The 54217-nt window shown below is 71.0% G+C and carries 59 protein-coding genes (2 of these 59 cut by a window edge); 34 read left to right on the forward strand and 25 right to left on the reverse strand.

Annotation, left to right across the window (positions count from 1 at the left end; all coding sequences use genetic code 11):
* A protein-coding gene (locus ACZ6YG_RS23960; protein WP_466019253.1) for an NAD(P)-dependent oxidoreductase crosses the window boundary here: on the forward strand, positions 1 to 298 show its final stretch. 587 nt of this gene lie to the left of the window's left edge; only the last 298 of its 885 coding nucleotides appear in the window; its start codon lies off the left edge, out of view; its stop codon occupies positions 296 to 298.
* A gap of 39 nt (positions 299 to 337) precedes the next feature.
* On the opposite strand, the gene ACZ6YG_RS23965 is transcribed toward ACZ6YG_RS23960, so the two are convergent.
* Both ACZ6YG_RS23965 and ACZ6YG_RS23970 read right to left on the reverse strand, forming a co-directional pair.
* Complete coding sequence (locus tag ACZ6YG_RS23965) at positions 338 to 1003, reverse strand: response regulator (protein WP_466019254.1); 666 nt, start codon at positions 1001 to 1003, stop codon at positions 338 to 340.
* On the reverse strand, positions 1000 to 2175 hold the full coding sequence (locus ACZ6YG_RS23970) for a sensor histidine kinase (RefSeq protein ID WP_466019255.1): 1176 nt from the start codon (positions 2173 to 2175) through the stop codon (positions 1000 to 1002). Before ACZ6YG_RS23970 ends, ACZ6YG_RS23965 begins: the two co-directional genes overlap by 4 nt.
* 187 nt (positions 2176 to 2362) lie before the next feature.
* Here ACZ6YG_RS23970 and ACZ6YG_RS23975 point away from each other — a divergent pair, with 187 nt between their 5' ends.
* Positions 2363 to 3919 carry an alpha/beta hydrolase gene (locus ACZ6YG_RS23975; RefSeq protein ID WP_466019256.1) on the forward strand — a complete coding sequence of 519 codons (1557 nt, stop codon included), beginning with the start codon at positions 2363 to 2365 and terminating at the stop codon, positions 3917 to 3919.
* A 79-nt stretch (positions 3920 to 3998) separates the two neighbouring features.
* Here ACZ6YG_RS23975 and ACZ6YG_RS23980 read toward each other — a convergent pair whose 3' ends face one another.
* On the reverse strand, positions 3999 to 4571 hold the full coding sequence (locus ACZ6YG_RS23980; protein ID WP_466019257.1) for a dihydrofolate reductase family protein: 573 nt from the start codon (positions 4569 to 4571) through the stop codon (positions 3999 to 4001).
* Positions 4572 to 4643: 72 nt separating this feature from the next.
* Between ACZ6YG_RS23980 and ACZ6YG_RS23985 the strand changes: the two genes are divergently transcribed.
* From ACZ6YG_RS23985 to ACZ6YG_RS23995, 3 genes are all read left to right on the forward strand, one after another.
* The gene (locus ACZ6YG_RS23985) at positions 4644 to 5216 is read left to right on the forward strand and encodes a TetR/AcrR family transcriptional regulator (protein WP_148029050.1); all 573 of its coding nucleotides are present in this window, start codon (positions 4644 to 4646) and stop codon (positions 5214 to 5216) included.
* 80 nt (positions 5217 to 5296) lie between these two features.
* Complete coding sequence (locus tag ACZ6YG_RS23990; RefSeq protein WP_271275750.1) at positions 5297 to 5782, forward strand: SigE family RNA polymerase sigma factor; 486 nt, start codon at positions 5297 to 5299, stop codon at positions 5780 to 5782.
* Positions 5783 to 5913: 131 nt separating this feature from the next.
* The gene (locus ACZ6YG_RS23995) at positions 5914 to 6918 is read left to right on the forward strand and encodes a hypothetical protein (protein ID WP_466019258.1); all 1005 of its coding nucleotides are present in this window, start codon (positions 5914 to 5916) and stop codon (positions 6916 to 6918) included.
* 193 nt (positions 6919 to 7111) lie between these two features.
* On the opposite strand, the gene ACZ6YG_RS24000 is transcribed toward ACZ6YG_RS23995, so the two are convergent.
* A complete protein-coding gene (locus ACZ6YG_RS24000) occupies positions 7112 to 7762 on the reverse strand; it encodes a hypothetical protein (protein ID WP_466019259.1) in 651 nt (216 codons plus the stop codon).
* A gap of 124 nt (positions 7763 to 7886) precedes the next feature.
* Between ACZ6YG_RS24000 and ACZ6YG_RS24005 the strand changes: the two genes are divergently transcribed.
* Together ACZ6YG_RS24005 and ACZ6YG_RS24010 are read left to right on the forward strand one after the other, a co-directional pair.
* Positions 7887 to 8474: an RNA polymerase sigma factor gene (locus tag ACZ6YG_RS24005; protein WP_466019260.1), complete on the forward strand. Its 588-nt coding sequence runs from the start codon at positions 7887 to 7889 to the stop codon at positions 8472 to 8474.
* A 14-nt stretch (positions 8475 to 8488) separates the two neighbouring features.
* A complete protein-coding gene (locus ACZ6YG_RS24010) occupies positions 8489 to 9379 on the forward strand; it encodes a CU044_5270 family protein (RefSeq protein WP_466019261.1) in 891 nt (296 codons plus the stop codon).
* A gap of 7 nt (positions 9380 to 9386) precedes the next feature.
* Here the strand turns inward: ACZ6YG_RS24010 and ACZ6YG_RS24015 are convergent, their stop codons facing one another.
* Both ACZ6YG_RS24015 and ACZ6YG_RS24020 read right to left on the reverse strand, forming a co-directional pair.
* A complete protein-coding gene (locus ACZ6YG_RS24015) occupies positions 9387 to 10811 on the reverse strand; it encodes a PI-PLC domain-containing protein (protein ID WP_148029055.1) in 1425 nt (474 codons plus the stop codon).
* A gap of 77 nt (positions 10812 to 10888) precedes the next feature.
* Positions 10889 to 11494 (reverse strand): CGNR zinc finger domain-containing protein, encoded by a 606-nt coding sequence (locus tag ACZ6YG_RS24020; protein WP_148029056.1) that lies wholly within the window; start codon positions 11492 to 11494, stop codon positions 10889 to 10891.
* A gap of 90 nt (positions 11495 to 11584) precedes the next feature.
* On the opposite strand from ACZ6YG_RS24020, the gene ACZ6YG_RS24025 reads away from it, so the two are divergent.
* Entirely contained in the window at positions 11585 to 12334 is a 750-nt protein-coding gene (locus ACZ6YG_RS24025; RefSeq protein WP_466019262.1) for a phosphodiesterase, read from the forward strand.
* A complete protein-coding gene (locus tag ACZ6YG_RS24030) occupies positions 12331 to 12948 on the forward strand; it encodes a LysE family translocator (RefSeq protein WP_148029058.1) in 618 nt (205 codons plus the stop codon). Before ACZ6YG_RS24025 ends, ACZ6YG_RS24030 begins: the two co-directional genes overlap by 4 nt.
* A 25-nt stretch (positions 12949 to 12973) precedes the next feature.
* On the opposite strand, the gene ACZ6YG_RS24035 is transcribed toward ACZ6YG_RS24030, so the two are convergent.
* From ACZ6YG_RS24035 to ACZ6YG_RS24050, 4 genes are all read right to left on the reverse strand, one after another.
* Positions 12974 to 13216 carry a helix-turn-helix domain-containing protein gene (locus ACZ6YG_RS24035; RefSeq protein ID WP_148029059.1) on the reverse strand — a complete coding sequence of 81 codons (243 nt, stop codon included), beginning with the start codon at positions 13214 to 13216 and terminating at the stop codon, positions 12974 to 12976.
* Positions 13216 to 13917 carry a hypothetical protein gene (locus ACZ6YG_RS24040; protein ID WP_466019263.1) on the reverse strand — a complete coding sequence of 234 codons (702 nt, stop codon included), beginning with the start codon at positions 13915 to 13917 and terminating at the stop codon, positions 13216 to 13218. The genes ACZ6YG_RS24035 and ACZ6YG_RS24040 overlap by 1 nt, the downstream gene beginning before the upstream one ends.
* Positions 13918 to 14058: 141 nt before the next feature.
* Positions 14059 to 14574: a hypothetical protein gene (locus ACZ6YG_RS24045; protein ID WP_466019264.1), complete on the reverse strand. Its 516-nt coding sequence runs from the start codon at positions 14572 to 14574 to the stop codon at positions 14059 to 14061.
* Positions 14575 to 14673: 99 nt separating this feature from the next.
* Positions 14674 to 15348, reverse strand: a complete 675-nt coding sequence (locus ACZ6YG_RS24050) for a hypothetical protein (protein WP_466019265.1) — start codon at positions 15346 to 15348, stop codon at positions 14674 to 14676.
* 83 nt (positions 15349 to 15431) lie between these two features.
* On the opposite strand from ACZ6YG_RS24050, the gene ACZ6YG_RS24055 reads away from it, so the two are divergent.
* From ACZ6YG_RS24055 to ACZ6YG_RS24065, 3 genes are all read left to right on the forward strand, one after another.
* Positions 15432 to 16430, forward strand: a complete 999-nt coding sequence (locus ACZ6YG_RS24055) for a helix-turn-helix domain-containing protein (protein WP_466019266.1) — start codon at positions 15432 to 15434, stop codon at positions 16428 to 16430.
* Between the two features lie 286 nt (positions 16431 to 16716).
* Positions 16717 to 17847 (forward strand): NAD(P)/FAD-dependent oxidoreductase, encoded by a 1131-nt coding sequence (locus tag ACZ6YG_RS24060; RefSeq protein WP_466019267.1) that lies wholly within the window; start codon positions 16717 to 16719, stop codon positions 17845 to 17847.
* Between the two features lie 116 nt (positions 17848 to 17963).
* Positions 17964 to 18605: a phosphotransferase family protein gene (locus ACZ6YG_RS24065; protein WP_466019268.1), complete on the forward strand. Its 642-nt coding sequence runs from the start codon at positions 17964 to 17966 to the stop codon at positions 18603 to 18605.
* Between the two features lie 10 nt (positions 18606 to 18615).
* Here ACZ6YG_RS24065 and ACZ6YG_RS24070 read toward each other — a convergent pair whose 3' ends face one another.
* Positions 18616 to 18870 (reverse strand): hypothetical protein, encoded by a 255-nt coding sequence (locus ACZ6YG_RS24070; protein WP_466019269.1) that lies wholly within the window; start codon positions 18868 to 18870, stop codon positions 18616 to 18618.
* Positions 18871 to 18985: 115 nt separating this feature from the next.
* A complete protein-coding gene (locus ACZ6YG_RS24075) occupies positions 18986 to 19642 on the reverse strand; it encodes a TetR/AcrR family transcriptional regulator (protein WP_466019270.1) in 657 nt (218 codons plus the stop codon).
* A gap of 83 nt (positions 19643 to 19725) precedes the next feature.
* On the opposite strand from ACZ6YG_RS24075, the gene ACZ6YG_RS24080 reads away from it, so the two are divergent.
* The 4 genes from ACZ6YG_RS24080 (at position 19726) to ACZ6YG_RS24095 (ending at position 23205) form a co-directional block, all read left to right on the forward strand.
* Positions 19726 to 20235, forward strand: coding sequence for a DinB family protein (locus tag ACZ6YG_RS24080; RefSeq protein WP_271275732.1), 510 nt, complete (start codon positions 19726 to 19728; stop codon positions 20233 to 20235).
* A gap of 43 nt (positions 20236 to 20278) precedes the next feature.
* Positions 20279 to 21268, forward strand: coding sequence for an NAD-dependent epimerase/dehydratase family protein (locus ACZ6YG_RS24085; protein WP_466019271.1), 990 nt, complete (start codon positions 20279 to 20281; stop codon positions 21266 to 21268).
* Positions 21269 to 21369: 101 nt separating this feature from the next.
* Positions 21370 to 22749, forward strand: a complete 1380-nt coding sequence (locus ACZ6YG_RS24090; RefSeq protein WP_466019272.1) for a glycoside hydrolase family 6 protein — start codon at positions 21370 to 21372, stop codon at positions 22747 to 22749.
* A gap of 63 nt (positions 22750 to 22812) precedes the next feature.
* Positions 22813 to 23205 carry a hypothetical protein gene (locus tag ACZ6YG_RS24095; RefSeq protein ID WP_364237283.1) on the forward strand — a complete coding sequence of 131 codons (393 nt, stop codon included), beginning with the start codon at positions 22813 to 22815 and terminating at the stop codon, positions 23203 to 23205.
* Here ACZ6YG_RS24095 and ACZ6YG_RS24100 read toward each other — a convergent pair.
* Positions 23132 to 24049, reverse strand: coding sequence for a pentapeptide repeat-containing protein (locus ACZ6YG_RS24100; protein ID WP_466019273.1), 918 nt, complete (start codon positions 24047 to 24049; stop codon positions 23132 to 23134). The genes ACZ6YG_RS24095 and ACZ6YG_RS24100 overlap by 74 nt on opposite strands.
* Before the next feature lie 76 nt (positions 24050 to 24125).
* On the opposite strand from ACZ6YG_RS24100, the gene ACZ6YG_RS24105 reads away from it, so the two are divergent.
* The 5 genes from ACZ6YG_RS24105 to ACZ6YG_RS24125 all read left to right on the forward strand — a co-directional run bounded on the left by ACZ6YG_RS24105 (position 24126) and on the right by ACZ6YG_RS24125 (position 29510).
* A complete protein-coding gene (locus tag ACZ6YG_RS24105; RefSeq protein WP_466019274.1) occupies positions 24126 to 25232 on the forward strand; it encodes an SMI1/KNR4 family protein in 1107 nt (368 codons plus the stop codon).
* A gap of 81 nt (positions 25233 to 25313) precedes the next feature.
* Positions 25314 to 26762, forward strand: coding sequence for an argininosuccinate synthase (gene argG / locus ACZ6YG_RS24110; RefSeq protein ID WP_271275726.1), 1449 nt, complete (start codon positions 25314 to 25316; stop codon positions 26760 to 26762).
* 66 nt (positions 26763 to 26828) lie between these two features.
* The gene (locus ACZ6YG_RS24115; protein WP_271275725.1) at positions 26829 to 27776 is read left to right on the forward strand and encodes a helix-turn-helix domain-containing protein; all 948 of its coding nucleotides are present in this window, start codon (positions 26829 to 26831) and stop codon (positions 27774 to 27776) included.
* 53 nt (positions 27777 to 27829) lie between these two features.
* Positions 27830 to 28405: a dienelactone hydrolase family protein gene (locus tag ACZ6YG_RS24120; protein ID WP_466019275.1), complete on the forward strand. Its 576-nt coding sequence runs from the start codon at positions 27830 to 27832 to the stop codon at positions 28403 to 28405.
* A 268-nt stretch (positions 28406 to 28673) separates the two neighbouring features.
* Positions 28674 to 29510, forward strand: coding sequence for a hypothetical protein (locus ACZ6YG_RS24125; protein ID WP_466019276.1), 837 nt, complete (start codon positions 28674 to 28676; stop codon positions 29508 to 29510).
* 6 nt (positions 29511 to 29516) lie between these two features.
* Here ACZ6YG_RS24125 and ACZ6YG_RS24130 read toward each other — a convergent pair whose 3' ends face one another.
* Entirely contained in the window at positions 29517 to 29966 is a 450-nt protein-coding gene (locus ACZ6YG_RS24130) for an NUDIX domain-containing protein (RefSeq protein WP_466019277.1), read from the reverse strand.
* Positions 29967 to 30045: 79 nt separating this feature from the next.
* Between ACZ6YG_RS24130 and ACZ6YG_RS24135 the strand changes: the two genes are divergently transcribed.
* The gene (locus ACZ6YG_RS24135) at positions 30046 to 30525 is read left to right on the forward strand and encodes a DoxX family protein (RefSeq protein WP_466019278.1); all 480 of its coding nucleotides are present in this window, start codon (positions 30046 to 30048) and stop codon (positions 30523 to 30525) included.
* A gap of 48 nt (positions 30526 to 30573) precedes the next feature.
* Positions 30574 to 31587, forward strand: coding sequence for a hypothetical protein (locus ACZ6YG_RS24140; protein WP_148029075.1), 1014 nt, complete (start codon positions 30574 to 30576; stop codon positions 31585 to 31587).
* Positions 31588 to 31744: 157 nt separating this feature from the next.
* Here the strand turns inward: ACZ6YG_RS24140 and ACZ6YG_RS24145 are convergent, their stop codons facing one another.
* Positions 31745 to 32347 carry a class I SAM-dependent methyltransferase gene (locus ACZ6YG_RS24145; RefSeq protein WP_466019279.1) on the reverse strand — a complete coding sequence of 201 codons (603 nt, stop codon included), beginning with the start codon at positions 32345 to 32347 and terminating at the stop codon, positions 31745 to 31747.
* Between the two features lie 46 nt (positions 32348 to 32393).
* Here ACZ6YG_RS24145 and ACZ6YG_RS24150 point away from each other — a divergent pair, with 46 nt between their 5' ends.
* Positions 32394 to 32843 (forward strand): MerR family transcriptional regulator, encoded by a 450-nt coding sequence (locus ACZ6YG_RS24150; RefSeq protein WP_466019280.1) that lies wholly within the window; start codon positions 32394 to 32396, stop codon positions 32841 to 32843.
* Positions 32844 to 32871: 28 nt separating this feature from the next.
* On the opposite strand, the gene ACZ6YG_RS24155 is transcribed toward ACZ6YG_RS24150, so the two are convergent.
* The 3 genes from ACZ6YG_RS24155 to ACZ6YG_RS24165 all read right to left on the reverse strand — a co-directional run bounded on the left by ACZ6YG_RS24155 (position 32872) and on the right by ACZ6YG_RS24165 (position 36854).
* A complete protein-coding gene (locus ACZ6YG_RS24155; RefSeq protein WP_148029078.1) occupies positions 32872 to 33678 on the reverse strand; it encodes an NAD(P)H-binding protein in 807 nt (268 codons plus the stop codon).
* 246 nt (positions 33679 to 33924) lie between these two features.
* Complete coding sequence (locus tag ACZ6YG_RS24160; RefSeq protein ID WP_187280929.1) at positions 33925 to 35106, reverse strand: hypothetical protein; 1182 nt, start codon at positions 35104 to 35106, stop codon at positions 33925 to 33927.
* A gap of 113 nt (positions 35107 to 35219) precedes the next feature.
* Entirely contained in the window at positions 35220 to 36854 is a 1635-nt protein-coding gene (locus ACZ6YG_RS24165; RefSeq protein WP_271278179.1) for a dolichyl-phosphate-mannose--protein mannosyltransferase, read from the reverse strand.
* 85 nt (positions 36855 to 36939) lie between these two features.
* On the opposite strand from ACZ6YG_RS24165, the gene rsmI reads away from it, so the two are divergent.
* The gene (gene rsmI / locus ACZ6YG_RS24170; protein WP_148029080.1) at positions 36940 to 37788 is read left to right on the forward strand and encodes a 16S rRNA (cytidine(1402)-2'-O)-methyltransferase; all 849 of its coding nucleotides are present in this window, start codon (positions 36940 to 36942) and stop codon (positions 37786 to 37788) included.
* Between the two features lie 52 nt (positions 37789 to 37840).
* Positions 37841 to 39385 carry a dolichyl-phosphate-mannose--protein mannosyltransferase gene (locus tag ACZ6YG_RS24175; RefSeq protein WP_466019281.1) on the forward strand — a complete coding sequence of 515 codons (1545 nt, stop codon included), beginning with the start codon at positions 37841 to 37843 and terminating at the stop codon, positions 39383 to 39385.
* Here ACZ6YG_RS24175 and ACZ6YG_RS24180 read toward each other — a convergent pair.
* A complete protein-coding gene (locus tag ACZ6YG_RS24180; protein WP_466019282.1) occupies positions 39279 to 40775 on the reverse strand; it encodes a hypothetical protein in 1497 nt (498 codons plus the stop codon). The two genes, ACZ6YG_RS24175 and ACZ6YG_RS24180, sit on opposite strands and share 107 nt — an antisense overlap.
* A gap of 187 nt (positions 40776 to 40962) precedes the next feature.
* Between ACZ6YG_RS24180 and ACZ6YG_RS24185 the strand changes: the two genes are divergently transcribed.
* From ACZ6YG_RS24185 to ACZ6YG_RS24200, 4 genes are all read left to right on the forward strand, one after another.
* Complete coding sequence (locus ACZ6YG_RS24185) at positions 40963 to 42198, forward strand: glycosyltransferase family 2 protein (RefSeq protein ID WP_219549437.1); 1236 nt, start codon at positions 40963 to 40965, stop codon at positions 42196 to 42198.
* Positions 42199 to 42242: 44 nt separating this feature from the next.
* Entirely contained in the window at positions 42243 to 44024 is a 1782-nt protein-coding gene (gene metG / locus ACZ6YG_RS24190; RefSeq protein WP_219549439.1) for a methionine--tRNA ligase, read from the forward strand.
* 4 nt (positions 44025 to 44028) lie between these two features.
* The gene (locus ACZ6YG_RS24195) at positions 44029 to 44883 is read left to right on the forward strand and encodes a TatD family hydrolase (protein ID WP_466019283.1); all 855 of its coding nucleotides are present in this window, start codon (positions 44029 to 44031) and stop codon (positions 44881 to 44883) included.
* Between the two features lie 82 nt (positions 44884 to 44965).
* Positions 44966 to 45874: a resuscitation-promoting factor gene (locus ACZ6YG_RS24200; RefSeq protein WP_148029084.1), complete on the forward strand. Its 909-nt coding sequence runs from the start codon at positions 44966 to 44968 to the stop codon at positions 45872 to 45874.
* Here the strand turns inward: ACZ6YG_RS24200 and ACZ6YG_RS24205 are convergent.
* Both ACZ6YG_RS24205 and ACZ6YG_RS24210 read right to left on the reverse strand, forming a co-directional pair.
* Complete coding sequence (locus ACZ6YG_RS24205; protein WP_466019284.1) at positions 45871 to 47061, reverse strand: hypothetical protein; 1191 nt, start codon at positions 47059 to 47061, stop codon at positions 45871 to 45873. The two genes, ACZ6YG_RS24200 and ACZ6YG_RS24205, sit on opposite strands and share 4 nt — an antisense overlap.
* On the reverse strand, positions 47058 to 49016 hold the full coding sequence (locus ACZ6YG_RS24210) for a serine/threonine-protein kinase (protein ID WP_466019285.1): 1959 nt from the start codon (positions 49014 to 49016) through the stop codon (positions 47058 to 47060). The genes ACZ6YG_RS24205 and ACZ6YG_RS24210 overlap by 4 nt, the downstream gene beginning before the upstream one ends.
* Before the next feature lie 91 nt (positions 49017 to 49107).
* Here ACZ6YG_RS24210 and rsmA point away from each other — a divergent pair, with 91 nt between their 5' ends.
* Positions 49108 to 49947, forward strand: coding sequence for a 16S rRNA (adenine(1518)-N(6)/adenine(1519)-N(6))-dimethyltransferase RsmA (rsmA, locus tag ACZ6YG_RS24215; protein WP_271278191.1), 840 nt, complete (start codon positions 49108 to 49110; stop codon positions 49945 to 49947).
* 5 nt (positions 49948 to 49952) lie between these two features.
* On the opposite strand, the gene ACZ6YG_RS24220 is transcribed toward rsmA, so the two are convergent.
* The 3 genes from ACZ6YG_RS24220 to ACZ6YG_RS24230 all read right to left on the reverse strand — a co-directional run bounded on the left by ACZ6YG_RS24220 (position 49953) and on the right by ACZ6YG_RS24230 (position 51339).
* Complete coding sequence (locus ACZ6YG_RS24220; RefSeq protein WP_397199232.1) at positions 49953 to 50192, reverse strand: DUF397 domain-containing protein; 240 nt, start codon at positions 50190 to 50192, stop codon at positions 49953 to 49955.
* Positions 50193 to 50305: 113 nt separating this feature from the next.
* Positions 50306 to 50524 carry a DUF397 domain-containing protein gene (locus ACZ6YG_RS24225; RefSeq protein WP_466019286.1) on the reverse strand — a complete coding sequence of 73 codons (219 nt, stop codon included), beginning with the start codon at positions 50522 to 50524 and terminating at the stop codon, positions 50306 to 50308.
* Positions 50509 to 51339, reverse strand: coding sequence for a helix-turn-helix domain-containing protein (locus ACZ6YG_RS24230; protein WP_397199230.1), 831 nt, complete (start codon positions 51337 to 51339; stop codon positions 50509 to 50511). Before ACZ6YG_RS24230 ends, ACZ6YG_RS24225 begins: the two co-directional genes overlap by 16 nt.
* A 193-nt stretch (positions 51340 to 51532) precedes the next feature.
* On the opposite strand from ACZ6YG_RS24230, the gene ACZ6YG_RS24235 reads away from it, so the two are divergent.
* A complete protein-coding gene (locus ACZ6YG_RS24235) occupies positions 51533 to 52003 on the forward strand; it encodes an ATP-binding protein (RefSeq protein WP_466019287.1) in 471 nt (156 codons plus the stop codon).
* Between the two features lie 188 nt (positions 52004 to 52191).
* Positions 52192 to 52842 carry an NlpC/P60 family protein gene (locus ACZ6YG_RS24240; RefSeq protein ID WP_466019288.1) on the forward strand — a complete coding sequence of 217 codons (651 nt, stop codon included), beginning with the start codon at positions 52192 to 52194 and terminating at the stop codon, positions 52840 to 52842.
* Here the strand turns inward: ACZ6YG_RS24240 and ACZ6YG_RS24245 are convergent.
* Complete coding sequence (locus tag ACZ6YG_RS24245) at positions 52815 to 53810, reverse strand: arginase family protein (protein WP_466019289.1); 996 nt, start codon at positions 53808 to 53810, stop codon at positions 52815 to 52817. The genes ACZ6YG_RS24240 and ACZ6YG_RS24245 overlap by 28 nt on opposite strands.
* A gap of 139 nt (positions 53811 to 53949) precedes the next feature.
* Here ACZ6YG_RS24245 and ACZ6YG_RS24250 point away from each other — a divergent pair, with 139 nt between their 5' ends.
* A protein-coding gene (locus tag ACZ6YG_RS24250; RefSeq protein ID WP_466019290.1) for an RrF2 family transcriptional regulator crosses the window boundary here: on the forward strand, positions 53950 to 54217 show its 5' portion. 218 nt of this gene lie beyond the right edge of the window; only the first 268 of its 486 coding nucleotides appear in the window; its start codon is at positions 53950 to 53952; the stop codon falls past the right edge of the window.

Below are 54217 nucleotides of genomic sequence, written 5' to 3' on the forward strand. Positions count from 1 at the left end.
CGGTGTCGACGCCGCGACGTACGCGCCGTTCGCGCGGCAGATCGCTGCCGGTGTGGCCGAATGGCTGCCCGGGTATGCCGAGCAGATCGACAGCGGCTCCTTCCCGGCCGAGGTGTCGGCCCTGGAGACCGACGTGCGGGCGATGGCACACCTGATCGAGGAGAGCGAGGCGGTGGGTGTCAACGCCGAGCTGCCGAAGTTGATCAAGGCTATGGCCGACCGCTCGATCGCCGCAGGACACGGCGGCGAACAGTATCCCGTGCTGATCGAAGAATTCAGCAAACCCCGCGACTCGTGAACACCCCATCAGGTCGGAAGGTCCGGTTCCGGGATCTTTTCAGCGGTGGGCGAAGCCTGTGCGGTAGGCGAAGACCACGGCTTGGACGCGGTCGCGTAGGTCCAGTTTGGACAGGATTCGGGAGACGTAGGTGCGGACGGTCTCGACGCTGATCACCAGCTCCGCGGCTATCTCGGCGTTGGACAGGCCGCGCGCGATCAGGCGCAGTACCTCGCGTTCGCGGGGGGCCAGCGCGGCCAGCGGATCCTCGGCCGGGGTGGGGGTCGCCGGGTGGACGCGCTCGGCGAAGCGGCCTATGAGGGTGCGGGTCACGGTGGGGGACAGCAGGGACTCGCCGCGGGCGACCGTGCGGACGCCGTTCACCAGCTCCAGCAGGGGGGCGTCCTTGAGCAGGAAGCCGCTGGCTCCGGCGCGCAGGGCTTCGTAGACGTACTCGTCCACGTTGAACGTGGTCACCACCAGCACCTTCGGCGGCGCGACGACACCGGGGCCGGCGATGCGCCTCGTCACCTCGATGCCGTCCATCAGCGGCATGTGGATGTCCATGACCACCACGTCCGGTTTCAGGTTCGTGACCACCTCGAGCGCGGCTGGGCCGTCGGCGGCCACGCCGACCACTTCCATGTCCGGCTGTGCGTCGAACGCCGTCATGTAGCCGGTGCGGACGATCTCCTGGTCCTCGCAGATCGCGACGCGAATGGTCATTCGGCACCGCCTACGGGGATAGACGCGTGCAGCCGGAAGCCGCCGTCCGGTTGCTCGCCCGCGGTCAGCTCGCCGCCCAGCGCGCCCACCCGGTCGCGCAGTCCGGCCAGGCCGCGGCCGCCGGAGAGGTCGCTTCGGGCGCCTACGGAAACCGCGGCGGCGGCGTTCGTCACTTCGACCTCCACCCGGTCGTCCCGGTAGTCGACGCGCACCGTGGTCGGGCGGCCTTCGGCGTACTTGACGGCGTTCGTCAGGCCCTCCTGCACCACCCGGTACATGGCCAGCCCCACGCCGGCCGGGAGTGCGAGCCGGTCGCCGTCCCCCACCAGGTCGACCGGTTGGCCGCCGTTTCGGGTCTGTGCCACCAGATCTCGTACGGTTCCCGCGACGGGCACGGCTGACTCTCCGGTGGCCTCCAGCACCTCCAGCAGGTACCGCAGTTCGGCGAGGGCTCGGCGGCCGGCGTGGCCGATCGTGGACAGTGCGGTGACCACGCGGTCCGGCGACGTGGCCAGGAACTGCGTGGCGTCGGCCTGCACGACGATGCCGGTGACGTGGTGGGTCACCACGTCGTGCAGTTCCCGGGCGATGCGGGCCCGCTCGGCGGCGGCCGCGGCCAGGGCGGCGCGCCTCCGTTGTTCGGCCTCGTCGAGCCGTCGCCTGCGTACGAAGACGCCGAGCACCCAGCAGGCGACGAGAACCAGGTAGAACACCAGGAACTCGCTCAGCGCGTTCGGTGAGCCGAGCAGGTGTACGGCCACGCACAGCACGACGTACGCGGCGGACGCCACGACGGCGATGAGGCGCCGGAACCGCTCCTGGTGCGCGCCCACCGAGTACAGCGCGAGGTAGATGGTCACGGTGCCGAACTCGTGCGGGTAGCCGGCCGCCTCATGGACCGCGAACGACGCGCCGATGATCGCCAGGCACGCGGCGGGCCACCGGGTACGCACCGCGAGGGGCAATGTCTGTGCCAGGACGAGGACGATCGCGAACGCGTCAGCCGGGCGTCTTGGCAGGTCACCGAGCTGGGCGCTCATGACCGACAGCGCCGGGACGAACGCCAGCCCGGTGAACGCGACGGCCGGCCACAGGTCCCTCACCGCGGCGTCGTGGACGCGCCACCGGTCCCGCAACCTGCGTGACAGGTCGCCGACCCTGGTCCCCCCCATGGTGCTGAGCCTAGCGATCTCTGGCCTCCGGTTTTACCGCGTTTGTCCCTCAAATGAGCTACACGGAATGTCCGCAGCGCGGTGATTCGGGACAGGGCTCTCAACTCCTACCTTTCTTGCCAGCTGCCGGAACCACGGTCAACCGCGAACCAGATCGCGGCACAACGGCACTTCGGAGGAGAGCACCATGGGAAGCACCAACCGCGGACGAATCGTCGTCGCCGGCATCCTGGCCGGGCTCGCGGCGACGGGGGCGACGGTCGGCGGACAGCCAAGGAGCGCCGCGGCCGAGGTGGGCGCCGGCCACGTCCAGACCTCGATCAAATGGGGCGGCTGTCCGGAACTCGCGCCGGGCGTCAAACGGGACCCCAGGCAGACCTGCGGCACGGTCAAGGTGCCCCTGGACTACCGCCATCCCCAGGGAGAGACCATCACCGTCGCGGTCTCCAGGATCGCCACCGCCAAGCCCGGCAAGAAGCGCGGCGCCTTGCTGTTCAACCCGGGCGGCCCGGGACTCGGGGGCCTGGACATGCCCGGCAAGATGGCACCTACGCTGCCGAAGTCGGTGCTGAACTCCTACGACCTGATCGGGTTCGACCCACGCGGCGTCGGCCACAGCACCCCGATGAGTTGCGGCCTGACCGACTCCGGCTTCCTCAACGTGTTCGCCTACCCCGGCGCCGGCGGCTCGATCGAGGGCAACGTCACCAGCGCGCGCGCCGCCGCCGAGCAGTGCGCCGCGGTCGGTGACAAGCTCCGGTTCTTCACCACCGCGAACACCGCCCGCGACATGGACCGGATCCGCCAGGCACTCGGCGCGCGGAAGATCTCCTATTGGGGCCAGTCCTTCGGCACCTACCTCGGCGCGGTCTATACCTCGTTGTTCCCCCACAACACCGACCGGATGGTGCTGGAGAGCAACGTCGACCCGAGCAAGGCGTGGGCGAAGATGCTGGACACGTGGAACCAGGGCATGAACGACCGGTTCCCGGACGCCGCCCGCGTCGCCGCCGCGAACGACACCGAGCTCGGGCTGGGCGGCACCGTCGACGAGGTCACCGACACCTTCCTCACGCTGGCCGACCACCTCGACCGGGAACCGGCCGCGGTGCCGGGCACGCCGGCGGCCGTCAACGGCGCGCTGCTGCGCGCCATCACCTACCAGATGTTGCTGCACAACGAGACGCTCGCCCCGCTCACCCAGTTCTGGAAGGCGGCGGCCGACCTGTCCGCCGGCAAGGCCCCGACAGACGCGGGCGTCGCCGTGCTCAAGCAGGTCTTGGCCGACGCCGTGGCCGAGCCGGGCGTGCCGGCGGACAACCAGGTCACCATGGCTCTGGCCCTGATGTGCGGGGACACCACCTGGTCGCGCGACGTGGACTCCTACGCCGGCGCCACCTCGGCCGCCCGCGCGAAGTACCCGCTGAGCGCCGGCATGCCCAACAACATCCGGTCGTGCGCGTTCTGGTCCACCAAGCCGGTCGAGCCGCTGGTCAAGGTCACCTCGCACGGTCCGCGTAACGTCCTGATCCTGCAGAACCGCCGCGACAACGCCACGCCGTGGGCCGCGGGGCGGGGAATGCGCGAGGCACTGGGGGATCGCGCCGGCTTCGTCGGTGTCGACAACGGCGGTCACTACGTCTACGGCACCGGCTCGACCTGCGCCGACAAGGCCACCGTCGCGTTCCTGACGAAGGGAACCCTGCCGGGCAAGGACCTCGCCTGCGACGGTCCTCGGTCCTGACCGTCAAACCGCGGCCCCGCCCTTCAGCCTCCGGTCCACGACCGGGGGCGGCCCTCGGGCGGCGGGCGGGGTTGGGGTGCTAAGCCCTGGTGAGCCAGGTGACCTGGGCGCCGTTGTCGAAGGACTCGCGCCGGGTGGGGGTGAACAGGGTCGGGCTGAACTGTCCGGAGAGCATGGGGATGCCCGCGCCGGCCACCACGGGGTAGCTCTTGAGGATGATCTCGTCGATCTCCGGGAGCAGGGAGGCGGCGAGCTTGCCGCCGCCGCAGAGGTAGATGTCCATGCCGGTGTCCTCGGCCTTCAACCGCCGGATGAGCTCGACCGGGTCGCCGGTCTCCACCCGCACCGTGGGGTCGTCGATCGTCAGCGTGCTGGAGACGACGTACTGGCGCAGGTGGGCGTACGGGCTGGTGGTGGGGACTTCCAGGGCCGGCTCGTAGGTGCCGCGGCCCATCACCAGGGTGTCGAAGACCTTGTTGGGCGTGCCTTCCAGGCCGACGAGCTTACGGACATGGGTCGGGAGCGTCTCGGGGTAACGGTCGTTGATCCAGGCGGCCATCTGGTCCGACACGGGGTAGAAGTCGAACTCGGCGTTGGGGCCGGCGATGTAGCCGTCGAGCGAGACGGCGATGTAGTAGACAAGCTTTCGCATATTCAATCACTCTCGATGTAGTACTCTGCTTGGAGTGGTCAGAACGTAGTACTACAAACGGAGTGGTGTCAAGTGCGGAGGAATCCCGAGCGGCGGCTGGCGCTGATCGACGCGGCCATCGAGGTGCTGGCCAAGGAGGGCGCGCGAGGGCTGACCTTCCGGGCCGTGGATGCGGAGGCGGCGGTGCCCCCTGGCACGGCGTCCAACTACTTCGCCAACCGCGACGACCTGTTCACCCAGGTCGGCGGACGCATCTATGAGCGGCTGCTGCCCGACGAGGCCACGATGGCCCGCGGCATGGAGGGCGTGCAGGACGAGACCCGCTACACCGAGCTCATGCACGAACTCGTGGAGCGGGTCTCCGCCTTCAACTCCGGCTACCTGGCCCTGTTGGAGCTCCGGCTGGAGTCCACCCGGCGCCCTGAGCTGCGCGCCGTGCTGACCAAGCGCATCCGCCAGGACATCGACGACAACATCGGCTACCACGCGGCCTCAGGGCTGCCCGGCGACTCGACCGGGGTGGTGCTCCTCTACCTCACGCTGAACTGGCTCATCGTGGAGCGGCTGACCCTGCCCGACATCTTCACCGAGCAGGAGATGCGGGAGCTGGTGGACGCCGCCGTGCGCAGGTCGATGAAGGCCTGACCTGTTCTCTGCGGCGATTCAACAGTCCGACCCGGCGGAGTGCTCTATCCCAAGACGAAACCGTGGAAAGGCGGAGCTCGTTGGATGAGCGCTTCGAGGAATTCGTGGCGCAGAGGGCGGACGCCCTGCTGCGCTACGGCTACCTGCTCAGCGGCAACCCGCATGACGCGGCCGACCTCACCCAGGAGGCGTTGATCCGGCTCCACCGCGCCTGGCCGAGCGTGCGCCAGAAACAGGCGCCGGAGGCGTACACCCGGATGATCATGACTCGGTTGCACATCAGAACGTGGCGCCTACGCAGGCGCGAGCGGCTCGACTGGGCACTTCCCGACACGGCACGGACCGATCGGCTGCCCTCGGACGACGGCCTCTGGCCGGCACTGGCCGGCCTGCCGAAGAAGCAGCGTGCCGTGCTGGTGTTGCGCTACTACGAGGACCTGTCGGACGTGGAGATCGCCGCCGTGCTCGGCGTCTCCCGCGGGACCGTGCGCAGCCACGCGTCGCTCGGCCTGGCCAAGCTCCGCACCACCCTGCCCCACCCCACGACGAACGGGAACTCCGCATGACCGACGAGTTGGAGTCGTATCTGCGCACGAAGCTCGGACGTGCTGCCGAGCGTGCCCCGAAGGCGCCGCCGCGGTTCCCGGCCGAGGTGGTCTCGCGTTCGCACAGGCGCAGGACGGCAAGGAACGCGCTGGTGACAGGGATCTGTGTCGCGGCGATCGCCCTCCCGGCCGGCCTGATGGCCGCGTACGGAACGGAGCGCGGCGACGTCGCCACCATCGTCCCCATCACCCCGACTGTGCCTCCCAAGGACTACACCGGCGACGAGTACCGGGTCGGAGAGGTCCTGACGATCGACAATCCCTCCCAGAAGCGCCCCATCTCCCTTTGGTACGCCAGGACCGACAACGGGACGGTCCTGTGCGAGCGGGTGCACAACAGGACCGGTTCCCTGTCGGCGGGGTGCGGCCGGCCTCTCGGCGCCGAGGAGGCGACCGAGCAGGGCTCCACAGAGACTTTCCCCGCCCCGGCCACGGGGCTGGTGATGTACTTCGGCACCGCGGGGGACAGGGTCGCCCGCGTTACCGCTCTCACCGACGCGGGCAAGGTCAACGGGACTGTCCTACAGCCCGAGGACACCCCCCAGGGCATCTGGACGGTGACCGTCCCCTCGGACAGGACGGTGACGGCGTTCGAGTTCGCGGGCCGCGAGGGCGAGACGATCACGCGGATCGAGCGGCAGCAGCGGTTGGTCATTCCGGAAGCCGACGCCAAGCCGCTGGGCCCGACCGTGGAGATGCCGGGCAAGCTGGTCGCGGGCCTGTACGAGACACCCGGCAAGACCCTGATCTGGAAGCTGAACGGTCAGGCCGTCGGCCCCATGCACGTGATCGAGAGAGGCGGACCCGGCAAACCCTTGATCGACATGGACGGCAAGCCGACGAAGGTGGAACTGGGCGACCACGAGGAGCACTGGTTCGGCATCACGAGCACCGAGACCGTCCGCGTCGGACTGGTCTTCAAGGACGGCACGACCGTCAAGGTACGAACCAGGCCGAATCCGTGGAAGATCGATGGCTTCCGCCTGTTCGCGGGGACGCAGCGGCACGGCGAGGACATCTACCGCGACGGCTTCCGGATCATCGGCTACGACAAGGACGGCGCCGAACTCTGGCACGAGGACCACGGCGCATCGTGATCCGAAAAGGACAGTGGCGGCGTCCAGTCGTACCCGGATGGTCGGGTCGGCCATCAGAATCGGCCACCATACCGAGCAGACCCGTGGCGAGCGAGCCGACGATCAGAATCCAGCCGAGGCAGCACGGATCAGCGCGGACCATGGTCGTAGGTCGCTGTCAGGGGACCTGCGCGCGGTCCACCGAGGGGCGGGGTCAGTGGGAGCCGGTCTTCTTGCCGCACACGCCGGGAAGGCCGCATACCTTCTTCGCCATCTTTCCGGCCTGACCGGTGATCTCCTTCTTCGCTCCCCGGCCCCTGGCGTTGGCGGTGTAGAGGAACAGGGCGGCGCCTCGACGGCCGACGACAGCCAGGTCGCCGGACGGAGACAGGCGCCTGCCCTTCGCGTCGTAGTCGTAACCGGCCACCGACAGGGCCTCGTCTCCCACGCGCAACGGCCTGCCCACGTAGCCGAACCGGTCGCGCTTCACCACGGCCGGCTTCGAGCACCTGGCCAGGTCGGCACGGAGCTTGCGGAAGGCGGCCTGGGCGGCTCTGGCATTCCTGTACAGCACGAGCTGTTCGCCGGCGCTCGATGGTGCGCTGGTGAGGTGGGTGATGGTGCGCATCGCCACCCGGTCGTCGCGGGATTTCCGCTTCGAGCGGCAGGGATTGAATGCGAGCTGCCGGGTCAGGCTGTCGCTGATCTTCCACCACTCCTCGTCCTCGACGACCGATCCCTCGGCGGCCGCGCGCTCGGTCAGCAGGAAGTTCTTGGGGATCTTGGTAGCGGTGGCGTGGACAGCGCTCGTTCCCGCCAGGGTCGAGCCGATCACCAACGCCACGGCCATCGTCTTTTTGATCACGAATCATGAGATGTGCGGCCTTCGCGACAAGTTCGCATGGTCACCGTACGCGGGAGATTCAGGGGAACCGGTGCGCGCGCCCGCGGCAATCACTGATGTCAGCTGAGATCCGAAAGGCATGGACATGCGACATCAGAGCGGGCACCCGGCAGGCGTGACGGTGACCGACGACGCCACGGTGATCGCCCGGTCCCGGGACGACCCGGAGCACTTCGCCGTCCTCTTCGAACGGCACGCGCAGGTCCTCAAGCGTTACGTCATCCTGCGACTGGGCGAGGACGTGGCCGACGACATCGTGGCGGAGACCTTCATCGCGGCGTTCCGGCAGCGTGCCACGTACGACCTGACCCGCGAGAACGCGCGGCCGTGGCTGTACGGCATCGCGACCAACTGCATCGGACGGCACCGCCGCCGAGAGATCACCCTGTACAAGGCGCTGAGCCGCAAGGGGGTGGACCCGGTGGACGAGCCGTTCACCGACCAGGTCCACGAACGGGTGGCGGCCCACCGGCTGCGAGACAAGCTCTTGCGGGCCCTCGCCGGCCTGCCGGCCGGGCACCGGGACGCGCTGCTCCTGGTGACCTGGGGCGAGCTCAGCTACGAGCATGCCGCCCAATCGCTCGGCGTGCCGGTGGGGACGGTGCGTTCGCGCGTCAACCGGGCTCGCCAGAAGCTGCGCCGCAAGCTCGGCGACATCGATCCGACACTGTGACGAGGAGTTCGGCCATGGACGAGATGACCTTGCTGAACCGGCGGCGCGACGAGGTCCCGCCGCCGACCGACCTGAGCGCGGCACGGAACAGGTTGCTCACCGAGATCCGCCGTACTCCTGATGTCCGGCCCAGGCGGGCCGTCCGCCGGGGTGCACTGGTGAGCGCCGCCTGCCTGGCGGCGTCCCTGGCGGTGGGCGCCACCCAACTCGGGGGCGCCACCGAAGAGGGCGAGCCGCCGATCAGCGCCGCCGCGGTGCTGGAGAACGCCGCGCTGGTGGCCGAGAGGACGAAGGCGGCCACGGTCCGGCCGGACCAGTGGTTCTACATGAAGGAGTCGCAGCCGGTCGACTCCCTCCCCGTGTACGAGCACTGGAGCCGGATGGACGGCGCCATGACGGCTCTGCGGGGGAGCGACGGCGAGCTGAAGGTGAGCGAGTCGGAGAAGGGGCCGGCGAACTCCGCGCAGACCCTCCGCGAGATAGAAGCGCTGCCCGGCGACCCGGACGCGATGCTGCGGCACTTCTACCGGCTCAAGCGCGAACGCGCGGCCCTGTCGATCTGCGAGCCCGAATGCCCGCCCGGCAGCGAACAGGACCGCCGAGCCTACGGTGCGATCCAGTGGTACCTGAAGTACGGGCCGATCATTCCGCCGGACACCGCCGCGACGATGTTCAGGGCGATGGCCAAGATCCCCGGCGTCACGGTCGAGGAGGACGTCGCCACCGCCGAAGGCCGCCCGGGTCTGGCGGTCGTCCTGGATTACGGCGAAGCGGGCAAGGGGTACACGATTCTCGATCCCCGGACCTACCGCTACCTCGGCGTCAAGAGCGTGCGCGGCGGTCACAGCATGGCCATGTCCGTCCTGGACTCCGGCATCGTCGACAAGCCGGGCGAGACGCCCTGATCGCCGCTCATTGGACGGCGCCGGCTTGGCTGAGAAGGTTCTGGTACCAGGTGGCGTACGGGTGATTGGTGGCCGGGAAGTTGGCCAGGGGATCGGTCGCCTGTGAGGCCGAGTCCAGGTTCCAGCCGCGGACGAGCCGTCCGGCCTGCCGGGCCGCGGTGATGAACGACGACTGACTGGCGGGGGCGGCGTAGTACAGCGCGCCCTGCTGGAGCTCGGCGCTGTCGCCCTGCTGGAACTCGTCGAAGGCGATCTGCTGGTAGCGGATGCGGTCACCGGTGCGCTGGGCCGTGTCGACGCGCAGGGTCTGGGCCGGGGTCGGGCCGTCGGCGCCGGTCCAGACGCGCACGCTGGACTCGCCGGCGGCCGAGGTGGTCTTGTCGTAGCGGGGGTCGGCGGTCTTGGCGTTGCCCGTCCAGGTGACCGTGCGCGCGGCGGGGTCGAGGGCGCCGGCCCAGGTCCAGTTCTGGCTGTTGCTCTGGCTGCGGTGGATCTCGCGCAGCCGGGTGCCCGTGGCGTCGAACCGGATCGTGGGCAGGACGCCGTTGTCGTACTGGCGGCTCGGTGACCAGGTGATCTCGCCGTCGGCGGCGAGCCGCCCGACGCGGTACCACAGGGTGGTCGCGTTCTGGGAGCGGTGGACCTCGACCAGGTCGCCGTCGTCGTTGAGGGCCACGGCGGGGGTCATGCCGGAGTCGTAGCGGCCGTGGCGCAGCCAGGTCACCGTGCCGTCCGGCCCGTACGTGCCGCTCCAGTACCAGAGGTCGCCCGAGCCCGAGTCGTGCACCTCGACGACCTGGCCGCGCCCGTTCATCGCGACGGCGGGACTGGTGCCGGAGTCGCGCTTGTAGAGGGCGCGGGTCCTGGCGTTGCCGGAGAGCAGCGCGAGGACGCGGCCGCGCAGCGCGCCCACGGTCGGCGGGGTGGCCGGGTAGTCGGACGCGCGCAGCAGCTTGGCGCCGAAGACGGAGACGAGCTCCTGGTTGAGCGCGGCGAGGTTGCCCGCGGCGTACGAGGTGTTGTCGGTCAGGTCGTCCTTGATGTCGAGCGCGACGGTGATGGGCGCGGCGGTGGGATGGTTCGTGGACCAGGTGTCGATCACGGTGAGCCAGTCGCGCAGGAGGTTCGAGGCCGGGTTGCCGGCGCGGTCCACGAGGTCGCCGGGGGCGTCGTGGCCGATCGCGTAGTCGCGGGCGGTGGCGTAGCCGTTGTCGTGGATGTCGAGCTCGATGAAGCGGACGCCCTGGTCGAGCTGGCGGGTGATCGAGCCCCTGGTACCGTCCAGGTCGCCGGAGTAGCTGTTGTGGGTGGCGCGGAAGATCGCCGAGGGTAAGGGCGGGTCCGCCGCCGCGCCGGCGGGACCGGCGGTCAGCAGGGCGGACAGGAGCACGGTGGCGAGCACAGCGGCGAGCGCTGTGAGGGGCTGGGGCATCGGCTGTCCTCAGGTCGGGGGGTGCCTCCAGAAAACACGATCATGGTCTTCCGGCCAACCCCCTCGCCCCGGCACGCTCAGGCCTCGGGGAGAGCGGCGTTGTGGCGCTGGTAGTGGCGGGCCGCGCGGGCTCGGTTGCCGCATGACGGCTTGCACCACTCCTGCCGCCCATGGCTCTGGACGAAGTAGCGCACGCAGCGAGGCGCGTCGCAGGCCCGCAGGCGCTCGCGCTGCGGGCCGCTCAGGAAGTCGATGGCGGCCCGCGCCAGGGTCGCGATCAGCCGGACGTCGGCGTCGGGCTCGGCCGACAGCACCCCTGTGCTGGGCTCGGCGTCCGAGGGCCAGTGCAGTTGAGGGACGATCGCCTCGCGGGCGGCCGCCGCGTTGAGGAGAGCCAGCGCCTGCTCGGCGGGCATCAGCCGGTGGGCGTCGGCCCGGCTCGGCGGCGCCGGGCTGACCGCTCGCGCGAACAGCGCCCGCACGGCCCGGCGCAGTTCGACCATCTCGCTTCTCAGCTGCTCGTCCCCGGTGAGCTGCGCGACGTCGACGTGGCCGGCCAGCAGCTCCGCTTGCCGGCCGATCCAGCGGGTCATGCTCTGCGGCGTGGCCAGGTCGTCGGTGACACCACCGTTACCGTCATGGCGGATCGTGCTCGCCAGTTCCAAGGCCGGCCAGCGTTCCACTCCAAGCCCTTCCGGTTGCCCGCTCCTCTTCCGTACCCTACGGTCTCTAACGGTAAATTCCATTTAACCATTAGACGAAAGAGTGACACGATGACGTTGTTGCTGGCTCAGATCAGCGACCTGCACCTCGACGGCACCGACCGGGCGACGCGGCGCGCCACCCGGGTCATGGACCACCTGCGGGCGCTTCCTCGCCCGGTCGACGCCGTGCTGGTCACCGGCGACATCGCCGATCACGGCGAGGAGGCCGAGTACGAGCAGGCCGCCCGGATCCTGGCCGCCCCCTTCCCGGTGCTCACCTGTCCGGGCAACCACGACGCCCGCCCGGCCTACCGCAAGGCGCTGCTGCGGCAGCCGCCCGGCCCCGGCCCCGTCAACCAGGTGCACCACATCGCCGGCACCGCCATCCTGATGTGCGACTCCACCATCCCCGGCCACGACGAGGGCCGGCTCGACCCCGAGACCCTGGCCTGGATGCACGCCACCCTCGACGGGCTCGCCCCGGGCACGCCCGCGCTGATCGCCTTCCACCAGCCGCCCGTCGAGCTCCACCACCCGTTGCCCGACTCCTCCCGGCTGGAGGAGCCCGGCGACCTGGCCGCGCTGCTCGACGCCCACCCGCGGGTCGCCGCCGTGCTCACCGGGCACGCTCACACCGCGGCCGCGTCCACCTTCGCGGGCCGCCCGCTGATCGTCGCGCCGGCCGTCACCTGGACCCTGCGCCTGCCGTGGGAGGGTGACCGGCCCGCCGACCGCGAGCAACCGCCCGGCCTCGCCTTCCACGTCCTGGACGACGACGGCCGCCTGACCACCCATTTCCGCGTCGTGCTCCAGGCATGATCCACCCGTCCGCGATCGCCGCGTTCCTCCTGGCGATCCTGCCCGTCATCGCCACCCCGGGAGCCAGCCTGACCCTGCTGATCCAGCGCGTCACCGCCGGCGGGCGTCGTCAGGCTCTCCCCGTCATCCTCGGTACGGTCACCGGCCTGTACGGGCACGCCACCCTGGCCGCCGCCGGGCTGTCGGCGCTGGTCATGCACTCCAGCCAGGCCTTCACCGCCGTCAAGCTCCTCGGCGCGGTCTATCTCGTGTGCCTGGGTCTGTGGACGTGGCGCTCGACATCCCTGCCCTCGCCTCCCGCGCTGACGGACCAGCCGGAACGGTCCGGCTCCGGCTATACGCAAGCCCTGCTCGCGAACGTGCTCAACCCCAAGGCGGCCTCGATCTATCTGACCCTGGTCCCGCAGTTCGTCCTGCCCGGCCGTCATCTCGGCGGGCAGATCCTCACGCTGGCCACCGCGCACGCCCTGCTGATGGCGGTGTGGTTGCTGACCTGGACGGGCCTCCTCCACCGAGGGGCGCACCTCGTGCGCGGGGCCGGATTCAGGCGTGCGGTGGGCAGGATGTCGGCGGTCGTCCTCGTCGTCCTCGGCCTCCGGGCCGCCGCGGCGTAGGCGCCAGGGCGGCCGCCTCGCGCGGTCAGTCCGTGGTGGAGCGGGGGGTGAAGGACAGGAGGTCGCCGGGCTGGCAGTCGAGGACCTCGCAGAGCTTGCTCAGGGTGGAGAAGCGGATCGCCTTGGCGCGGTTGTTCTTGAGGATGGAGAGGTTCACGTTGGTGATGCCCACCCTGTCGGCCAGCTCGACCACCGTCATGCCGCGCTCCTCGAGCAACCTGTCCAGGTGCACCTCGATGGTGTGCTCGGAGTTCTCGGCGGGCGACATCAGACTGTTCCTTCGAGTTCCTCGCGCATGTGCGCGCCGACGCGTACGACCTTCGACATCACCACGAGCCCGAGCCCGGCGAGCAGGAACGCCCACGGGACGTTCCAGCCGAACAGGGCCATCTCCCACACGTCCCTGATGGAGCCGGCCACCATCGACACGGCCAGGCCGGTCTCGACGAGAGTCGTGTAGAGCGACGCCGCGACTGTGCCGGCCATGAGGAACACGCCGAGGAACCACAGCCTGCGGACGACCACCTTATCGAAACCGTTCTCCCGCCGTACGCCTCTGATCAGCCGGTCGAGAAGGACGATCGAGACGAGCAGGACGAGCTCGGTGGCGAACCGCGACGTCTGGTACAGCAACTGCGTGCCGAGGCTGGAGTCGTCCATGCAGATCCGGGGCAGCTCGTAGAAGAACTCGACTCCCTTCTCCACGGGGTAGGGGTCGGCGTCGAGGGCGCCGCTCGCCCGCACGGCCTTCCGGCGTTGGGGGTCCTCGGCGACGTTGCCCTCCACGTCGCCGATGTGCGGTGATGACGCGCACACCAGGCTCCGGGTGCCGCGAGAGCCCCACGCGTTCTCTCCGCCGGTCAAGGCCGCGAGCCCGACCTCGGAGGCCATCGTCGCGGCGAACAGCACCAAGAAGACGCGGACGAGGATCGCCGTCCACTTCAGCGGGTTGGATCTGTTGAGGGGCACGGTACGGCTCCACATCGTTGCTCGATATTATCGAGATTCGATAGTATTGAAAAACGATACGGAGTCAAGTCTGTCGCCGGAGGCGGAACCGGCGGGCGTACTCCTTGACGGCCAGGGCGGCGGCGGTCCACTGGACCACGGTCACGATGACGGGAAGCGCGCGGGCGGCCAGTGCCCGCACTCGTGCAGGGCCGTCGAGGCCAGGGCGAAGGGCGCGAGGAGGAGCGCGCTCAGGCCGATGTCGCCGAGCGGGAACGCGTCCCGCGCCGGCTGGGGGAACAGCGAGGGCGAGAGGACGAAGACGCCGGCGGAGAACAGGGCGCAGGCGGCGTAGACGGTCCAGGCCACCGGGCCGAAGAACGGGCGGGCCGGCCTCTGGCTCACGCCGCCCATCCAGCGGCGGAACTGGATGGGCGCGGTGCGTACGGCTTCGCGCTCCTCGCCGGTGCGGTCGTCGACGAAGCCGAGCTCGGTGAGGACCTCGACGAACGCCGGCACGTCGACCGGCTCACCGGCGAACGCCTCGGCCTCGGCGGCGGCCTCGTCCGTCGTCGCGCCGCGCCGCAGCGCGGAGATCACCACCCCGCCCACCGCGGGCACGGTCACGAACGTGCCGGTCTTGGGGTCGCCGACCACGACCTCGTCGCCCTCGGGCACCAGGGTCAGCGCGGATGAGCCCAGGGCAGCGGCGGGCCCTGGAGCTCCTGGTCGAGTACGGACGACGGGAGCCGGAGAAATGGGGCCGGTGACCGTCTTTCAGACCTTCTGTGGAAGGTAGGGGCTGAAGTGGTCGGCGACGAGCTCGGCGATCGCGGCGGCGTCGCGGGAGCCGTCGACCTCGATCACACGGATGCCGATCCGCTGGGCGGTGCGGACGGCGTCCTCCGCCACGAGGCGATCACGGGTGAGGCGGTTGGCCTGCGCCCGGGCCGGGTCGCTGACGCGGTGCCCGAGGGAGGCGGCCCGAGGGAGCTCCTGGACCTGTCGCAGGCGGAACTCCGGGGTGGGCACGATGACGACCATCCGGCGCGGTGAGTCGATGACGGGCGCGACGAGTTCGGGGCGGAGCCCCCAGCCTTCGGCGATGATCGGGTGACCCGAGACGAGCGCGCGGAGATCGTCCAGGGCCCACTCGAACCGGTCCGGGAAGCCGGCCAGCGTCTCGGCGGCCATCTTCTCCGGAGTGGTGTGGACCCACATCCGGTCCGGGTCGGGACCGGTAACCGGCTCGCCGCGGCCGACGCGGCGGGCGATCCGGTGGTCGTTGTGGCCGCGGGCGTCGTGGTAGTCGTAGTGGTAGACGGTGACGCCGTACTGGACGGCCAGGAGCCGTGCGACGGTCGACTTGCCGGCCCATTGGCCGCCGCCGATCCACAGTGCGCGGCGCAGCGTGCCGAAGGGGTCCCAGGTCTGGGCGTCGTGGCTGGTCACCAGGTTTCCTCCTGTGGTGGGGGCGCGACGGTGCGGGAGCGGGGTTTGAGTCTCAGGCCGCTTGAGACTCCATAGTGACGGGCATGGACGACAACGAGACGTACCCGATCGGGGACGTGGCGCGCCGGACCGGTCTGAGCGTCAGCGCCATCCGCTACTACTCCGACGCCGGGGTCATCGCGCCCACCCACGTGACCGAGGCAGGCTACCGACTGTACGACGTCCGGGCCATCGCCCGGCTGGAGCTCATCCGTACCCTTCGGGACCTGGACGCGGGGCTGGACGACATCCGCCGGCTGCTCGGCGGCGAGACGTCGCTGCACGATCTCCTCGCGACGCACCTGGAGCTCGTCGAGCGTCAGGAGCGTGACCTCCGGGCCAGGCGGGCCGTGCTGAGGACCCTGGTCAAGCAAGGCGGCACGGCCGCCAAGGTCGCCCTGATGCACAAGCTCGTCTCGATGCCCGACGAGGAACGCGAGCGGCTGGTCGACGACTTCTGGAATGAGGTCGGCGAGAACCTGGACGTGCCTCCCGGCTTCGTCGAGCGGTTGCGCACGAAGCGTCCGCGCCTGCCGGAGGACCCCACGGCCGCCGAGCTCGAAGCCTGGATCGAGCTGGCCGACCTGGTGCGGGGCGAGGAGTTCCGCGGCGCGGTCCGCTCCTGGCTCCAGGACACCTACGGCACGTTCCCGGGACGGCGGCTGGCCGACGCGCCGGTGTGGGACTTCATCCACCAGGAGGGGATGGAGATCGGGAAGGAGGTCCTGGAGGCGTATCGTTCGGGGCTGCCGGCCGACTCCCCGCGGTCGCGGGAGCTGGTCGTCGGCATGGCGGACGCGACCGCCGGGGCCCTCGCCGGCGGGCGCTCCACGGCCGAGTCACGTGAGCGGCTGGCGACGGCCTTCCTCATGGTCGAGGAGATCCAGCGCTCGGATGCGGAAGAGAACGCCCGGTACGACGCCACCCACGGCAGATACCTGTCCCTGGTGGCCGTGATCAACGGTACCCCGCCCGACACCGGCGACGACGGCCCCGCGCTCTTCGCCTGGATCGCGGCGGCCCTCCGCGCCTCGGCCCGTTGAACCTGGCGCAAGCTGATCTGGAGCTGTCACCCTCTTCGCCGTTCCCTGCGATGTGCCGCACTCGGCCGAGTTCGCCACCACGTACGTCCTCCCGGAAGGGCCGTATCCGGGAGCGGAGATGACGCCGCACCAGGACCGTGTACTGCCTGGCCGCCCCCTTGGACGGGCAGAAGATCACGGGACGCGTGGTCAAGTGACCCGTCCATGTGGCGGCGTTGTGGAGGTATCGGGCGGATAGCGTGCAAACGGCCGGATGGGCGGGGTGCCGCGCCTAACGTCGCAGAATATGCAGACAGTGGACGTACTCGTCGTGGGCGCGGGCCTGGCCGGCCTGCACACGGCTCGCCTGCTCGCGCGGCGGGGCCTGGACGTGATGGTGGCCGACCGCCGCAGGTCGCTGTCGGCCGGGATCCGTACGACGGGGATCTTCGTACGGCGCACCCTCGACGACTTCGACCTGCCGGACCGGCTGCTCGGGCCCGGCATCAGGGACGTGCTGCTGTATCCGCCGTCGCGGCGGTCGCCGGTCCGGCTCACCAGTGACCGGGACGAGTACCGGGTGGCCGACATGGCGGCCGTCTACGAGCACGCGCGGCGCGCGGCGGAGTCGGCCGGGGCGCGGGTGCTGCTGGGCGTACGGTATGACGGCATGTCGGCGGGGGTGGTGCGGTTCGTGGGTGCGGAGCCGGTGACGGCCCGGTTCGTCGTCGGCGCCGACGGGGCCCGGTCCCGGGTGGCCCGTGATCTGGGGCTCGACGTGAACCGCCGCCTGCTCGTCGGCGCCGAGATCGTCCATCCGATCGCGCCGGGCGCGACCGCCCCGGCCTTCCACTGCGTGCTGGATCCGCGGGTCGCCCCCGGATACCTGGGCTGGGTGATCGACGACGGATGGCACGCGCATGTAGGGGTCGCGGGGTATCCGGGCGCGATGCGTACCGGGATCCGGCACCTGCTGGACGCCTTCGCCGAGGACGCGCCCGGCCGCTCGGCGCCGACCGGCCCGGTCGAGCGCCGGGGCGGTCCGATCCCGGTGGGCGGCGTGCTGCGGCGGCTGGCGTGTCCGGCGGGGCTGCTCGTCGGGGACGCCGCGGGCGCGGTGTCGCCGCTGACGGCCGGTGGGCTGGACCCCTGTTTGCGCATGTCCGAGCTGGCCGCGGCGGTCGCCGCCGACTACCTGCGTACGGGGGACGCGCGCGTGCTGCGCCGGTACGACGGAGGCGCGTTGCGTGCCCGGTTCCGGGGCCGGTTGCTGCTGCGCCGGGTGTTCGCCGGCATCCGGTCCCCGGCCGCGGCCGAGGCGGCGGTGACCGCGCTGCGCGGCCGTGCCGGGCGTACGCTGGCGGCGCGGATCTTGTTCGGCGACGGTTCGTTCCCCGATGTCGGTCCACGCCTCGCGGGCCCGGTCCGAAGCGCCTGAAGTCATATACGTCAGGGGGACATGTGCGGGAAGAGCGGTTGCCGGGAGGGTTCGTCAACGAGGTCGTCCGGGTCGGTGACACCGTGCGCCGGCCCCTGACGCCCCGGAGCGACTTCGTGCATGAGCTGCTTGAGCTGTTCGAGCGGCGGGGGTGGGCGGGGGCGCCCCGGTTCCTGGGGGCGGACGGGCAGGGCCGGGAGGTGCTGAGCTACCTGCCCGGACTCGTCGCCTGGCAGCCGGATCAGCGCCTGCGGGTGGCCTCGGAGGCCGGCCTGGTCTCCGTCGTGGAGCTCGTACGGGAGTTCCACGACCTGACGGCGGGAACCCCGCTCGCCGAGGGCGGGGAAGTGGTCTGTCACAACGACCTGTCGCCGAAGAACACCGTGTACCGGGAGCGCGACGGCGGCCCGCGGGCGGTGGCCTTCATCGACTGGGACATCGCCGCGCCGGGCGCGCGCATCCATGACGTCGCGCACGTGTGCTGGCAGTACGTGAACCTGGGGCCGGAGATCGCGGACGTGGGCGAGGCGGGACGGTCGCTGCGGCTGGTCTGCGACGTCTACGGTCTGGACGGCCGGGAGCGGCTCGTCGAGACGATCCTGTGGTGGCAGGACCGCTGCCGGCGCGGGATCGCCGCCGGTGCGGCCGCCGGCGATCCGGCGATGACGCGCCTGCGTGACGAGGGCGTCGTCCGTACGGTGCGCGACGCCTGGCGATGGGTCACGGAACACCGCCACGCCCTGGAACGGCACCTCTGACAGCCGTCGTTCACGGCCGGGGACCAGCGCCTCGGCGAACCTCACCGGCGTCGGGATCATTCTGGGGATGCCACTGGCGCGGGAGGTGTTCGACCGCCAGGACGACGGCGGTGATGAGACATCCCAGGCCGAGGCCCATCAACCCGAGCACCAGCACCGTCGCCCCGGTGAGGACCGCGCAGGCCCCCAGGACGAGGAGGAACCAGCCGAGCACCACCAGGCCCCGAGCTCCGCTACCACGTGTCCGGCCGCCGCGTTTCACCATTTGTCCTTGAGGGTCGGAGGTCTGGAACGTACAGGATGTGCCCAGGGCGATCACCTGACGCGGCCCTTGTGGCGGAGCCGGGCGGCGTCGAGGTCTTCGAACTCGCCTCTGATCGTCACTCTGGACAGCTTGGCTCCTCTCGTACGGCATAGCGCAGGATCCGGTCGCCGAGCAGGCTCTCGATGACGTCCAGCAGCTCCAGCACGGCGTCGGCGATCACGTCGGGACGCTCGCCCGCCGACGTCCGCCTGCCGATCTCGGTCATGACCAGGGCGTGCAGGGAGCCGATGTGCCAGGCGACCGTGCGGGGGAGTGGGTCGTCCTGGCGGGTCCCAGTCTCCTCGGCCAGCACGATCGCCAGGGCGTCCGTCATCTGGCGGCCGAGGTCCTCCAGGCGGGCGGTCAGCGTGGGCGCGGCGCGCATCATCTCCAGCACGCGGCCGAACCCGGCGGTGAGGCCGACCCGGCGTTCCCGGTCGCGCACCTCCTCCCGGAGGCGGGCCAGCACCGCGCCGGCCGCCGACTCGCCCGGCCGGCGCTGCCGGACGATATCGGCCAGCCGTCGCGGGGAGGCCTCGTCAGGCGGCAGGACCAGGTCCTCCTTGGTGTCGAAGTAGTTGTAGACCGTGTTGACCGACACCTCGGCCGCCGCCGCGACCTCGGAGATCGTCACCTGCTCGAAACCGCGCTCCACGAAAAGTTTGAGGGCCGTGTCGGAGATGCGCTGCCGGGTCTGCCGCTTCTTGCGCTCCCGCAGTCCTTCCGTACCCATGCGTGGAGTCTACGAGGAAATTGGAGTGCGCTCCAAGTTTGGGGAGCGTTATGGTCTTCGCCGACACATGAGGGGAAACGACGATGCGACGTGATCTGCTGCGCTGGCAGTTCGACCTGGTCTGGTCCTTGTTCGACTACCACCTGGAGCGGCTCAAGCCCGAGGACTTCCTGTGGGAGCCCACGTCCAACTGCTGGACGGTGCGCCGGACCGCCGACGGGACATGGGTGCCGGACTGGGAGGACGCCGAGCCCGAGCCGGTGCCCGTTCCCACGATCGCCTGGGTGAGCTGGCACATCGGCTGGTGGTGGAGCGTGACCCTGGATCACGTCCAGGGGCGGGAGCCTCGCGAGCGGGCGGAGATCGCCTGGCCGGGAGACGGTGATGCGGCCGTCGCCTGGCTGCGCGACCTCCGTCAGGAGTGGCTGACCGCCCTGGACCGGCTCACCGACGCCGACCTGGACGCCACCGCTCCCTTCCCGTGGCCCGATGACACCGGCCACACGGTCGCCCACATGATCGGCTGGGTGAACGCCGAGCTGATGAAGAACGTCGCGGAGATCGGGCAACTCCGGCTGCTTCGCTGTGAGTGAATCAGGCTGGATGTCCGGCCGGTCGGGCTGCTTGGGTGTCGGGATGGATGTCTTGGTGCTGGGTGGCACGGCGTGGGTGGGCAGGGAGCTGTCTCGGGCGGCGATGGAGCGCGGTCATCGGGTGACGTGCCTGGCGCGCGGCGAGAGCGGGGACGTCGCGGCGGGCGCGACGCTGGTGGCCGCCGACCGGCGCGATCCCGCCGCGTACGACGCGTTGCCGGACCGTACGTGGGACGCGGTCTTCGAAGTGTCCTGGCAGCCCGGGTTCGTGCGTGAGGCGCTCGGCGCGCTGGGCGGCCGGGCCCGCCACTGGACCTACGTCTCCTCCGGCAACGTCTACGCCTCCCACGCGACGCCGGGCGCCGACGAGTCCTCGCCGCTCCTGCCGCCGACCGACCGGCGCGAGGTCGGCCGGGAGCTGTACGGGGAGGCGAAGGCGGCCTGCGAGCAGGCGTCCGCGGACGCGGTGGGCGACCGGCTCCTCGTCGCGCGCGCCGGGCTCATCGGCGGGCCGGGTGACCACAGCGGGCGCTCCGGCTACTGGGTGGCCCGTGCCGCCCGTGACCCGCGAGGGCCGATGCTGGTTCCCGACACGCCGGACATACCCACGCAGGTGGTGGACGTACGGGACCTCGTGGCCTGGTTGCTGGACGCGGCGGAGAAGGGAACCGCCGGCACCTTCAACGCGGTCGGCCCGGTCGTGCCGTTCGGGGAGTGGATCGAGCTCGCCCGCGCCGCCGCCGGGCACACCGGGCCGGTGGTCACCGCCGCCCCGGCATGGCTGCTGGAGAACGGCGTGACCGAGTACATGGGCGACGAGTCGCTGCCGATGTGGCTCGTCGAGCCGGGCTGGGAAGGGTGGTCGGCCCGCGACGGGTCCGCGGCTGTCGCCGCCGGGCTGCGTCATCGGCCCCGGGCCGAACTGCTGGCGGACACCCTGCTGTGGGAGCGCGAGCAGGGGCTGGAGCGGGTCAGGCGGGCCGGCCTGAGCGCCGGGCGCGAGCGCGAGCTGCTCGACGCGCTCGGGCGCTGATCGTCGCACGTAGGTACTTTTCACAAGTTGTCACGAAATTTGCTGATCTCTGTGATTCTGGATCATCGTGTGATCGTGGAATCCCAGAAGGGAAGTACTACGTGCGACTGTTAACCCGTTCGATGGCGGTCGCGGCCTCGGCCGTCATCGCGTTATCAGCGGCGCCCGCCACCGCGGCGCCCCAGCTCGTGGTCAACGGCACGTTCGCCGCCGGCACCGCACCCTGGTGGAACTCGGCGAACACCTCGATGACCGTGGAGTCCGGCCGGCTGCGCGTCAACGTGACCGGCGGCACCGCCAACCCGTGGGACGCGATGGTGGCCCAGAACGACATCCCCCTGACCCAGGGCAAGTCGTACACTCTCTCGTTCGACGCCTCGGCCTCGGCCCCGGTCAGCGCGGTCACCACCGTGCAGCTCGCGGACGCCCCGTACACCAACACGCTGACCAAGGCGATCTCGCTCACCACCACGAGCAAGCGCTTCAGCTTCCCCTTCACCTCGGGCCTCGGCACGCCGGCCGGGCAGGTGTCGTTCCAGCTCGGCGGCGGCGCCGGTTTCAGCTTCTTCCTGGACAACGTGTCGCTGACCGAGCAGGGCGCCTCGGGCCCGGTCGGCATGACGAACGGCTTCTACGTCGACCCGAACTCCAACCCGGCGACCTGGGTGCGGAACAACCCGGGCGACTCCCGGGCGGCGCGCATCCAGTCGTCCATCGCGTCCAAGCCGATGGCCCGCTGGGTCGGCGGCTGGAGCGGTGACGTCGGCGCCTCCGTCTCGGCGTACGTGTCCGCCGCGGACTCGGCCGACAAGCTCCCCGTCCTGGTCGCGTACAACATCCCGGGCCGCGACGCGTGCGGCGGGCACTCCGGCGGCGGGGCCGGCAGCGAGGCCGAGTACCGGGCGTGGATCTCCGCGTTCGCGTCCGGCATCGGCGACCGGCCGGCGGTCGTCGTCATCGAGCCCGACTCCCTCGGCGACTTCGCCTGCATGGACGCCGCCGCGATCCAGGCGCGCAACCGCATGCTGACGTACGCGACCGAGCAGTTCCGCGACCGGGCCCCCAACACCTGGGCCTACCTCGACGCCGGCAACGCCGGTTGGGTGCCGGCCGCGACGATGGCGGCGCGGCTGGGCGACGCGGGCGTCGGCAACATCCGAGGCTTCGCCGTGAACGTCTCCAACTACTACCCGACCGGCCAGTCGGCCACCTACGCGTCCGCGGTCAACACCGCTCTCGGTGGCGGCGCGAAGTGGGTGATCGACACCAGCCGCAACGGCAAGGGCTCCAACGGCGAGTGGTGCAACCCCGCCGGCCGCCAGATCGGCACCCCCGCCCAGCTCGGCGGTGACGGCGGGACGGAGATGCTGCTGTGGGTGAAGATCCCCGGCGACTCCGACGGCAACTGCGGCATCGCCCCGGGCACCCCGGCCGGGCAGTTCAGCCCGGACATCGCGATCCGCCTGATCGACGGCACCTGACCCCCGCGAGGCCCGTCCGGCTGCCCGGACGGGCCTCTGTCCGGGTGCAGTAGATTCGCCCGCATGGGTGTGCTCGTCGACTACTTCACCGCGGCTTCCGACCAGTCCGCCCGGCTGGCCCTCGACGGCGGGCCGGCGGGCGCGAAGCTGCCGTACGTCGACTGCAAGGGATGGCTCGACGAGCTCGACACGCTCGCCGCCGAGCTGAGCGGACGCGACCTCAGCGAGTTCGGCGACAGCGAGGTCCTGGCGGACGACGGCGAGTCGGCCGGCCTGGAGCGGATGACGGCCGAGACCGTCGCCGCCCTCGCCGCGGTGGACGACGCACGGCTTCGCGAGTACGCCGAGGAGGAGCTCCTCGACGAGTACGAGCGCGAGCGCGTCACGGCCCTGCGGGACCTGGCCCGCGAGGCGGCCCGGCTCGACCAGGGGATGTATCGCTGGACGTGCGCCTGAGCGCCTCGAACAACTCCTCGCGGAGCGCGGGCGGCAGTCTCCTGCCCATGTCGAGAGCGCTCACCAGCGCCTGGTCGTCGTTGCGCTCCAGGGCATGGTCGGCGAGGAACTCCAGGCTGAAGTCGGCCTCCTCGCGGTGGCGCTCCTCCGGCAGGCGCTCCACCAGGGGCAGCACCGCCTCCACCCGCTCGCTGACCCGGTCGAGGAGGGCGTAGCGGGGCGGCCCAGGCAGGCGCTGGGCCCGGAGGTCGATGTGGTGGAAGGCGACGCCGTCGAGCTCGGCCCCGGTGAAGTCGTTGCCGATGAAGTCGTTGCGGTCACGGCCCAGCGCGGCCCGGTCGTCGTCGTGCGGGCGGCCCCAGAAGTTGACCTCCCGTACGCGGCCGAGGAAGACGCAGTCGACGAACTCGGCCTCGAACGTGGATGTCTGGTCTCGCAGCCGGGATCGGTCGAACAGGCACTTCTCGAACCGGACGTTGCCGAAGAAGGTGTGCGGCGCGAAGCGGGTGCGGCGGAACACGCAGCCGCGGAAGACCGACCGCGGCCAGCGGGCGCCGTCCCACGGTCCCCGCAGGCACGTGTCGCCCAGGGACAGCTGGTCGAAGGCCGCGCCGGTGAAGTCGCAGCCTTCGAACTCGCTCCCGTGGACGCGGAACTCCGAGAACCGCGTGCCGGAGAAGTCGACGTTCGTCAGCCGCGCCCGGTCGAAGGTCACCTCGGTGCCCCCGGCGGGCGGCTCGAACCGCTGGTCGCGGAGCTCGCCGCGGGCGATCCAGGAGGTCTGCCACGGCTCCGGGCCGGGCTGGAGGCTGAACGGGGTGTCCGCGCAGGGAGGTTCGCGCATGCGCGGAGTATCGCAGTCAGCCCCGACAGAACGCTTTCGATCACGATCAGGGCTGATTCCGGATACCCTGCCGGACGTGCGGCGATTGATCACATCTCGTGGGGTATGGCTTGCGCTGTCCGCTGCCGTCGCGGCGGTGGTGATCGTGGCGGTCGTCCGCTCCCGCCGCCCGAAGGCAGTCGTCGCGGACCCGCCCCCGGCTCCGCCGCCCGTGGCGCAGTGGCCGCCCGTGCCGATCCTCGGCACGCCCACCGCCGAGGATCTCCGGCGTTACGTCCACAGGCCCTCCTTCTTCGACCGCCCCGCGGTCGCCAAGTTCCTGGAGCCGCGCGAGCCCGGACCGCCGCTCGACGCGCCCACCCGGCGGAACCTGACCCGGTGGGGCGTCGCCGGGCTCGCGCTCGCCGTGCTGGCCGCCGGCACTTACCTGATGGAGTCCGCGGTCTTCTCCAAGGAGGACACGGGCGTGGTCGCGGAGACCGTCGTGATGTCCCCGTACGCCCAGGTGCCGGAGGACGCCGCGCGGTACACGGAGGTCCGCGAGGCGTACGTGGAGGACCCGGCCGACGCGGACTGCGGGCCCGGGAGCGCCACCCCGCGCGTGCGGAGGCCCGACCCGAAGGTGACCCGGGCCGTGAACCGGCAGTGGCGGCGGATCGAGACCTGGCTGAAGGCCAACGCCCCCAGGAGCTACCGCACGCTGGGCAAGCCCGCGAAGGCCAGGACCATCGCGGTGGCGGAGGCGCAGATGGGCCTGCGGTTCCCCGACGACCTGAAGGCCTCGCTGCTGCGCCACAACGGGGTCGTGCCGGTCCGGGACACCTGGGGGTTCGGCTTCCTGGGCAACGGGAACATGGGCGTCCGTGAGATCCGCGACACCTGGCGGATGCTCTGCGAGATCGACAGCGTGGACCGGGCCGGGCCGCGCGACGACTGGTGGGACGGGCGGATGATCCCCGTCGGCGCCAGCGGCTCGGGCGACCACCTGGTGGTCGACTCGGCGCGGCGTGACATCGGCTACACCGACCACGAGGGCGCCATGAGCTTCGAGCCGGGCGGGACCCGGATCCGCTCGTACCACGCCCTGCTGAGAACCACCGCCGACGCCCTGGAGAGCGGCGGTTCCATCGGCTGGTGGAAGCCCGAGGTGGTCGACGGCGAACTCGAATGGAAGGTCCTGTAAGCCGCTGCCCGAGGCGGATGAAGGGGCTCTTCAGGAGGGGGGCTTTGCATAACCATACGCCACAATGCATACTCTTCTCTTATGTCCAAGGTTCTCACCTCTCTGCCCATCGGCGAGCGTGTCGGCATCGCCTTCTCGGGTGGTCTCGACACCTCCGTCGCCGTCGCGTGGATGCGCGACAAGGGCGCTGTCCCCTGCGCCTACACGGCCGACATCGGCCAGTACGACGAGCCCGACATCGCCTCGGTGCCCGGCCGTGCGGTGGCGTACGGCGCCGAGGTCGCCCGGCTGGTCGACTGCCGCGCGGTGCTGGTGGAAGAGGGGCTGGCCGCGCTCGCCTGCGGCGCGTTCCACATCCGCTCCGGCGGGCGGGCCTACTTCAACACCACGCCGCTCGGCCGCGCCGTCACGGGGACCCTCCTGGTGCGGGCGATGCTCGAGGACGACGTGCAGATCTGGGGCGACGGATCGACGTTCAAGGGCAACGACATCGAGCGGTTCTACCGCTACGGTTTGCTCGCCAATCCGCACCTGCGGGTCTACAAGCCCTGGCTCGACGCGGACTTCGTGACCGAGCTCGGCGGCCGCAAGGAGATGTCGGAGTGGCTGCTCGCCCACGACCTGCCCTACCGTGACAGCACCGAGAAGGCGTACTCCACGGACGCCAACATCTGGGGCGCTACCCACGAGGCCAAGACGCTGGAGCACCTCGACGCCGGCATCGAGACCGTCGAGCCGATCATGGGCGTGCGGTTCTGGGACCACGGGGTGGAGATCCCGGCCGAGGACGTGACCATCGCCTTCGAGCAGGGCCGCCCGGTGTCGATCAACGGCAAGGAGTTCGCCACCCCGGTCGACCTGGTGATGGAGGCCAACGCCATCGGCGGACGGCACGGCCTGGGCATGTCCGACCAGATCGAGAACCGGATCATCGAGGCCAAGAGCCGTGGCATCTACGAAGCGCCCGGCATGGCGTTGCTGCACGCCGCGTACGAGCGGCTGGTCAACGCGATTCACAACGAGGACACGCTGGCGTACTACCACAACGAGGGACGGCGGCTCGGCCGGCTGATGTACGAGGGCCGCTGGCTCGACCCGCAGGCGCTGATGCTCCGCGAGTCGCTGCAGCGCTGGGTCGGCACGGCGATCACCGGCGAGGTCACGCTGCGGCTGCGGCGCGGCGAGGACTACTCGATCCTCGACACCTCGGGCCCGGCCTTCAGCTACCACCCGGACAAGCTGTCGATGGAGCGTACGGAGGACTCGGCGTTCGGCCCGGTCGACCGGATCGGCCAGCTCACCATGCGCAACCTGGACATCGCCGACTCGCGCACCAAGCTGGAGCAGTACGCCAGCATGGGCATGGTCGGCACCAGCCACTCCGCGCTCATCGAGGCCCCGCCGGCGGCCCCGACCGAGCTCATCGGCGACATGCCGGAGGGCGGCGCCGAGGCCATCGCCTCACGCGGCGACGTCGCGGACGACGACGAGCTGCTCGACCGCGCCGCGATGGAGTTCGGCACCGACTGACCGCGAACCGGGCCGTGCCCCGCGGGCCGGCCCGGCCGTAATGGCGGTATGCGTACAATTCCGGACATGCACTCCGTGGCGCTCGCCCTGTACGACGGCGCCATGCTGTTCGAGGCCGCCGCGGCCGTCGAGGTGTTCGGGATCGACCGGTCCGACCTGGCCGACCCGTGGTACGACTTCCGCGTGTGCGGCCCGAGCCGGGGCCGGGTGGGCGACTGGCTGCGGGTGGACACCCCGCACAGCCTGGACGCGGTGGTGGACGCCGACACGGTGGTGGTGTCCTCCTGCGACGTGGAGATCGGGCCGCCGCCGGGTGACGCGGTGGACGCCGTCCGGGCCGCCCACGAGCGCGGGGCCCGGATCGTGTCGCTGTGCACCGGGGCGTTCGTGCTCGCCGAGGCCGGGATCCTGGACGGGCGGCGGGCGACCACCCATTGGATGCACGCCGCGCTGCTCGCCACCCGTTATCCCCGCGTACGGGTCGATCCCGACGTCCTCTACATCGACGAAGGGACCGTCCTGACCTCGGCGGGCAAGGGGGCGGGGCTCGACCTGTGCCTGCACGTCGTCAGGAAGGACCACGGCGCGGCGGTGGCGAACGCGCTGGCCCGCCGCCTGGTCGTGCCGCCGCACCGGGCTGGCGGGCAGGCGCAGTACGTGACCGCGCCGGTGCCGGACCAGGCCGGCCAGTACGGGCTGGCCGACGTCCTCCAGTGGGCGCAGGCCCACTTGCACGAACCGCTGACCGTACGCGACCTGGCCCGCCGCGCCGGGATGAGCACCCGCAACCTCGCCCGCCACTTCCACCGCGCCCTCGGCGTCACCCCGCTGCACTGGCTGCACGCCCAGCGGGTGCACCGGGCACAGGAACTGCTGGAGACCACCGACGCCGGCGTGGAGCAGATCGCGGCCCGCACCGGGATGGGCACGGCGGCGACCCTGCGCAGGCACTTCACCCGCGCCGTCGGCGTCTCGCCCGACACCTACCGGCGGACCTTCCGCGCGCCCGGCTGACTCCGGAAACTGTCGGCGGCGTGGGGCATGCTGAGCGCGGCGAAGGGAGAGACATGGCCGAGGTGCTGTTGTTCCATCACGCCCAGGGGCTGACGTCCGGGGTGCGGGAGTTCGCGGAGGAGCTCAGGCGGGCGGGCCACACGGTGCACGTGCCCGACCTGTACGAGGGGCGCGTCTTCGAGTCGCTCGACGAGGGCGGCGGTTACGCGCAGGAGACCGGGTTCGAGACGATCATCGAGCGCGGGGGGTCCTTCGCCGCATGGCTGCCGGGCGAGCTGGTCTACGCCGGGTTCTCCCTCGGGGTGCTGCCGGCGCAGCAGCTGGCCCAGACGCGGGCGGGGGCGAAGGGCGCGCTGCTGTTCCATTCGTGCGTGCCGGTCACGGAGTTCGGCGAGTCCTGGCCGGAGGGCGTGCCGGTGCAGGTCCACGGCATGGAGGGCGACCCGTTCTTCGCCGGCGAGGGCGATGTGGAGGCGGCTCGCGCCCTCGTGGAGTCGACTCCGGGCGCGGAGCTGTTCCTCTACGAAGGCAAGGACCACCTGTTCGCCGACGGCAGCCTGCCTTCCTACGACGAGCCGGCGGCCAGGCTGATGATGGAGCGGGTGCTGGCCTTCCTCGCCCGTATCTAGTCGTAGCAACCGCCGCCGTTGTTCACCGACGGCGGGCGGGCGTCGAGGATGGGGTGCCGGGCCAGGCCTCTCGCCACCATGTCCTCTTCGCTGCCGCAACCGTACGTGAATGGGCGCGATCACCGGGGCCGGTCGAAAACGTCTGGCGATCGGCGGAGGGCAGGCGTAGGTTCCTGAGCTGTGGCCTCTTGAGATCGCCTGCGACGAGTCCGGCTCGGAAGGGGAGAAGCTCGTCGGCGGCAACACCGCCGTCTTCGCGCACGCCGCCGTGCTTCTGGGCGCCGAGGCCGCCGCGGAGTGCGTCCGCGAGACCCGCGCCCGCATCCGTTCCCCCGCCACCGAGTACAAGGCCAACCACCTGCTCCGCGGCAAGCACCGGGCGGTGCTGGTCTGGCTGCTCGCCCCCCGGGGGCCCATCTACGGCCGGGCGCGGGTGTTCCTGGCCGACAAGGCCTACTTCGCGGTACGGAAGATCGCCGACCTCATCGCCGGGGACGTGGCGTACACAGGCGCAGGCGGGGACCGGGCGCTCGCCGCGGACCTCTACCGTGAGGGGCCGGTCAGCCTCGGCCCGGAGCGGTTCACCGCGTTCCTGGAGTCGTTCAACGACGTGATGCGCCGGCGGGCCCCCGCCGAGCGGTTCTTCCTCACCGTCGAGGAGCTCGCCGGGGCCGGCGGGCGGGTGGGGGAGATCATGCGCCTGCTCGACCGGTCCAGGCAGCCGCTGGAGGACTTCCTGGAACGGCCGGGCGAGATGCCGGCGCTGGACCCGCTCATCCCGGCCATCATGCGGGCGGTCGTGCACTGGGGACGCGACCGGCGGCCGGTGTCGATCCTGCACGACGAGCACAACGGCCTGACCGAGGAGCGCGTCGCGCACCTGAAGCGGGTGGTGGACCTGGCCGGGCTGCGGCTGGCCGACTCCTTCCACGAGCCCCGGGTGCAGGTCGCCGACTTCCTGGCCGGGGTGGCCAGGCGGATCGCGGAGGACGAGCTGGGCGGGCGCGGCGACCCCGAGCTTGTCGCGCTGCTGCGCCCGTACGTGGATCCGGCGTCGGTCTGGGGCGACGAGCGGAGCTGGGCGCTGATCCGCCCGACCGGCTGAGGGGCGTCAGGCCGTCGCGGCGTCGCGCAGGCTGCTCAGCACCCAGGGCGGGCAGGCGGGGTCGGCCTCCGCCTCCGCCGTCGTCAGCCAGACGAACCCGGCCACCTCGGCGGGCGCGGCCGCGACCGGTTCGGCCTGCGGCGGCATCGGGGCCGCGAACACCACGTTGACCACCGGGTCGCCGTCGTCGGTGACGAAGAACCCGCTGGAGGCGTAGGTGAGGGGAACGCCGGTCAGGTCGACGCCGATCTCCTCGGCGACCTCGCGGCGGGCGGTCTCCTCCAGCACCCGCTGACCGGCGCCGTCCGGCTCGGCCTTGCCGCCCACGCCGGCGAGCGTGCCGGGGGCGTGCGACTCGCCGTCTCCGCGCCTGATGAGCAGCCAGCGGCCGTCGCGGCGCAGGAACACCTCGACGTTGACGACGAAGGCCGGGCGGCCGTTGGCGGTCATGGTCATGGGACGGCATCTTGACGGCACGTACTGGATAGTGTCACTATCTAACAACTGGATAGTGCTGCTATCGAAAGGATTCGAGATGTCACTCGTTCTGGTGATCGCCACCCTGGTGTTCCGGCTGCTGGGCGCGTTCGGGGTGCGGCGGTTCGCGACCTGGCGGGTCAGCGCGGCGCACGGGCTCGCGCTGTTCCTCGTCATCACGGGCAGCGCCCACTTCGCCCCCGAGGGCAGCGGCTTCACCACGACCCACGCCGACCTCGTGGCGATGGTGCCGCCGTTCGTGCCGTTCCCCGCCTTCATGGTGTACGCGACCGGCGTGCTGGAGATCCTCGGCGCGGCCGGGCTGGTGCTGAGCCGCACCCGGCGGGCCGCCGGGCTGTGGCTGGCGGTGATGTTCGTGCTGCTCCTGCCCGCCAACGTGTACGCGGCGCTGGCCGGGCAGGACGTCACGCCGCTGTGGCTTCGGGTGCCCGAGCAGGCCCTGTACATCGCGGTCGCGCGGTGGGCCGCTCTCGGGACGCGTACGGTGGAGCGTGCTGGAGATCATGTGCGTGTATGAGCCCCGCGAGGCGGGCGTTCACCGATTCGAGCCGGAGGCGTTGGGACTGTGACCGCGGGAGCACGGACGACGGGCGCGAACACCGCGCTGGCCTGGGGCGTCGTCGCCAGCGCCGCGCTCACCGGGCTCGTCTGGCTGGCCGGGCAGCGGCTGGCCGGCATCGCGTTACTCCCCGACCAGGGGGCGTCCTGGTACTACTGGAAGCTGCCCGAGCCCACCGTGTGGACACGGCTGTCGGCCTGGCTCGGCTACGCCGCCCACCAGGTCGCGTTCTGGGGCCTGATCTACTACGCGCAGACCCGGGTCCGCCGCTACACCGGCGGCCTGCACCGGGTGAACGTCGTGGCCCTGGCGGTCAACTTCGGGTTCATCCTGCTGCACCAGGCGCAGACCCAGGTGTTCTACGACGGGCTGGCGCAGGACGTGTCCATCTTCAGCTCGCAGGCCTCGGTGGTGCTCCTGCTGATCGTGGTGCTGCTCATGGAGAACCGCCGCCGCGGCCTGTTCGCCGGCCGCCCGGCGCCCATCTCGGCGGAGGTCACGTCCTTCGCCCGCCGGTACCACGGCTATCTGTTCAGCTGGGCCGCCGTCTACACGTTCTGGTATCACCCGATGGAGACGACGAGCGGCCACCTTATCGGGTTCTTCTACATGTTCCTGATCCTCTTGCAGGGCAGCCTCTTCCTCACCCGCGCGCACACCAACCGCTGGTGGACCCTCACCCTGGAGCTCCTGGTCGCCGCGCACGGCACGCTGGTGGCCTTCATGAACACCGGCCCCGACGGGGCGTGGCCGATGTTCCTCTTCGGCTTCCTGGGCGTGTTCGTCCTCACCCAGATGCACGGCCTCGGCCTCGGCGCCACGACCCGCTGGATCCTGGCCGCCTGCTACGCCGGGGCGGTGGTGGCGGTGTACGCGGTGCGCGGCATCGGCGAGGTGACCGAGGTGGTCCGCATCCCCGCCATCGAGTACCTGCTGGTGGGCGTTCTGGCGGTGCTGCTGTGGGCGGTCCTGCGCCTGGCGCGGCTGAGAAGCCCGGCGGGGACGGTCCCGCGCCGGTAGGTTCTGGGGGCATGCCGAGAAGATCGCGATTATGGGTGGGTCCCGCTGTTCTGGCTCGGTGGGCTGGCAGCCTCGGGACCGTCCGCTGACCAGGCCGGTCCTGGTCGCCCACGACCCGCGTCACGGCCTTCTGCCGGCGTGGCCCGCCGCTGGAGGGTTACGCGGGAGCCCGCCTGGCGACGAAGGCCGTCAGGCTGGGCAGTTCGTGCCGTGTGACGTCGTCGAAGCGCTCGCGCAGGGCCGCCTCCAGCGTGGCCAGCACCTTGTCCGGCAGGCGCAACCCCCGGGCGAGCCGCGACGGGGCGTCGCCGCCGTGCCAGGCGATCACCAGGCGGCCGCCCGGCTTCGTCACCCGGTGCAGCTCGCGCAGTCCCGGCTCCAGCTCCGGCCAGATGGCCACGTTGTTGACCGAGACGACGCAGTCGAACGCGGCGTCCTGCTGGTGGGTGCGGTCGGCGGTGCCCAGCCCCGGCTCGGTCCCGGGCGCCTTGCGGACGGCGAGCGCGCGCATCTCGGGTGACGGGTCGACGCCCGCCACCCGTCCGGCTCCCGTACGGCTCAGCAGCCGCAGCAGGGCGCCGGGGCCGTAGCCGACCTCCAGCACGTGCTCGCCCGGCCGGATGTCGAGCAGCGGCAGCAGGTCCCGCTGGCGGTTGGTCCAGAGCATGACGCGGCCGGCCAGGCGGCCCCTGAGGCCGGAGGGGGCGGCGAAGGACGAGTCGTGTTCGCGGCCGGTGACCCAGGATGTCGTGGTTCCCATGCACCCCAGCAAAGCGGTTCAAGCTGACTTGAAGTCAAATGGGAACATGGACGAATTCATCCCGATCGGTGAGGCGGCCCGGATGCTCGGCATGAACGCCTCCGCGCTGCGCTACTACGAGGAACGCGGGCTGGTGCCGCCGGCGGGACGCCGGCAGGGGCGGCGCGTGTACGGCAGGGACGAGCTGCGCCGGCTGGTGTTCCTGCAGAGCGCGCAGCGGCTGGGCATCCCGCTGGACACCGCCGGCGCGGTGCTGGAGGCGCCGGGGGAGCAGTGGCGGGCCACCGTCGGCGAGCGGATCGAGGCGCTGGAGGAGCTGATCGAGCGGGCCAGGACGGCGCAGGAGTTCCTGCGCCACGCGATCGACTGCCCCGCCGAGCATCCGGTACGGGAGTGTGACTTCCTGCGGGGGATCCTGGACCGGATGCTGGACGGGCTCACGCTGGAGCAGGTCGCCGCGGAGCACGCCCTCACGGACGCGCGGCCCACCGCGTAGGCGGAGGGACGGCGCTGTGATGCCTGGGTCACCAGGTGGATTTGACGTACTCGGTGAAGTCGCGTGGCTCGCGGCCCAGGACCTGCCGCACGCCGTCGGAGAGGTGGGCGTTGGTGCCCGCGTCGATCGACGCGAACAGCCGGTTCACCAGCGCGATGTGGTCGGCGTCGTAGCCGCGGGCGGCGAGCCGGGCCGCGTGCTCCTCCGGTGAGACCGGCACGTACGTGATCGACCGCCCGGTCGCGGCGGCGATCTCGCCGATCGCGTCGCCGAACGACAGCAGCCGGGGCCCTGACAGCTCGTAGGTCCGCCCGGCGTGGCCGTCGCGCAGCAGCACCTCGGCCGCCACGTCGGCGATGTCGTCGGCGTGCACGAACGGCTCCAGCCCATGGCCGGCGGACAGCTCGACCAGCCCGGCGTCGACCGGGTCGCGCAGCATCGGGTCCTCGCTGAAGTTCTGCGCGAACCAGGTCGGCCGCAGGATCGTCCACGCGCCGCCGGACGCCTTGACCGCCCGCTCGGAGGCCAGCAGGCGGTCGTCACCGAGCTTGGGCCAGTCACGGGACGACAGCAGCACCAGCCGCCGCACCCCCCGCGCGACCGCCGCCCCGGCGAACGCGGCCAGCAGCCCCGCCGCGTCAGGCCCCTGCGAGTCGACCAGGTAGGCGGCCGAGACGCCTGACAGGGCCGGTTCCCACGTGTCGTGGTCGTACCAGTCGAAGCGGGTCTCACCGCGACGCGAGGCCGCGCGGACCTCCGCACCGCGCGCCCGGAGCCGAGCGGCGACGCGCCGGCCCGTCTTGCCGGTGCCGCCCAGCACCAGGATCGTCGACATGCCCCCAGTCAACACGCCCACCCGCCGCCACGCGACCGCCAAAGACAGGAGACACCCTTCCGAAGTCCGCGAAGCGCGCCGTCGGTACACATGCCGCGGAGCGGGCCTCCAGGCAGGCGCGGACGGTGGGTTTCGGCGGCGGGACTCGCGGAGCGGGCCTCCAAGCAGGTGCCGTCGGTGGGTTTCGGCGGCGCGACTTGTGGAGCGCGCCGCCGGCGGGTGCCGGCGGCGTGGGGGAAGCTGGGGTCAGGTGGCGTTGACGTACTTTCTGGGGCGTAGCGCGTGGGCGCGTAGCGCTGCCAGGGCGGCGAACTGGCCGCCGCGGGTGAGCCGCACCGCCAGGGGGTCGGCGAAGGCGAGGTCGAGCGCCGCGAGTTGGTCGACGAGGCGGGCCAGCGCGGCCGCGACGTCGTCCGGTCCCGACGCGGGGTGCCAGCCCTCGCCGCCGACCACCTCCGCCACCTGCTCGCGGAGCTGGGCGGGGGACAGGAGCTCGCCGTCGGCCAGCAGCATGAGCGCGGCCTCCCTGGCCGACAGCTCGAACTCGTCGCCCCCGGCCAGCAGCAGCTTGGTGACCGCGTCCCACATCAGCTCCGGCGCGGAGAGCAGCTGCCGTCCGAAGCCGGTCACGGTCAGGCGGGTGCCTTCGCGGCTCAGCGCGCCCAGCTCGTGCTCGGCCAGCTCGCGCAGCCTCAGCGCCTCGGGTGACGGGGCCAGCCGGAGCGGGAGGGTGCCCTCGGACGCGGCCAGCGACAGCAGCCGGTGCAGCGCCGGGAGCGGCTGCGGGGTCACCGGCGCGTGCAGCCGCACCTCGAAGGGCTGGGCCAGCTTCCGCCTGGCCGGGCCGCGGCCCAGCACCCAGCGGTTGAGCCGCTCGCCCTGCACCCGGTGGAGCCAGCTGTCGCCGCCCAGGTCGGCGCGCGGCTCGGTGAGCCAGCGGCGGGTCAGCGCCACCCGGTCGACGCTATCGCCCGCCAGGATGGAGAGCTCCAGGGCCGCCGAGCAGGCCACGTGGGCGCCCAGCTCCTCCGGCCCCATGATCATGCTCCACTGCAGCTCCGGCACGTCCGGCGGGAGCACGCCCGTCTCCTCCAGCGCCTCGTGGTAGGCGCGGGTGCCGGCGTCCTCGCCGTCGCGGGCGTACGCGCGCAGGATCCGCGTCGTGGTCTGCGAGGTGCACAGCGCCGCGTACCGTTCGAGGCCGCCGAGCTGCAGCAGCCGCCCGAGCGAACGCGCCAGCCGCTCGTGGTCACCCCCCACCTTGAGGGGCAGGGTGTACCAGAGGAACTCGCAGACATCGAGCTGCGTCACCGTCTCCAGCGGCTCGCCGCCGGTCAGCCACTCGACCGCGGTCCTGGCCTCGTCGGCGAGGTCCGGGTGGGACCGCTCCAACTCCGCCAGCAGCGCGGCGACGTCCGGTGCACTCATGCCTCGAAGTTTGCCGTATGGACCCCAGCCCTGACGATGACCGAATCCCGTGCGTATTGGGTCTAGCACAGCGACAACCCTATGAAATCACTATGTAATGGACGGTGACTGAACTAGATCCATCGTTTGTCGAAGAGCATCCTGACCTTCCACTCCGCGTAGGGGATCAGCTCGGCCGACAGTACAGGATGCAACCACCAGAAGTTGATCAATGCGAGCAAGGCGAACCCGCCGACCGCCGCCGCCCCGTACGTCCGCCTGGCCGGGATGCTGCCGTCGGCCAGTCTCGTGGCCGGGCCTATCAGCCATCCGGCACAGAGCGTGATCGCCAGGATCATGAACGGCACCATGGGGATCGCGTAGAACAGGAACATCGTCCGGTTGCTGGAGAACGCGAAGTAGAACCACGGCAGCCAGCCCATCGCGTAGGCCAGCAGCACCGCCCCGGCCCGCCAGTCGCGGGTGGCGACGTACCACGCGATCAGCGCCACCAGCGCGGCCAGCGCGCCGAACCAGATCACCGGCGTGCCGACCCCCAGCACCGCCTCCGAGCAGGAGGACGCCCCGCAGCCCGTCTTCTCGCCCTCGTAGTGGAAGGCCACCGGGCGCAGCAGCAGCGGCCACGTCCACGGCTCGGACATGTAGGGGTGGGACGTCTCCAGGCCCTCGTGGAAGGTGAAGACCTGCCACTGGTACTGGATCCAGGAGCGGGCCGAGTCGAGGATGAAGAAGAACGGGTTGCCCGACGAGGTGGCCTGGTCCCAGTTGCGGCCGTAGCCGGTCGCGGTCGAGAACCAGCCGGCCCAGGTCACCATGTAGGACACGAACGGCACGGCGGCGAAGCCCACCAGCGCGTTGGGCACGTCCTTGGACAGCGCGCCGCCGTACGGGTTGCGCAGCCCGACGGCGCGGCGCGCGCCGAAGTCCCACATCACCGACATGGCGGCGAAGGCGACCGCGAAGAACAGCCCGGACCACTTGACCGACATCGCCAGGCCCAGGCACACGCCGGCCGCCATCCGCCACGGCCGCGCCCCCAGCCAGGGGCCCTGCGGCGACAGCGGCGAGGTCTCGTACCAGTCGACCAGCCGCTCGCGCGTCCTGTCGCGGTCGACGACCAGGCAGGCGAAGGCGGCCAGGACCCAGAACATGAGGAAGATGTCGAGCAGCGCCGTGCGCGACAGCACGAAGTGCAGGCCGTCGAGCGCCAGCAGCAGGCCGGCGAAGCAGCCGAGCAGCGTCGAGCGGGTCATCCGCCGGGCCACCCTGGCGAGGACGAGGATCGACAGCGTGCCGATCACGGCGGCGGCGAAGCGCCAGCCGAACGGGTTCATCCCGAACAGCCACTCGCCCGCGCCGATCATCCACTTGCCGAGCGGCGGGTGGACGACGTAGGAGGCGCACGGGTCGAGGCTGCCGTCGGCGCACTTCTGGAAGATGTCGGTGTCGCCCGCCAGGATCGCCTTGTCGGCGTCCTTGACCGTGGTGCGCTCGACGCCCCAGTTGATCAGCGAGAAGCCGTCCTTGGCGTAGTAGGTCTCGTCGAAGACCACCTCGTGCGGATGCCCCAGGCCGATGAAGCGGAGGATGCCCCCGAAGATCATGACGAGCAGCGGGCCGATCCAGCCCCACAGCACGCTGCCGCGCATCGCCGGAATCACCCGGTCACGCACGGAAAGCGCGCGGGGACTGCTCTCGTCAGACTCCGGGCCGCCGGAGGTCTGGTACGGGAAATCGGTCACCGCCATTCGGACATCGTACGGGTCTCAAGCCGGTGCTTCCCAAGAAACACGGCTCAATTCGGGCCGCCCCCGAGGCTGCCACAATGGCCGGATGACTGGTGAGGGCAGGCTCGTGCTGGCGGGGGCGCCGATAGGGCAGGCGGGCGACGTGTCGCCGCGGCTGCGCGAGGCGCTGGCGGGCGCCGACGTGGTGGCGGCCGAGGACACCAGGAGGCTGCGCAGGCTGACCGTCGAGCTGGGCGTGGAGATCGCCGGCCGGGTGGTGTCCTACTACGACGCCAACGAGGCCGCCCGCGCCGAAGAGCTGCTGGAGGCGCTCCTGGAGGGCCGCACGGTCGTGGTCATCACCGACGCGGGCATGCCGGGTGTCTCCGACCCCGGCTACCGGCTGACCCGCCTGGCCGTCGAGGCGGGCGTCACGGTCACCGCGCTGCCGGGCCCGAGCGCCGTCACCACCGCGCTGGCCGTCTCGGGGCTGCCCAGCGACCGGTTCTGCTTCGAGGGCTTCCCGCCGCGCAAGCCCGGCGACCGGGCCCGCCGCCTGGAGGCGCTGGCGCGCGAGGAGCGCACGATGGTGTTCTTCGAGGCGCCGCACCGGCTGGCCGCCTCGCTGGAGGCGATGGCCGGCGCGTTCGGCGCCGACCGCCCCGCGGCCGTCTGCCGCGAGCTGACCAAGACGTACGAGGAGGTGCGCCGCGGCGGGCTGGGCGAGCTGGCCGCGTGGGCGGAGGCGGGCGTCAAGGGCGAGATCACGGTCGTGGTCGCCGGCCACACCGCCGCGGACGAGGAGGCCGACCTGCCCGCGCTGGTGGCCGAGGTCGACAGGCGGGTGGCGGCGGGGGAGCAGCGGAAGACGGCCGTCGCCGACGTGGCCAAGGCGGCGGGCGTGCCCAAGCGCGAGCTCTATGACGCGGTTCACAGGCGTTCCGCCACCCCATAGTGTGCCCATGGTGAGGAACTGGGGGGTTTCGCGGCACCGCCTTGTCCCGCCGATGAGGGGAAGCGCGCTCTGGGGGTGGGTGGGGCCCGTCCTCGTCGCGATCTTCGGCGGCGTCCTGCGCTTCAGCGGGCTCGGCCGGCCGCACGCGGTGGTGTTCGACGAGACGTACTACGCCAAGGACGCGTACGCCCTGCTCCGGTACGGGGCGGAGCGGGCCATGCTCGGCGACTCCGACAACCCCATCGCGGACAAGCGCCTCATCGCCGGCGATCTCGACATCTTCCGCCGGTGCGCCGACTACGACCAGTGCGCCTCGTACGTGGCGCACCCGCCGCTCGGCAAGTGGATGATCGGCGCGGGCGAGTGGCTGTTCGGGATGAACCCGTTCGGCTGGCGGTTCGCCGCCGCCCTGGTCGGCACGCTGTCGATCCTCATGCTCGCCCGGGTGGCGCGGCGGATGACCCGCTCGACGCTGCTGGGCTGCTTCGCGGGGTTACTGCTGGCGCTGGACGGGCTGCACTTCGTGCTGTCGCGGACGGCGCTGCTCGACATCTTCCTCATGTTCTGGGTCCTGGCCGCCTTCGCCTGCCTGGTCGTCGACCGGGACAAGGCCCGCGAGCGGCTGGTCGACTGGTGGGAGAGCGCCGCGGTCTCCACCACCGGGCCGCGGCTCGGGCTCCGGCCGTGGCGGGTCGCCGCCGGCCTCTGCCTGGGCGCGGCGTGCGCGGTCAAGTGGTCGGGGGTCTTCTTCCTGATCGCGTTCGCGGTCCTCGCCTTCGTGTGGGACATGGGGGCCAGGCGTGCCATCGGGCTGCGCGAACCGTACCGGGGGGCGTTCTCGCACGACCTGCCGCCGGCGGCGGCCGCGTTCGCCGTCGTGCCCGCGTTCGCGTACGCGCTGTCGTGGACCGGCTGGTTCGTCACCGACGCCGGCTGGGGGCGCGGCTGGGACCAGGCCACCTCGTCCGGGCCGCTCTTCTTCGTCGTCGACTCGGCCCGGTCGTGGCTGAAGTATCACTTCCAGGTGCTCGGCTACCACAGCGGGCTGGACCTCCACCATCCCTACATGTCGGAGCCGTGGACCTGGCCGGTGCTCTTCAGGCCCGTGTCGTTCCACTACCCGACCGGCCTGCCGCCCTCCGCGTGCGGGGGCGACGCCTGCTCGCAGGCCGTGATCGGGGTCGGCACCCCCGCCCTCTGGTACGGGGCCGTGCTCGCCCTGCTGGGCTGCGTCGCCTGGTATGTCACCGGGCGTGACTGGCGGGCCGGGGCGGTGCTGCTGACGTACGCGGCGGGCTGGCTGCCCTGGTTCTCCTACGCGATCGCGCAGAACCGGACCATGTACCTGTTCTACATGATCCCCCTGGTGCCGTTCATGGTGCTGGCCGTCACGCTCATGGCCGGGCTCCTGCTCGGCAGGGCCGACGCGCCGCCGCCGAGGAGGGCCGCCGGGGCGGCGGTCGTGGGGGCCTTCGCGCTGATCGTGCTGATCAACTTCTGGTGGCTTCACCCGGTGTTGTCGGCTGAGACCCTGACCCGGGCGGAGTGGTGGGACCGGATGCTGATGACCTCCTGGGTGACCCCCGCACCCAAGTGACGCCGTGGCGCAGCGTGATGGCCGCCGCGATGCACGCCAGCGGCACGGCGGGCAGCACGTACCGGTAGTCGAACTCGGCCGTCGCGGCCGGCGCGAGCAGCAGCCCGAACGCGCCCAGCCAGGGCAGGACCACCGGCCCGCCCAGCTTGCGCCAGCGCACCGCGATGCCGTAGAGGCCGATCAGCATGATGCCGCCCAGCACGATGCCCCGCAGGTAGAACACCTTCTGGTAGCCGCTCATGATCTCCGCCCAGGGCGAGACGATCCGCGTCTCCGGCGGCCCCTGCTCGTAGGCGAACGCGTCGGTGTCGGTGCGGCCCTGGTAGGACGGCCAGTTGGGCAGGCGCTTCGGGTTTCCGGTGCTGTCGAGCTCGTAGTACGGCTTGAACTCGTACATGTTGTAGGTCGCCGCGTCGGGGAAGCGCGGCCGGGCCCAGTGGAAGCTGCGCAGGAAGTCGCGGAGCACCACCTGCAGGTAGTCGCCCGGCTGGGAGGTGATCGCGCGCATCGCGAACGCGCTGGCCGCCTCGTTGGTGATGTCGGTGAACTTGACGCTGCCCCAGCGGTGGAGCACCTCGCCGGTGCCCTCGCCGTCGCCGCTGCCCTGACCCCACAAATACCACTGCGCGTAGTCCTTGCGCTCGCTGACGGGGTCGTTGATGCACAGCAGGACCAGCTCGACCTCCTTGTAGGGGTCGATGCTCATCTTCTCGCAGTCGGCGAAGATCGCCGTGCGCATGTAGAGGATGAGCCCGTCGCTGTTGGTCATCGCGAACTTGCCGTACGCGGACGCGAACCAGCCCATGTAGGCCGCCACCGGGATGGCGCAGGTGGTCAGGACCGCCACGATCGGCTTCCACCCGGTGCGCTTGACGAGCAGGTAGGCCAGCACGAGCACGAGGATCGGCAGGCCGATCGAGCGGGTCAGCCAGGTCAGCGCCAGCAGCAGGCCGACCACGGCGCCCATCCGCCACGACATCCGCCGGTGCCACAGCACCAGCGTGATCACCGCCACCACCAGCAGCGTGAACTGCGTGTCCGACATGATCAGCTGCTCGAGCTGGATCTGGTAGGCGTCGAACAGCACCGGCGCGGCGGCCAGCGTCGCCCCCCACTTGGGCAGCGCGAACTTCCGGCGCAGCAGCGCGTAGATCAGCACCGCCGTGGCCAGCCCCATCAGGTGCTGGGTAAAGGTCACCAGGGCGAAGCTGTGAAAAGGCTTGAGCAGGATCAGCCAGAACCCGTAGCCGTCGGGCCGGATCGGGTGCGGCCTCGGGTGCAGAGCTACCGACACATACTCGTACGAATCGTTGAACCACATGGCGGGCCCGTAGCCGAGCATGGTGAAGACCCGCAGCAGCGCACCCGCGGCGAAAGCTGCTGCGAACACCCGATGACGGCGCGGAAACGAGAGCACGCGCGCCATCCGGCCAGGGGCGGAGTGGTCCACAGAAGTGCCCTCCGCGACGCTCACCATGCTGTAAAGAATGCCAGTCGTTTGGATGACATGCCGCGACCATTGCCGGGCACACGGCATGATGGTGGGCTGTGAAGAGCCGTAACTGAAGGGTTGAGACGTGGAACTGACGGTGGTCATGCCCTGCCTCAACGAGGCCGAGACCGTGGAAGTCTGCGTGCGCAAGGCTCTTGCGTGCATGGAAGAGCACGGCATCGAGGGCGAGGTGCTGATCGCCGACAACGGCAGCACCGACGGCTCGCAGCAGCTCGCTCGCGACGCCGGCGCGCGTGTGGTCCACGTTGACGCGAAGGGCTACGGCAACGCGCTCATGGGCGGCATCCGGGCCGCGCGCGGCAAGTACGTGATCATGGGCGACGCCGACGACTCCTACGACTTCGGCTCCCTGATGCCGTTCGTGGAGCAGTTGCGCGACGGCGCCGACCTGGTGATGGGCAACCGGTTCAAGGGCGGCATCGCGCCGGGCGCCATGCCCCCGCTCCACCGTTACCTCGGCAACCCGGTGCTGTCGTTCGTCGGGCGGCTGTTCTTCCCGTCGAAGATCGCCGACTTCCACTGCGGGCTGCGCGGCTTCCGCCGCGACTCCATCCTCAACCTGGGCCTCCAGACCGGTGGCATGGAGTTCGCCAGCGAGATGGTCGTGCGCTCCACCCTGGCCGGCTACGACGTGCGCGAGGTGCCCACCACGCTCTCGCCCGACGGCCGCTCCCGCCCGCCCCACCTGCGCTCCTGGCGCGACGGCTGGCGCCACCTGCGCTTCCTGCTCCTCTACAGCCCCAAGTGGCTGTTCTTCTATCCCGGCATCGCGCTGATGATGATCGGCCTGGTGGCCGGCACCGCGCTGACGTTCGGGCCGGTCAAGATCGGCCAGCTGGCGTTCGACGTCGACACGCTCGTCGGCGCGTCGGCCGCGATGGTGATCGGCTTCCAATCGGCGCTGTTCGCGCTGTTCACCAAGGTGTACGCGGCCGAGGAGGGGTTCCTGCCCGAGTCGCGGCGGGTGCGCAAGCTGATCAGCATGGTGACGCTGGAGCGCGGCCTGGTCGTGGGCGGCCTGCTCGCGCTGGCCGGCCTCGTCGGCCTGGTCATGTCGCTGGTCCACTGGCAGGTGCGCAGCTGGGGCGCGCTCGACCCGCGCGAGTCGCTGCGCATCGTGGTCCCGGCGGCCACCGCCCTCATCATGAGCTTCCAGACGATCTTCGCGTCGCTGTTCGTCAGCATCCTCGGCATCCGCCGCACCCGCGAGTCCTCCGTCGATGTGGCGGCCCGCGCCGCCGAGGAGGCGGCCGAGGCCCTCTCGCGCGAGGAGAGCGCCGCGGCCACGCCCCAGGTGTAGCGGTTCGGTTCGAGACGCGCGGCGGCGGCCCGTAGGCTTGGACCATGTCCCAGCACATTCTGACCGCCGTCGCGTGGCCGTACGCTAACGGCCCCCGCCACATCGGGCACGTCTCCGGGTTCGGCGTGCCTTCCGACATCTTCAGCCGCTACCAGCGGATGGCGGGCAACAAGGTGCTGATGGTCTCCGGCACCGACGAGCACGGCACTCCTATCCAGGTGCAGGCCGACAAGGAAGGCGTCACGGCCAGGGAGCTGGCCGACCGATACAACCGGGTGATCGCCGAGGACCTCACCGGGCTGGGGCTGTCCTACGACCTGTTCACGCGCACGACCACGCGCAACCACTACGCCGTCACGCAGGAGATCTTCAAGGGTCTCCACGCCAACGGCTACATCTTCCCCAAGACCACGATGGGCGCCATCTCCCCGTCGACCGGGCGCACGCTCCCCGACCGCTACATCGAGGGCACCTGCCCCCTCTGCGGCTACGACGGCGCGCGCGGCGACCAGTGCGACAACTGCGGCAACCAGCTCGACCCGATCCAGCTGATCAACCCGGTGAGCCGCATCAACGGCGAGACGCCGGTCTTCACCGAGACCGAGCACTTCATGCTCGACCTGCCCGCCTTCGCCGAGGTGCTCGGCACCTACCTGCGCTCCAAGCAGGGCGAGTGGCGGCCCAACGTGCTCAAGTTCGCCCTCAACCTGCTCGGCGACCTGCAGCCCCGGGCGATCAGCCGCGACCTCGACTGGGGCGTGCCGATCCCGCTCGACGGCTGGCGCGACCAGCCCAACAAGCGGCTGTACGTGTGGTTCGACGCGGTGATCGGCTACCTGTCGGCGTCCATCGAGTGGGCCAGGCGCTCCGGCGACCCCGAGGCCTGGCGCCAGTGGTGGCAGAATCCCGACGCCCGGGGCTACTACTTCATGGGCAAGGACAACATCGTCTTCCACGCCGAGATCTGGCCGGCGATGCTGTTCGGCTACAGCGGGCAGGGCGACAAGGGCGGCACGCCGGGCTCGCTCGGCGCGCTCGACGTGCCCTCCGAGGTGGTCTCCAGCGAATTCCTGACCATGGAGGGCAAGAAGTTCTCCTCCTCCCGGCAGGTCGTCATCTACGTGCGCGACTTCCTGGCCCGCTACGACGCCGACGCGCTGCGCTACTACATCGCCGTCGCCGGTCCTGAAAACCAGGACACCGACTTCACCTGGCAGGAGTTCGTCAACCGCAACAACGGCGAGCTGGTCGCCGCCTGGGGCAACCTCGTCAACCGCTCGATCTCCATGGCGGCCAAGAACTTCGGCGTGATCCCGGAGGCCGGCGACCTGACCGACGCCGACCGGGCGCTGCTGGAGCGCTCGCGCAACACCTTCGGCCCGGTCGGCGCCGAGCTGGCCCGCTCCCGGTTCAAGAACGCCATCACCGAGGCGCTCGACGTGGTCCGCGACGCCAACCGCTATCTCGCCGAGCAGGAGCCGTGGAAGCTCAAGGGCGACCCGGAGCGGCAGAAGTCCATCCTGCACGTCGCCCTCCAGGTGGTCGACGACGCCAAGACGATGCTGACGCCGTTCCTGCCCGGCTCGTCCAACAAGGTCCACGCGATGCTCGGCGGCGAGGGCGTCTGGTCCGGCATGCCGGAGATCCGCGAGGTCGACGAAGACGGCGGCGCCGCCTACCCCGTGATCACCGGCGAGTACGACGGCGCGGCCCGCTGGGAGCACCGGCCGATCAAGCCGGGCATCCCGCTGGCGCCGCCCGTGCCGCTGTTCAAGAAGCTCGACCCGAAGGTCGTCGACGAAGAGCTGGCCAGGCTGGAAGGCTGATCCCGTGACCAAGCCGCCCGCCCCGCCGGAGCCGCTGTCCGCGCCGGTGTTCGACAGCCACTGCCATCTCGACATCATGGTGGGCGACCGGCAGGCGTCCTCGGGCGACCCGGTGGCCCAGGCCGCGCAGGCGGCCTCGGCCACCGTGCGGGGCATCCTCGACGACGCCCGCGCGGTGGGCGTCACCCGGCTGGTGACGATCGGCTACGACCTGCCGTCCTCGCGGTGGAACGCCCAGGTGGCGGCCGCCCACGCCGACGTCCACGCCGGCGTGGCGGTCCATCCCAACGAGTCGCACGCGGCCACCCCCGAGGTCCTGGCCGAGATCGAGGAGCTGGCGGGGCGGCCGGAGGTGCGCGCCGTCGGCGAGACCGGGCTCGACTACTTCCGCGACTGGGCGTCCAGGGACGACCAGCACGCCAGTTTCCGCGCGCACATCGAGATCGCCAAGCGTACGGAAAAGGCGCTGGTCATCCATGACCGGGAGGCGCACGACGACGTGCTGAAGGTGCTGGCGGCCGAGGGGGCGCCGCCGGTGGTGGTGTTCCACAGCTTCTCCGGCGACGCCGAGATGGCCAAGAAATGCACCGACGCCGGATATTTCATGTCATTTTCCGGGCCTGTCACGTACAAGAAGAACGACGCGCTGCGGGAGGCCGCCCGGGTCGCGCCCGCTGAGCTGATGCTGGTCGAGACCGACGCGCCCTACCTGCCGCCGGTGCCGCACCGCGGCAAGCCCAACGCCCCCTACCTCGTCCCGATCACGCTGCGCTGCCTCGCCGAGGTCAAGAACGTCCATCCTGACCGGTTGTGCGAGGCCATCAGCGACAACGGAGTCACCGTTTTCGGCGAGTGGTGACCATGTTCCGGTGAAGCGGTGATGGCGGCGTGGCGGCCGCCACTACTGTCGGGCGCCTCAGGAGACGTACCGGAGGTCCCCCGTGCGAGGAAAGAGACGTGCCCCGCGCCCCCGGATCCCGTGGCGCTCGCCGTGGACGCCCCTGGCGTGCCTGGCGGGCCTGCTCGCCACCGGCGCCATCGCGGTCCTCGGCGGCATGGCCAAGGACGTGGTGCTGATCGTCGACGGCCGGCGGCAAGAGGTGCGCAGCTTCGCCGACTCCGTCCACGAGCTGCTCGCCGACCATGACGTGCCCTTCGGCGACGGCGACCTGGTACGGCCCGGCGCGCGGGCGCCGCTGGCCGACGGGGTGCGCGTCGAGGTCCGCCACGCCAGGCCCATCACGCTGACCGTCGACGGCCGCACCAGCCGCCGCCTGGTCACCGCAACCACCGTGCGCGACGCGCTGGCCGAGCTGGACATGGCCGCGCTGCGGGGGAGGATGTCGGCGCCCAGGTACGAGCCGGTGCCGCTGTCGGGCATGGCGCTGATCATCTACACCCGGCGGACCGTGCACATCGTCGCCAACGGCACCCGCCGCGACGTGACCACCACCGGCAGGACCGTCAGGCAGGTGCTCAAACGCGCCGGGATCTCCTACGAGCCCGGCTCGCTGATCCGGCCGCCGCTGCGCGCCTTCCCCGGCGAAGGCTCGGTCATCACCGTGCTGCCGCCCCGCACCGAGCCCGTCGGGGACGAGGTCATGCGGCTCGACTGGGACGCGCTGGCCATGTGCGAGTCCGGCGGCGACCCCACCGCCTACAACCCCAGCGGCCCCTACTACGGGCTCTACCAGTTCAGTCTGCCGATGTGGCAGCTCGTCGGCGGCACCGGCATGCCGCACGCCTGGCCGCCCGAGGAGCAGACGTACCGGGCGCAGCTCCTCTACCAGCGGGTCGCCGGCCGGTGGCAGGAGCAATGGCCGAACTGCGGAGCCCACCTGTTCGGCTAGCCGAGCGAGACCCCGAAGTCGGCGCCCTTCGGCGGCTGCACGGCCCGCAGCTCGTCGGAGTTGCGCGCCGCGACGGTGACCTTCCCGTACGGGGCCGCGTCCGGCTGCCCGACGAACAGCTTGTTGCCGCTGAACGCCAGCGACCAGCCGAACAGCCCGTCCGCGGGCGGCAGCCGCCTGTCGTCCTTGCCGTCCGCGGCCGTGACCACCCGGACGCCGCCGCCGTACGGGGCGCCGATGGCCAGCCTGCCGTCGGCCGAGGCGGCCAGCGAGAACCCGAACGCCTCCTTCCCCTCCTGCCGCACCCGGGCCTTCGGGGCCAGCTTCTCGTCGTAGAGCTGCACGTACCCGGCACCCGGGGCACCCACGGCCGGCCCCGCCCCGTCGACCCAGGCCACCGCGTACCCGTACTTGTCGCCCGCCTTGTCCGTGGGCGAGTCCAGCTTGGTGCTGACGATCTTCTCCGCCAGCACATCCTGGATGACCACCACGGAACCCGAGTCCACCTTGCCGGAATCCACCTGCTGGCCCTGACCGTCGTCGTTCTCGTACGGCACGCCGACCACCACGCCGTTGCCGGGCCCCATGGCCAGCGAGTAGCCGAACTGGTCACCCACCTCGCTGTTGCCCCGCACCTCGACCGTCGCCTGCGTGACCCGCCGCAACGCGCCGCCGCCCTTGAGCGCGTAGATCGCCCCGGCGTCCGCCAGATCGCCGTCGTCCTCGTACGGCGCCCCGATCACCACGAGGTCGCCGCGCGCCGCCAGCGACCAGCCCAGCCGGGCGCCGCGCTGCGGCTCCGCCGCCACCAGCCGCCGCGGCTCGAGCGCGCCGCCGCCGTAGATCACGTACGCGGTGCCCGCGTCGGCGTTGCCGTCCACATCCGTGTACGGGGCGCCCACGACCAGGTCGGCGCACTCGTCGGCGTTCACCTTCGCCAGCCGCACCGACCAGCCGAACGCGTCACCCTCCGCCAGCCCCTGCACGGTCACCGGGATGGAGGTGTCGCCGGAGAGCACGTGCACCGCGCCCTTCTGGCCCTCGGCGAAGGGGTCGCCCACGGCGACGTCGTCCACCCCGTCGCCGTCGAAGTCGCTCACCCCGGCGCAGGCCGTGCCCGCCGCGTACGTGACCCCCTGCCCTGACACGCCCAGCAGCACCGCCAGCAGAATCGCACGGATCTTCACAGTTTGACCTCGATCTGCTCGCCGTCCTTCAGCATCGTCGCCGACAGCTCCACCGGCTTGCGGTAAGGCGGCAGGTCGAACACCAGCACCCCGTCGATCCGGTCGCCCGGCGCGATGGCCGCCGGCGCCGCACCGTCGTCGATCGGGTCGTGGCGGCCGCCCCGGTCGTCGCGCAGGGTCACCACGGGATCGCCGATCTCCCACAGCCGGCCGCCCGGGTTCAGCATCACCCAGCGCACCACGCACAGCTGGCCCTGGGTCTGCGTCCTGCCCTCGTACTCCCGCAGCCCGCACCGCGGCGCCTCCGGCACGATCACCATCGGGTCGTCGAACGCCGGGCCGAGCGGGAACCGCCGCCCGACGTCGTTGGGCTGTGCGGTGGCGGCGGCGGGGGAGCCGGTCGCGGTGGTGCCGGCCGGGGTGTCGCGGCCCGACGTGACGATGAGCACGGCTCCGGTGACGGTGATCGCCAGCAGCGCGGCGGCGGCGGCGATCAGCCATCGGGTGCTGCGGGGACGCTGGTAGCCGGGGTCGGTCGGTTCGCCGCCGGGCGGCGGGATCGTCTGGGGAAGCGCGGCAGACTGCCAGCGGGCCAGCTCCTCCCGCGCGGCCAGCTCCTCCCGCCTGCCCAGCTCGGTCACGGAAACCGGCTCGCCCGCATGGTCCTGCTGTTCGGGAGGGGCGTCCGTCGTGGTCGCGTACGGATCGCCTGGGGCGCCTGCCCCTTGAGACGGCGCGGGGCTGCGCTGCGTGGTCTGCTCGCGGGCGGGCGCATGCACCTCGTCGCGTGGGGGAGCGTGGTGCTCTGCCGGCGTCGGAGGGCGCTCGCCCGCACCAGTGGGTAACAGCCCTCCACCCGGTACGGCCGCGCCGCCGGGTAAGGAGCCGCTCGGGAGGGCCACCGGCGGTGAGGAGTCCTGTGAAGGGGGACCCTCCTGGCCGCGGGACGGGATGAGTCCCGCGGGCCGCTTCCCCGAAGGGTCCCGATCCACCATGGTGTCACTGGGCGGGGGCGTCGTGAAGGTCGCGGTGATGTCCGGTTCGTCGACCACGTTCCTGGGCGGCTCCCACTCCGCCATCAGGTCGGTCGCCACCAGGGTCGGCGGGTTCACCGTCGCCGCCGGTGCGGGCGCGCTCCCGCCGACCAGCGCGATGAGCAGCTCCTGAGCCGTGGGCCGCTGCTCCGGCTCCATCGCCGTGGCCCGCCGCACCAGCTCGTTGAGCGGCGCGGGCAGCGCACCCAGGTCAGGCTGGCTGTGCAGCACGCGGGTGGCGAGCGTGATGGGGTCGCCCCGGCCGAACGGGTGCCGCCCGTTGCCCGCGTAGGCCACCAGGCAGCCCCACGCGAAGATGTCGGCCGCCGGAGTGACGATGTGTCCCCGTACCTGCTCGGGAGCCCACCACCCGGGGCTGCCCAGCAGCTCCCCGGACATGGTGAACCCCGTCTCCCTGTCGAGCGCCCTGGCGATGCCGAAGTCGATCACCCGCGGCCCCGACAGCGAGAGGATCACGTTGGCCGGCTTGAGGTCGCGGTGGACCAGCCCGGCCACGTGGATCGCCGCCAGCGCCGCCGCCACCCCCAGCGCCACGCCGTGCAGCGGCCCGGGGTCAAGGGCCCCGTAGGTGGAGATCTGGTCGGACATGGGCGTGCCGGCGATGTACTCGGTGACCATGTAGGGCCGGCCGTCGCCGGTGTTGCCGTTGTCGAGCACCTGCGCCGTGCAGAACGACGCCACCCGCCGGGCGTTCTCCACCTCGGCGTGGAAGCGGGCCGCGAACCCCTCCTGGTTGGCGAACTCGGCCTTCACCACCTTGACCGCGACGAACCGCCCCGTCGGCGCGCGGGCGAGGAAGACAGTCCCCATGCCGCCTTCACCCAGCCGCCCGAGCAGGCGGTACGGCCCGATCTCCCGTAAGTCCGTCGGGCGAAGCGGGGCGGCGCCCGTTGGCTCCATGAGGGATGTCCCTTCCTGTTCCACCCATCCTCCCCTCACCCGGCCCCCGTGCGCCATCGCAGGTTCTTCGATGCGCGACACTTATTGGATGATGAGGCTCCTGGGCCCAGCAGAAATACGTATTTTGGCGAACAAGCTAGATCTGCGACCCACCAAAAAGCTAGGCCAGAACTTCGTGATCGACGCCGGCACCGTCCGGCGCATCGTCCGCGTGGCGGGGGTGACCTCGGACGATGTGGTCATCGAGGTGGGCCCCGGCCTCGGTTCCCTCACGCTGGCGTTGCTGCCGGAGACCCGTCACGTGGTGGCCGTCGAGATCGACCCGGTGCTGGCGGCGCAGTTGCCGAAGACGGTCGCCGAGCGGGGCCTCGCCGACAAGCTCACGGTGATCCAGGCCGACGCCATGAAGGTCACGCCTGACGACCTGTCCGGCCACACCCCCACGGCGCTGGTGGCCAACCTGCCCTACAACGTGGCGGTGCCGGTGGTGCTCCACCTGCTGGAGGTGCTGCCCTCGCTGCAGAGGGGCCTCGTCATGGTCCAGGCCGAGGTCGCCGACCGGCTCGCCGCCGCCCCCGGCTCCAAGGTGTACGGGATCCCGTCGGTCAAGGCCGCCTGGTACGCCGACGTACGCAGAGCCGGCCCCGTCGGCCGCACGGTCTTCTGGCCGGTGCCGAACGTCGACTCCGGCCTCGTCTCGCTGGTGCGCCGCGACCCGCCGCCGACGACGGCCACGCGCGAGGAGGTGTTCGCGGTGATCGACGCCGCCTTCGCCCAGCGCCGCAAGACCCTCCGCGCCGCTCTCGCGGGCTGGGCGGGCAGCCCGGCTGGGGCCGAGCAGGCGTTGCGGGCGGCGGGGGTGGACCCTTCGGTACGGGGCGAGCAACTGGACATCCACGCCTTCGCCCGCATCGCGGAACACAAGCCCTGATCGGCTCAGGGGAGGTCGAACTCCCCCTTGGACACCCCGTCCAGGAAAGCCCGCCACTCGTCCGGCCCGAAGGCCAGCACGGGTCCCTCGCCCTGGTCCTTGGTGTCCCGGAGGAGAACGCTGTCATCGGGTCGCCGCATCACCTCGACACAGCTCCCGCCGTTTCCTCCGGATGCCTTGGCTTTGGTCCACACACCCACGGGCAGGCCAATCCGCAGGAGGCGGTCAACACCGGTGGAGGTCATGCCTGCGATCCTAGGTCGGTTGTGGTGTCCGAAGCCTTCGGTGACACACATGTCTGTGTCGTTGGAAATGGGGGAGGGCCTGACGACGGGCCAGGCCCTCGTGGGGTATCTGATCAGGGGGAGCGGTCGAAGACGCCTCGCTTCACGCCCTCGCTGAAGGTTTCCCAGACGGGGCCGCGGACCACCCATGGCTCCAGGTCCGGCCGCTCCGTGTCGCGGATTCCGACGCGGTCCCCGCTGAGGAATGCCACCTCAAGGCAGTTGCCGCCGTTGTCGCTCGATGCCGTGATCCATTCGGCGCCGGTGAGCTCTCGTTTCAGCTCCAGGTCCATTCTTCCTCCAACCTATTCTTAATCATTTCGATGGAATTGCGCTGAGAATGCACCTCTGACCTGATGTGGTCCATTCTCCGCTTGAGAATGTCCACGTCGTCGCCGGTGTCTCGGATCTGTCCGTGGAGAGAGCCCTCGATGTAGGCCGCATCCGGCTCGTCCGGGACCTGAGCGAGAGCGAAAGCGCCGCCTATCCCGATGGCGCTCATGGCGCTGTACGGGAGGATCTGGATCGTGATGTTGGGCCGTTCGGACATCTCGACGAGATGTTCAAGTTGCTTTCTGGTGATGGCCTCGCACCCGATCGGACGATGAAGAATGGATTCGTCCATAAAAGCCCATAGCAGCACGGGATCGTCGCGGGTGAGGATGGCCTGGCGCTCCATCCGCGCCGCCACTTCTTCCTGCACCTGGCTGGGACTCTTCCCTGGTCTGGCCCGAAGGATGATCTCGGCGTACTCGCGGGTCTGGAGCAGGCCGGTCACGATGACCGGCTCCCAGGTGTAGATGGCCCTGGCCGAGCGTTCCCTGAGCTTCCAAGGGCCGAACCACTTCGGCGCGGCTTTCGAGGGTTCCTCCGGCAGCCATCTGACGAGTTCGCCGGGTTCCAGCCTGAACAGTTCCTCGCACGCTTGCGCGAGCTTCAGGTGAGGACGACGTGTGCCGAGCTCGAATGCGCCGATAGTGGTGGGGGCGAAGCCCAGCCGATGTCCCACTTGTGCCTGTGTCATCCCCTTGGCTTCACGTTCTCTACGCAGCTCGTACCCGAATCTCGCTGCTTGGCCGGCGTCAGGGTCCAGCTCTTTTGGGGGCATCTGTCGACTCCTGGGACCTGGCGTGGATACATATAGCGCCACACACGGAATGTGGGGTCGTTTCGTGTGGTGAATGTCGGGTGCTTTCGCTGCTCAACGTAGCGTCTGGCTGGCACTCTGGCCAGTGATTCAAGAGCGCGCGACGATTCACCGCACATGCGCGAACGATCTTTGTAGAGGTGAGGAAAAGCGCGTGCAGACCGAAACCGAGGTCGTACGCCCGGCCCCCGAGGTGATTATGCGAGTGACAGTGCCGGAGCACCCGTGCGCAGGTATCAAAGTGTGGCTGCTCAGCGAAGTCGGCAAGCGTGAGCTGGTTGCCGCGCTGGCGCGTAGAGAGCTTCGGGGGTGGATGGGTGACCACCAGGCCCTGGCCGACCTTCAGCTCATCGCATCCGAACTGGTGACGAACGCGGTGGTTCACGGCGGCGGCCCCTGGGTGAGGATGAGCCTGATCGCGGTGGAGGAGAGGGAGAGGCGCTACTGGCGGTTGAGCGTCGTGGATTCCGGCGTATCGGGGGGTGTTCCGCTGCCCTCGATGCCTGGCCCCGAGGAGACGAGAGGTAGGGGCCTATGGGTTGTGGACGACCTCACCAACGGATGCTGGGGCACCGACCGCACGCAAGTAGGCGAACGAGTCGTGTGGGCCCTCATACCGCGCTGACCCTTCACAGCGAGGTCAAGACCCGGCTGCGACGCCATGCTCGACCTCAGTCCGTTGGTTGACGTGTCGTCCAAGCTCCGTCCGCATGACTGTGGACAGCTCGACATTGTCCCCAGAACCCCGTTCGGCCCGTTGGCGGGCATGCCGTGCGGATGATCCTGGCCTCCCCGATCACGAGGAGGCCGACCATGAAGTCACGTACCCGTCTGATAGGGCTCGCTCTCGCCGGTGGGCTCGTCTCCGTGCCCGTCCCCGCCCACGCCGCCGCTCTGTGTCCCGCGCCGGGCAGCGGCTTCTTCGACCACCCGTCCCTGTGCCGTCTCTCTCTGCCCGAGGTGAGCGGCTTGGGCGAGGCGGAGCGCGCCACGAAGCCGGACAGGGCCACCAGACCGGACACCGGCTCCAAGCCGGACACGGTCACCAGGCGCCTCAAGGGCGAGGTCGCGGCGGCCGCCGCCCTGGCGCGGATCGGCACCCCGTTCTCCTGGGGCGGCGGGTCCCGCTCCGGCCCCACCAGGGGCATCGGCAGGGGAGCCGCCACCGTCGGCTTCGACTGCAGCGGCCTGACCATGTACGCGTGGGGAAGGGCAGGGGTCCGGCTCGGTCACTACACCGGCACCCAGTTCCGGCAGGGGCGACGCGTCCCCCTGTCCCGGCTCCGCTCGGGCGACCTGGTCTTCTTCGGCGGCGGGACGGGCGACCCCTCCCACGTCGGTCTCTACCTCCGGGCGGGTCTCATGGTCCACGCCCCCAAGACCGGCGACGTGGTCAAGGTCGTCCAGTTCCGCCGCTCGCCCTACTTCGGGTCGGTCTACCGTGGCGCGGTGCGTCCGGGCTGACCGGCACACGCCTCGACCAGCGCCTTCACCACGGGCGCGAGCACCTCCCGATCCTCGGGCCGGCCGGGCTCGTACTCGGTGATCCCGAGCCCGGCCACCTCGAACCGCTCGCCCAGAGCCGTCACCATGCGCACGAGTTCCTCCGGCAGGAACCCGCCCGGCACCGGGCTTCCCACGCTCCCGAACACCTCCGGCTCCAGCACATCGAGGTCGACATGCACGTAAACCACCGGGTCGCGGTCCTTCTCCGCATTCATGTCGTGCGCGCGGGAGCCTGCCGGGAGCGGGCCGGTCGTTCCGTGCGCGTGCACGTTCCCCTCGCCCCGCGGACCGGACGAGGTGAACCGGCCGGGGGAGCCGTCGCCTGGCAGACCCGCGGCCGTCACCGCCTGGACGAGCGCGTCCGGGTCGGGGGTACTCACGTGTCCGACGCCGGCCTCGGCGATGAACGCGGCCTCGCCGGGGTCGAGATCCCGCACCCCGGCCAGCACCACCCGCCGGGGATCGACGCCGGGATCGGCGGTCAGCCCTCGCGGCCCCTCGTCCACCAGCGCCCGCAGCACCATCCCGTGGAACGCCCCCGAAGGCGAGGACTCAGGAGTGTTCAGATCCCCGTGCGCGTCGAACCAGACCACGACCAGCCGATCTCCGTACGCGCGCCGCGCCGCCGCCACCGGCTCCAGCTCCACCCCGCAGTCGCCGCCCACGGTCACCACGAAACCGCCGCCGCTCCCCGCCGGCGCCTCCCGCGCCCGCGACGCGGTCACCACGAAATCGTCGCCTACCGCCGCCAGTGCTTCCCGCACGCGCGACGCGGTCACCGCGAGGTCGTCGTCGGCCTCGACCCGCACCCGCCTGTCCGCCGGCACCATCTCGCCCAGCAGCCGGGCCCCTTCCACCAGCCGCTCCGCTGTCGCCGCCCCGGACCCACGCCACTGCGGCACCTCGATGACCGTCACTCCACCCACGACGCATTCCTTCCATGAAGTCGCCGTCGATCAGATCGGGCGGCGACCGGCCTCCACCCCAGGATTCACGGCGGGCGGTCGTCGCGGCTATCTGGTTTCAAGTTGCGGCAGCGATCCTGGACACATAATATCCAGGATCATGAAGATGAGCGAGGGCGTGGAGTGGGCGCTGCACACGTGCCTCAACCTGACGTGGATCGAGGACGGCCGCCCCGTCCCGGCCGCGGTCCTGGCCGACTACTTCAAGCTGCCTCCGGCGTACCTCAACAAGCAGTTGCAGGCGCTGGCGAGGGCGGGGATCGTGTCGTCGGTCTCGGGCCCGCGTGGCGGGTTCCAGCTCGCCCGCGATCCTCGGAAGATCACTGTGCTGGACGTGGTGGTGGCGATCGAGGGGCCGGAGGACGCGT

This window comes from Nonomuraea sp. NPDC054003 (assembly GCF_055585125.1).

Coding starts and splice junctions, on each gene's coding strand:
- ACZ6YG_RS24030 (WP_148029058.1), top strand. CDS start 12,331: ATGATCCACCCGTCCGCGATCGCCGCGTTCCTCCTGGCGATCCTGCCC.
- ACZ6YG_RS24150 (WP_466019280.1), top strand. CDS start 32,394: ATGGACGAATTCATCCCGATCGGTGAGGCGGCCCGGATGCTCGGCATG.
- rsmA (WP_271278191.1), top strand. CDS start 49,108: ATGAGGCTCCTGGGCCCAGCAGAAATACGTATTTTGGCGAACAAGCTA.
- ACZ6YG_RS24225 (WP_466019286.1), bottom strand. CDS start 50,524: ATGGACCTGGAGCTGAAACGAGAGCTCACCGGCGCCGAATGGATCACG.
- ACZ6YG_RS24230 (WP_397199230.1), bottom strand. CDS start 51,339: ATGCCCCCAAAAGAGCTGGACCCTGACGCCGGCCAAGCAGCGAGATTC.
- ACZ6YG_RS23980 (WP_466019257.1), bottom strand. CDS start 4,571: ATGCGAAAGCTTGTCTACTACATCGCCGTCTCGCTCGACGGCTACATC.
- ACZ6YG_RS24055 (WP_466019266.1), top strand. CDS start 15,432: ATGGACGACAACGAGACGTACCCGATCGGGGACGTGGCGCGCCGGACC.
- ACZ6YG_RS24220 (WP_397199232.1), bottom strand. CDS start 50,192: ATGACCTCCACCGGTGTTGACCGCCTCCTGCGGATTGGCCTGCCCGTG.
- ACZ6YG_RS24075 (WP_466019270.1), bottom strand. CDS start 19,642: ATGGGTACGGAAGGACTGCGGGAGCGCAAGAAGCGGCAGACCCGGCAG.
- ACZ6YG_RS24155 (WP_148029078.1), bottom strand. CDS start 33,678: ATGTCGACGATCCTGGTGCTGGGCGGCACCGGCAAGACGGGCCGGCGC.
- ACZ6YG_RS24095 (WP_364237283.1), top strand. CDS start 22,813: ATGGGTGTGCTCGTCGACTACTTCACCGCGGCTTCCGACCAGTCCGCC.
- ACZ6YG_RS24145 (WP_466019279.1), bottom strand. CDS start 32,347: ATGGGAACCACGACATCCTGGGTCACCGGCCGCGAACACGACTCGTCC.
- ACZ6YG_RS24115 (WP_271275725.1), top strand. CDS start 26,829: ATGCACTCCGTGGCGCTCGCCCTGTACGACGGCGCCATGCTGTTCGAG.
- ACZ6YG_RS24035 (WP_148029059.1), bottom strand. CDS start 13,216: ATGTCGCCCGCCGAGAACTCCGAGCACACCATCGAGGTGCACCTGGAC.
- ACZ6YG_RS24025 (WP_466019262.1), top strand. CDS start 11,585: ATGACGTTGTTGCTGGCTCAGATCAGCGACCTGCACCTCGACGGCACC.
- ACZ6YG_RS24165 (WP_271278179.1), bottom strand. CDS start 36,854: ATGGCGGTGACCGATTTCCCGTACCAGACCTCCGGCGGCCCGGAGTCT.
- ACZ6YG_RS24080 (WP_271275732.1), top strand. CDS start 19,726: ATGCGACGTGATCTGCTGCGCTGGCAGTTCGACCTGGTCTGGTCCTTG.
- ACZ6YG_RS23975 (WP_466019256.1), top strand. CDS start 2,363: ATGGGAAGCACCAACCGCGGACGAATCGTCGTCGCCGGCATCCTGGCC.
- rsmI (WP_148029080.1), top strand. CDS start 36,940: ATGACTGGTGAGGGCAGGCTCGTGCTGGCGGGGGCGCCGATAGGGCAG.
- ACZ6YG_RS24070 (WP_466019269.1), bottom strand. CDS start 18,870: ATGGTGAAACGCGGCGGCCGGACACGTGGTAGCGGAGCTCGGGGCCTG.
- ACZ6YG_RS24060 (WP_466019267.1), top strand. CDS start 16,717: ATGCAGACAGTGGACGTACTCGTCGTGGGCGCGGGCCTGGCCGGCCTG.
- ACZ6YG_RS24160 (WP_187280929.1), bottom strand. CDS start 35,106: ATGAGTGCACCGGACGTCGCCGCGCTGCTGGCGGAGTTGGAGCGGTCC.
- ACZ6YG_RS24085 (WP_466019271.1), top strand. CDS start 20,279: ATGGATGTCTTGGTGCTGGGTGGCACGGCGTGGGTGGGCAGGGAGCTG.
- ACZ6YG_RS23970 (WP_466019255.1), bottom strand. CDS start 2,175: ATGGGGGGGACCAGGGTCGGCGACCTGTCACGCAGGTTGCGGGACCGG.
- ACZ6YG_RS24210 (WP_466019285.1), bottom strand. CDS start 49,016: ATGGAGCCAACGGGCGCCGCCCCGCTTCGCCCGACGGACTTACGGGAG.
- ACZ6YG_RS24120 (WP_466019275.1), top strand. CDS start 27,830: ATGGCCGAGGTGCTGTTGTTCCATCACGCCCAGGGGCTGACGTCCGGG.
- ACZ6YG_RS24010 (WP_466019261.1), top strand. CDS start 8,489: ATGGACGAGATGACCTTGCTGAACCGGCGGCGCGACGAGGTCCCGCCG.
- ACZ6YG_RS24135 (WP_466019278.1), top strand. CDS start 30,046: ATGTCACTCGTTCTGGTGATCGCCACCCTGGTGTTCCGGCTGCTGGGC.
- ACZ6YG_RS24130 (WP_466019277.1), bottom strand. CDS start 29,966: ATGACCATGACCGCCAACGGCCGCCCGGCCTTCGTCGTCAACGTCGAG.
- ACZ6YG_RS24015 (WP_148029055.1), bottom strand. CDS start 10,811: ATGCCCCAGCCCCTCACAGCGCTCGCCGCTGTGCTCGCCACCGTGCTC.
- ACZ6YG_RS24100 (WP_466019273.1), bottom strand. CDS start 24,049: ATGCGCGAACCTCCCTGCGCGGACACCCCGTTCAGCCTCCAGCCCGGC.
- argG (WP_271275726.1), top strand. CDS start 25,314: ATGTCCAAGGTTCTCACCTCTCTGCCCATCGGCGAGCGTGTCGGCATC.
- metG (WP_219549439.1), top strand. CDS start 42,243: ATGTCCCAGCACATTCTGACCGCCGTCGCGTGGCCGTACGCTAACGGC.
- ACZ6YG_RS24005 (WP_466019260.1), top strand. CDS start 7,887: ATGCGACATCAGAGCGGGCACCCGGCAGGCGTGACGGTGACCGACGAC.
- ACZ6YG_RS24175 (WP_466019281.1), top strand. CDS start 37,841: ATGAGGGGAAGCGCGCTCTGGGGGTGGGTGGGGCCCGTCCTCGTCGCG.
- ACZ6YG_RS23965 (WP_466019254.1), bottom strand. CDS start 1,003: ATGACCATTCGCGTCGCGATCTGCGAGGACCAGGAGATCGTCCGCACC.
- ACZ6YG_RS24240 (WP_466019288.1), top strand. CDS start 52,192: ATGAAGTCACGTACCCGTCTGATAGGGCTCGCTCTCGCCGGTGGGCTC.